Origin of the sequence: Mesorhizobium comanense (genome assembly GCF_005503535.1) — a bacterium.
In the GTDB taxonomy this organism is placed as follows: domain Bacteria; phylum Pseudomonadota; class Alphaproteobacteria; order Rhizobiales; family Rhizobiaceae; genus Mesorhizobium; species Mesorhizobium comanense.
Genome location: NZ_SCNN01000012.1, coordinates 168,014 through 224,942 on the forward strand (window position 1 = coordinate 168,014; position 56,929 = coordinate 224,942).

Genomic DNA, 56,929 nt, shown 5'->3' on the forward strand with positions numbered 1-56,929 from the left:
ACGCGCCAGGGCGAGACGCCGACCTCCTTGCCGACGCTGGCCAGAAGCACATCGAGACTGATCGGTTCCACGCTCATGTCCTCCAGTTCACCGCCGGCTTCTGTGGCCGGCAAATGTCATTCCTTGAAGAGAGTCAGTCCATGCTGCACCGACTGTCCCCCATCGATCGGCAGGATGGCGCCGGTGACATAACTGCCTGCACGGCTGCACAAATAGAGCGTTGCGCCGGCAATGTCATCCGGTGCGCCGATGCGGCCGATCGGAACATGCCCGCCGACATGCCGGGCCTGTTCTTCGGTGCCGGTGGCAAAGGCGGTCATGCGGCTCTGGAAGGGCCCGGGGGCAAAGGCGTTGACGGTGATGCGCCGGGCGGCGAATTCCAGCGCCAGAGTACGCGTCAGATGATGCACGGCAGCCTTGGACGCGGTGTAGGAATAGGCGTCGTCGGCCAGCGGCTGCGTGCCCATCACCGAGCCGAGATTGATCACCCGGGCCGGATCGGCGTCGCTCGCGGCGGCCTCCAGCAGCGGCAGCAGCTCGCGCGTCAGGTGGAAGACGGCGGTGACATTGACACCGAGCACCTTGGCCCAGGCGTAATAGGGGAAGCTCTCGATCGGTGCGCCCCAGGACACGCCGGCATTGTTGACCAGTATGTCCAGTTTGCCGGTGCGCGCCTTGACCTCGCCGACCAGCGCCGCAATTCCAGCCTCGCTGGAGACATCGCCGGCAAATCCCTCGGCCCGGCCGGAAGCATCGAGCCCGTTCAGCTCTGCCGCGACCTTCACGCAGTCCTCGCCTTTGCGCGAAGCGATCATCACGCTGGCGCCGGCCCTGACCAGCGCGGTAGCCGCCATGCGGCCGATGCCCGTCGCGGCACCCGTCACCAGGGCGGTCTTGCCGGTTACCGAAAACAGCTCGTCCAGATAACTCATGGCAATCCCCCGCGGCTTCGCCCGTGTCTGGGCAAAGAGTCCGCGTTGACAAGGCTAGCCGAAGTACGGTCATCCTTGCCACAGGCAAAATGCCTGGCATGCATGAAGGGTTAGCGAGCGATGACGCAGATGGATCTCGGCATGACCGAGCGGCTGAAGCCGATCCACGCACGCGTGGCGGCCATGGTGCGCGACGAGATCATGCCGCTCGACAGGGAGTTCCTGGGCGAAGTGGGCAAGGCCGGCGACCGCTGGGTCTATACGGCACGCCAGAGCGAGATCCTCGAAGGGCTGAAGAAGACCGCCAGGGAGCGCGGGCTTTGGAATTTCTGGCTGACCGGTTCCGAACGCGGCTACGGCCTGTCCACCGTCGAATATGCCTATCTGGCGGAAGAGATGGGCAAGGCGCATCTCGGCGCCGAGACCTTCAACTGTTCGGCGCCCGACACCGGCAATATGGAAGTTCTGGAGCGCTACGGCTCGGCCGACCACAAGCGGGACTGGCTCGCGCCGCTGCTCGAGGGAAAAATCCGGTCGGCCTATCTGATGACCGAGCCGGATGTCGCTTCCTCCGACGCCACCAACATCGCGATGCGCTGCGAGCGCCGGGGCGGCGACTATGTGCTCAACGGCGAGAAATGGTGGGCGTCGGGCGCCGGCGATCCGCGCTGCGCCATCTATATCGTCATGGTCAGGACCGGCGGCGACGAGGAACCGCAGCATCGCCGCCACTCGATGATCCTGGTACCGTCGGACACCAAGGGCGTGACCAAGATCCGGGCCATGCAGGTCTATGGCGACGATGACGCGCCGCACGGCCACATGCATCTTCGCTTCGACAATGTGGTGATACCGGCTTCCAACCTGATCCTGGGCGAGGGCAGGGGGTTCGAGATCGCGCAGGGCCGGCTTGGGCCGGGCCGCATCCACCATTGCATGCGCGCGATCGGCCAGGCGGAGATGGCGCTGGAGATGCTGTGCCAGCGTTCGGTCCGGCGCGAGGCCTTCGGCCAGCCGCTGGCGAAGCTCGGCGCCAATTTCGACATCATCGCCGAGTGCCGTATGGAGATCGAGATGGCCCGGTTGCTCTGCCTCAAGGCGGCTTGGATGATCGACCAGGGCGACGCGCGCGCGGCCGCGCCCTGGATCAGCCAGATCAAGGTGATCGCACCACGCGTCGCCCTGAGGGTCACGGACGAGGCGGTGCAGATGTTCGGCGCGCAAGGCATCAGCCAGGACACGCCGCTTGCCCGCTCCTGGACACATCTGAGAACATTGCGCCTCGCGGACGGGCCGGATGCCGTGCACCGCAGGCAGGTGGCGCGCACGGAACTGAGGAAGTACACGCAGGAAAGGGTCTGAGCGGCAACTCCATCAGCCGCACGGTCTTTGCGCCCGACAAACAAGGAGTGTCACCAATGACCATCCCCGCCGAAATGAAAGCGCTTCTCCTGGTCGGCGACGGCTACACCAGGACGCCGAGCGGCAGCGTGCTGGAGGCGACGGAACCTTATCTGGAGCCTGGCTCGACTGCCGTGCCGTCGCCCGGACCAACGCAAGTGCTGATCAAGGTCAGCCTGGCCTCGATCAATCCGTCCGATGTGGCCTTCATCAAGGGCCAGTACGGCCAGCCGCGGGTCAAGGGCCGGCCGGCCGGCTTCGAGGGTGTCGGCACGGTCGTCGCCGGCGGCGACGAGCCCTATTCCAAGAGCCTGGTGGGCAAGCGGATCGCCTTCGCCACCGGGCTCAGCAACTGGGGCTCGTGGGCGCAATACGCCATTGCCGAGGCGGCGGCCTGCATTCCGCTCCTGGACACCGTGCGCGACGAGGATGGCGCGGCGATGATCGTCAATCCGCTGACCGCGATCGCCATGTTCGACATCGTCAAACAGGACGGCGAAAAGGCCTTCGTCATGACCGCCGGCGCCAGCCAGCTCTGCAAGCTGATCATCGGTCTCGCCAGGGGGGAAGGATACAGGCCGATCGTGACCGTGCGCCGCGACGAGCAGATCCCGCTCCTGAAGGAGATCGGCGCCGCCCACGTGCTCAACGAGAAGGCGGCGGATTTCGAGGCCACGTTGCGCGAGGTGATAAAGGCCGAGCAACCGCGCATCTTCCTCGACGCGGTCACCGGGCCGCTAGCGTCAGCCATCTTCAACGCCATGCCGAAGCGTGCGCGCTGGATCATCTACGGCCGGCTCGATCCGGATGCCACCGTCATCCGCGAACCGGGCCAGCTGATCTTCCAGCACAAGCACATCGAAGGCTTCTGGCTGAGCGAGTGGATGCGGCAGTTCAAAGACCGGCGCGGTCCGGCGATCCTGGAGGCGCAGAAGCGTTTTTCCGACGGGCGCTGGTCGACCGACGTGACAGCCGTCGTGCCGCTGGCGGAAGCCATGGCGCGGTTGCCGGGGGAACTCGCCAAGCCCAACGGCAAGGTCTTCATCCGGCCCTGATGCCCTTCCCGGTATGCGAGAGCCGGGGCTCTCGCAGGCGTTTCCAGGCTGTTGCCTCGCGAGGGCGGGACTTGCGGGGCGGAACGCGAAGTTGATGGCGGTGACGCTCAGCCCCTATGCCATTTCGCTTCGTCCGTGATATGCCGCCATCGAAATGCCGGGCAGTGCGGGCAAAGGCCCGGTGTAGAGTGGTATGGGGTGCCTTTGATGACGATGTCCAAGCCGGTTTTCGACCGTTTGGGACTTGGCCTGTGGATCGGGGCGTTCCTGGTCGTTCTCGTGTTGGTCCTGCTGTCGCCCGACACGCGCTCGGTCCTGCCGGCCTATAGATATGGCAGCCAGCAATTCCTGGCCGGCGGGCCGCTCTACAATGTCCAGTCCGAGATGGGATATCTCTACGCGCCGGCCTTTGCCGCGCTCTACATCCCGCTGTTCAAGCTCGGCCCGCACCTGGGCGGCCTCATATGGCACATTGTCGGCTTTTCGGTGCTGACCTTCGCGGCGATGCGGCAGGCTCGCAAGCTCGGCGGCTCGGAGTTGCCGTGGCTGCTTTCCTTCGGGTTGTTCCTTGCGTTGCCGATGGCGCTGGGCGCGATCCGCAACGGCCAGGCGACGATCCTTTTGACCGGCGCCTGCTGGCTGCTCACGCTCACGGCGCTTGAAGGGCGGCGCGCCGAAGCCTTCTTCTGGGCGTCGGTCGCCATCATCGCCAAGCCGACCGCCATCATCATGTTACTTTTGGTCGGAGCCTTGCGCCCGCGGCTGATTCCGTTGCTGGTGCTGGCGGTGCTGTTCGTGCTCGTTCTGCCCTACGCTTTCGCCCCCGCAGCCTATCTCAACGAGCAGTATCGCGTGTTCGCCGGGATGCTGACCTCGATGGCGGTCGACAACGCCAGCCATTTCGTGCCCACCGACTTCACCGCGCCCTTCACGAGGATCGGCCTGCCCATCCCGGATTTCGGCGCCACGATCATACGCATGGTCATGGCGCTGTTCACGCTTTCGGCCGTGCTGTGGTTCGACCGCAAGCTCGAACGGGGAATGGCTGGTCTCGCCATCTTCCTGACGGCCGCGTTCTACATGTGTGTCTTCAACCCGCGCGTCGAACCCAACACCTATGCCATGATCGCGGTGCCCGCCGGCCTCGCAATCGCCTTGTTGTGGCGCGAGGAGCGCGGCGGCATGCCAGCCTCGGTGCTGTCGGCGGTCCTGTTTCTGACGGGGCTGACCAGCGTCGAACGCCACATGCATGAATTCTTCTATCCCTGGTTCCGGCCGATCGCGGTCACCGCCATTGCCGGTTTCCTGATCTGGTGGTTCTGGGCCAAGGCACGGAGCAAGGTGATGAATGAGGGGCCTGTGGCAAATGGCTGAATCGCGGCCTGTTCTCGATGTCGTCGCGCCGTTCCTGAACGAGGCTCAATCGGCATCGGCTTTCGCCGGCTTGCTGGATAAGCTCGAGGCCGCCGTGTCTCAACGTTTCGGCATGAGCATGCACAAGATCCTGGTCGATGACGGCAGCAGCGATGACAGCGTCGCGCGGTTTTCGCAGGCGCTGTCGGGTTCGTGGGAGATCGTGCGGCTCAGCCGGAACTTTGGCAAGGAGGTGGCGGTGCTCGCCGGCCTCGACCAGTCGCGTGGCGACATGGTGCTGATCATGGATTCGGACTTGCAACATTCCATGGACATCAGCCTGAAGATGATCACCGAACTGGTCGACGACCCGGAGATCGACGTCGTCTATGCGCAGAATGACCGGCGCGAGGCGAGCTGGCGGCGCAGCCAGCTGGCGCGGCTTTTCTACAGCCTGATCAATTCGAGCCAGCGTTTCGACATCCCCGAGAATGCCGGGGATTTCCGCGTCATGCGCGGCTCCGTGGCGCGCGCGATCGCCACCTTGCGCGACAAGCGGCGCTTCAACAAGGGCCTGTTCGCCTGGGCAGGATTCCGCCAGAAGGCGATACCCTATTCGCCGGAAAACCGCGCCAGCGGCACCTCGAAATGGAGCCGGCTCAACCTGATCGCGTTCTCGCTGGAAGGGTTCACGTCGTTTTCCGTCATTCCATTGCGCCTGATCAGCCTCAGCGGATTGCTGGCGGCGCTTGCGGGCGCCGTCTATGGCGCCAAGGTGTTCTTCGAGGTGATCTTCTACGGCATCGCCGTTCCGGGTTATCCCAGCCTGCTGGTCGCCGTCGTGCTGCTCGGCGGCCTCAACCTGACCCTGCTCGGGCTGATCGGCGAATATGTCTGGGTGACGCTCTCGGAAAGCAAGGACCGGCCGGTCTATATCGTGCGCGATGTGGTGCGCGGCGAGGCCCCCGCGAAGCTGCCGGGCGCGCCCGGGATATGACGCGGCGTATCCGCCTTATCGCCGATGACTACGGGCTGGCGCCTGGTGTCTCGGCGGCGATCCTTGATCTTCTGGAGCGCGGGCGCCTGACCGGCACCAGCTGCATGACCGGCTTCGGGGAATGGGAGGAGGCGGCAAACCGGATAAGGCCGCTGTGTGGCCGGGCGGCGGTGGGGCTGCACCTGACCCTGACCGACCAGCCGGCTGTGACGGGCCGGTCGAGCCTGGCGCCGGAAGGCCGGCTGCCGCCGCTCGGTTCGCTCGCCTTGCCCTTCGTGCGCGGGCGGGTCGACGAGCGGGACGTCCATGCCGAACTCGACGCTCAGCACAGTCGCTTCGTCGAAGCGCTCGGCCGTCAGCCCGACTTCATCGACGGGCACCAGCATGTGCATTTCCTGCCCGTGGTCCGTAAATGGCTTCGGACGCGTTTTTCCGAAAGCGCCGGGAGGCCGCCATTGCGCGGCTCCCCGGCCTTGGGCGACGCCGCCGTCGCGCCGAAGATCGCGGCAATCGCCGCCGTGGCCGCCGGCTTCAACCGGTCGATGGCGCGTGCCGGCTTCACGGTCATGGAGCCGCTCACCGGCATCTACGACTGGAAGCAGCCCGACCGGTTTGCGCCGCTGCTGCAGGCCGCTGTCGACACATTGCCGGAAAGAGGCCTGTTCATGTGTCATCCCGGCCATGTCGATGAAACGCTGCGCGCACGCGATCCGATGCAGAGCGTGCGCGAGGTGGAATTCTCTGTCCTGGCCTCGGATGCGTTTGGCGCGAGCCTGGCCCGGGCCGGGGTCGAGATCAGGGATGGCAGGGGATGAGCGGCGCCGACCAGCCCGGGCGTTCGACCGGCAGCAAGATCGTGCGCTTCGCCATCGTCGGGCTCGTGAACACGGCGATCGACCTTGCCGGTTTCTTCCTGCTGCTCAAGCTTCACGTCCCGCCATTGCCCGCCAATATCGTCTCCTGGTCGATCGCCGTCGTTTTTTCGTTTGTGGCGAACGGGTTCTGGTCGTTCGAGCGCAACCATGCCATCCGGCTGCGGGACGCGTTCCTGCGCTTCGTGTCGCTCGGAGCGCTGATTTCGCTCGGCGTCTCCAGCCTGTCGATCGCTGTCTTCGCCGGCATCGCCGGGGTGTGGCCGGCAAAGGTCGGCGGCGTCATCGTCGCGGCGGTGCTGAATTTCCTCGCCGCGCGCTGGTCGATCGAAGGCCGGCTCTCCAGATAGAGACAGGCTACTGCGCGGGTTCCACGTTGACGTAGGCGGCTTCCTCCAGCTCGCGCTTCAGGCGCGCCTCCTCATGGGCCTTCGGCGTGACGAAACGGCCAAGCAGGAGATAGGCGACCGGGGTCAGGAACAGCGTCGAGACCGTGGCCAGCCCCAGCCCGCCGACGATGACCCAGCCCAGCGCCACGCGCGCCTCGGCGCCAGCACCCGCGGCCAGCACCAGCGGCACGCCACCGAGCACGGTGCAGATCATCGTCATCATCACCGGCCGCAGGCGGATGATCGAGGCCTGCTCGATCGCCTCGCGCACGCCAAGCCCGCGATCGCGAAGCTGGTTGGCGAACTCGACGATCAGGATGCCGTTCTTGGCCATGACGCCGACCAGAAGCACCAGGCCGATCTGGCTGTAGGCGTTGAGGCTGGTGCCCGACAGCAGCAGCGCGAAGATCGCGCAGGCAAGGCCGAGCGGCACCGTTGCCATGATGATGACCGCGCTGACGAAGCTTTCGAACTGCGCGGCCAGCACCAGCAGGATGATGACCAGCGCGAAGCCGAAAATGGTGATCATGGCGCTGTTGGTTTCGCCCAGTGTGGCGGCCTCGGCCAATGGCAGGATGCGGCTGCCCGCCGGCAGCAGCGGCGTGGCGATTTGCTCGGCGCGGCTCAACGCGTCGCCGAGCGCGAAATCGCCGGCAAGGTTGGTGGTGATGGCCACCGACGGCTGCTGTTGCTCACGCGTGAGCGAAGGCGGCACGGCGCGCTCTGTCAAGGTGGCGATGGTCGACATCGGCACGAAGCGGCCATCGGCCGTTTTCAGGAAGATATTCTCCAGATCGGTCGGATCGTTGATCGGGTTGGTGGTCGAAACCAGCTTCACGCCGTAGCTGCGGTCGGCGATGTAGACGTCGACGACGTCGTTGCCGTCGAGCATCGCCTGCAAGGTGTTGGCGAGGCCTGTTATGTCGATGCCGAGGTCGGAGGCGCGCTCGCGGTCGATGGCGACGGCCAGCTGCGGCTGCGTCGGGTCGATCGACAGGCGCGGCGTCTGGAAGCGCGGGTCCTTCTGCATCTCGGCGATGATCCTGACCGCGGCATCGCCAAGCGCCTTGCGGTTATTGCCGACCAGCGCGAATTGCAGGCCGTTGCCGGCGCCGCGGATGCCGAGGCTGTTGGGCTGCACCGGGAAGATGCGCACGCTTGGCACCTGCTTGGTCAACTGGATGATCTCGGCCATGATCTCCTGCTGGCTGCGGCTGCGCTCGTTCCACGGCGCCAGCGTCATCACCATGAAGCCGGAATTGTAGGAGCCGTTCTGGCCGGCATTCTCGAAGGTGGCGCGGATCTCGCCGGACTCGCGCAGCGGCTGGATCAGGCGCTCGATCTTCTGCATCTGCTCGGTCGTATAGTCGAGGCTGACGCCCTGCGGGGCGCTGATGCGCAGCAGCACGGCGGCGCGGTCCTCGGTCGGCGTCAGTTCCTGGCGGATGGTGCCGAACAGGGTGAAGGCGATGCCGGCAAAAAGCACCGCGACCAGAACCACGATCCATGGCGCGGCGAGGCATGCGTGCAGGGCGCGCTTGTAGCCTGCGTTGAGCACGCCGCCAATGCGCGCGCCGATGCCGTGGCCCCCTTCGTGATGGAGCGACGCGCTGGTCAGCATGCGCGAGGCCAGCATCGGGCAAAGCGTCAGCGCGACCACGCAGGACAGAAGCACCGATATGGCGAGCACGAAGCCGAATTCACGGAACAGGCCGCCGGTCTGGCCGGGCAGGAACGAGATCGGAACGAAAACGGCGACCAGCGTCAGCGTCGTGGCGACGACGGCGAAGAACACTTCCTGTGCGCCAAGCACGGCGGCCGCGCGCGGCCCCATGCCCTCGTTGCGCCGCCGCACGATGTTTTCCAGAACGACGATGGCGTCGTCAACGACCAGGCCGGTCGCCAGCACCAGGGCAAGCAGCGTCAGGATGTTGATGGAAAAGCCGGCGAGATAGATGGCAGCGATGGTGCCGATCATGGCGACCGGCATCGACAGGCCCGGGATCAGCGTGGCGCGCCAGTCGAGAAGGAAGGCATAGATGACGATCAGCACGATGGAGACGGAAAGCGCCAGCGCGATCTCGACCTCGTGCACCGCGCCATTGACGAAGACGGCGTCGTCGCTGGTGATCTTGATCGACATGCCCGCAGGCAGGTTCTGCTGCAGCTTGGCGACGGCGGCCTGAACGCCGGTCGAAATATCCAGGGTGTTCGATTCCGCCTGGCGGATGATGCCGATGCCGATGCCGGTCTTGCCGTCGGAACGCAGCGCCGTCTGGCCGACATCGGGGCCGAGCGTCACGGTGGCGACGTCGCGGATGCGCGTCGTGCCACCGATGATCAGGCTTTCGAATTCGGCCGGCGTGGTGACGTCGGCCGTGGTGCGCACGATCAGGTCCTGATTGGTCGTGGTGATCGAACCTGCCGGGGAATCGAAGGCGACGGACGCAAGCGCGGCCCTGAGATCGGCGACCGTGAAGCCGAGGCTGGCGAGCTTGTTCTGGTCGACATCGATGCGGAAGATCTTGTCGCGGTCGCCATAGACCTGGACGTCGGCGACGCCGGGCACGGCGGCCAGTTCGTCCTCGATCTGGTCCTGGACGACGACGGTCATGTCCTGGATCGACATGCTGTCGGAGGTCACCGCCAGCCGCATGACCGCGTCGGAATTGGCGTCGGCCTTGACGATGCGCGGGGGATCGGCGGTGGTCGGCATCTGGTTGGCGACGCGGCCGACGGCATCGCGCACATCGGAAGCGGCGACATTGAGATCGACGCCGTCGTTGAATTCGATGGTGACGCGACTCGAGCCGAAAGAAGAGGAAGACGAGATCGACTTGACGCCCGAGACGCGGGCGACGGCGCCTTCGATGGTATCGGTCAGTTCGCGATCGACCGTTTCGGCCGCCGCGCCCACGAAGGTGGTGGAGACGGTGACGACGGCGCGGTCGACGTCGGGCAGTTCGCGGACCTCGACGCCATAGAAGGCCGCAAGGCCGGCAACGGCTATCAGGACGTTCAACACAAGCGCCATGACAGGCCTGCGGATGAACAGGGCGGTGAAGCCGGTATCGCTGGCGGCGTTTACAGTGCTGGTCATGAGCCTTCGGCGGTTTTGGCGGCGCGCTGGTCCTGCCCGGCGATGCGGACTTCACCGCCCTCGCTCACGCTTTGCGTGCCTTCGGTGACCACCATGTCGCCGCTTTCGAGTTCGGCATCGATCAGCACGGTCTCGGTGTTGCGCTGGATGATGCGCACCGGCACGCGCCGGGCCTTGCTATTCTCGATCTGCCAGACATAAGCGCCGTCCGTCCCCCACAGGATCGCCAGCGGGCTGACGGCGGGATAGGTATCGCCGGGGAATTTCATGGTGATGCCGAACGACATGCCGGCGCGCAGCGAATCGGCGGGATTGGCGATCTTGGCCTTGACCAGAAGCGTGCGGCTTTTCTCGTCGATGTGGTTGTCGATGGCCGAAATGGTGCCGGTATAGGCATTGCTCGGATTGGCGATCGGCGTCGCGGTCAATTGCGCGCCGACCCTGACGGCGGCGGCAAAGCGCTCGGGCACCTGGAAATCGACCAGGATCGAGGTGCGGTCGTCGAGCGTGGCGATCGTGGACTGATTGGTCACATAGTTGCCGGCCGAGATCGGCAGGATGCCGACCGTGCCCGATATCGGCGCCAGGATCGAACGGCGCTGCAAGGCAAGTTCGGCATCCCTCAGCGCCAGTTGCGCGCCCGCCAGCACCACTTCCGCATCGGCTACCGCGACCGGCGTCGCGGCATTGGACGCGCGCAGCGACTTGACCCGGTCGAGCTTGGACTGCGCATCCTGCAAGGCGAGCTTGGCCCGGTCCTGCGCGATGATCTCGGTTTCGGAATCGAGCGTCGCGATGATCTGTCCCTCGTCGACATGGCTGCCGGATTCGACCAGCAGTTCGGCAAGACGGCCGGAGCTGTAGGGATTGACGGTCACCGAAGCGTTGGCGCGGCCGGTGCCGATCGCCTGCAGGCGGTCGTTGATGGTGGCGGTGCCGGCCGGTGTGGCGACGATGGTCGCAACCTGGCTTGAGCGGTCGCGGCCGGCCTGCGCGGCGCCGGCCGCCTTGTCTCCAGTCGCTGGCGGCGTCGCGGCGACGGCCCAGTCGAGACCCCAGCGTGCGAGCACTTCGGGCGCTCCGGGATAGAAGCGCGCCCAGGCGAACGCGGCTGCCGCCACGATGACAAGCGCAAAAACGATTTGTTTCCAGGTCCGCATCGACACTCCGGCTATTGCATCGTCAGCCCATTCGCGATGGAGCGGCACGGCGACGATGTGGGCTGGCGGCGAAGTCCAGCTACGCCCCGATATCAGCGGTTTATGGCAATTATCACGCGATCGTGCACATTAAATCTCGGTAACGTGAAGTCGCGAGGCCCTGTCGGGGCGGACCTGGTTGTCGCGGAAAGACCTGCTAACGCAGGCCTTCCATCTCGCGGATGCGGCGGGCGCCGTTGGCGTCGAGCTGCCTGGTGACGGCGCCGATCAGCGTTTCGGCGACGACAAAAAGCGCGGCCGAGGAATCCCATGCGGACGGCACGGCCGTGCGTCCGGCGATGACATGGCGGGCAAATCTTGCGATCGGCGACAGCCATTGGTCGGTGAACAGCACGATCTGCACGCCGCGCTGATGCGCCTTCTCGGCGAAGCGCACGAGGCTGTCCTGGTAGCGCCTGATGTCGAAGATGACCAGCACGTCGCGCTTGCCCATGTCGATCAGGCGGTCGCGCCACATGCTCTCCTGTCCGGCAAGGTGGACGACATCGGGCTGGACGATGGCGAGGTGGGCCGCCATGTAGCGGGCCAGCGGGTCGGTGAAGCGGCCGCCGATCAGAAATGTCTTGCCCCGCCGCTCGGCAAGCCTGGCCGCGATGTCGGCGAGCTGCCTGTCCGACAGATGCCTGAATGTCTCGCGCATGTTGTCGAGCGTCGCCTCCAGCATCGGCGACGCTGTGCCGCCGCCGGGCGAGGGCGGATTGAGCGTGCGTATCGCCGGCGACTGCAATTGCGCCGCCAGTTCATCCTGCAGGTTCGACTGGAACTCGGGATAGTTCTGGAAGCCGAGCCGGGCGACGAAGCGCAGGATCGTCGGCGACGACACGCCGGCCGCCGCCGAGAACTCCGCGACTGTCTTCAGGCCGATCATCGGATAAGAGGCGATCAGCGTCTGGGCCGCGCGCCGCTCCCCCGCCGGCATGCTGCCGATACGGTCGGCGATCAGTTCGGCAATACTGGAAATCATCTTTTCCCCCATACACCGGCCTGGCCCATGAGATCGCATTTGACAAAGCCTGATAAACTGTATGAAATCATCCGCAGGGACGCAATGACGCAAAATACGTAACATACGATACAGCGCTCCCGGGGAACGGCAGGACTATGAAGACAGCGCGGCCCGCCAGCCTTGCATCGTCTGAAACCGTGGGGGTGACGAACCCGGACGGGCCGAGCCCCTTCGTCTTCACCTGCGACCATGCTTCCAATTTCCTGCCGGCTGAATTCGGCACGCTCGGCCTCGCGGCCGGGGATCTTTCCCGGCACATAGCCTGGGATCCGGGTGCGTTGCCGGTGGCAATGCGTATGGCGCGGGCGCTCGACGCCACGCTGGTCGAAACGCGCATTTCGCGCCTCGTCATCGACTGCAACCGCCCACTCGACGCGCCGGACCTTGTGCCGCCAGTCAGCGAGACCACGGCCATTCCCGGCAATACAGGCCTTTCCGACAAGGAGCGCGCCGCACGGGTTGCCCTGTCCTGGCAGCCCTTCCATGCCGCCATCGAGCGCCTGATCGAGGACAGGCTGGCGCGCGGGCAGGAGACCTGGCTGGTTTCCGTCCATTCCTTCACCCCGGTCTACAAGGGCCGCAACCGGCCCTGGCACATCGGCATCATTCATGATGACGACCGTCGCCTGGCGGCGCCGCTGATTGGCGCGCTCGGGCGTCTTGCCGGCGTCACCGTCGGTGTCAACGAACCTTATTCGCCTGCCGACCGCGTCTATTTCACGCTGGAACGGCATGCGCGCTCGCGCGGGCTGCCCTGCGCGATGATCGAAATCCGCAATGACGAAATCTCCGGCGAGACCGGGCAGCGGAAATGGGCGGATCTGCTCACAGGCATCTTTTCGAATCTGGAGCCCGAGGAGGCCAGGGGCTCCCGACAAAGCGCAATGGGAAAGTCAGTACAATCGGCCAGCTAAGAACCAACAGGGGACTTCAACATGGCAACCACACCGGGCTATTCCGACGTTGACAAGGCGGAGGATGTAAAACACCTCCACAGCATGGGCTATGCCCAGGAATTGGAGCGGCGCCTCAGCCGCTTCTCGAATTTCGCGGTTTCCTTCTCGATCATCTGCATCCTGTCGGGCGGCATCAATTCGCTGGCGCAGGGCACGTCGGGCGCCGGCGGCATCGGCGTCGGCATCGGCTGGCTGGTCGGCTGTTTCGTCTCGCTGACCTTCGCTGTCGCCATGTCGCAGATCAGTTCGGCCTATCCGACCGCCGGCGGCCTCTACCACTGGGGTTCGATCCTCGGCAATCGCGGCACCGGCTGGGTGACGGCGTGGCTCAACCTGCTCGGCCTGATCACCGTGCTCGGCGCCATCAATGTCGGCACCTGGACATTCTTCATCGGCGCTTTCGGGCCGGCACTCGGGATCGACGGCTCGCTGACCAACCAGATGATCTTCCTGGTCGTCATCACCGGCGCCCAGGCACTGATCAACCATCTCGGCATCAAGCTGACCGCGAAGCTCACCGACTTTTCGGGCTATCTGATCTTCTTCGGCTCGATCCTCATCGCGGTGGTGTGCCTGGCCTTTGCCCAGACCTGGGATTTTGGCCGTCTCTTCACCTTCCACAACTACTCGGGTGACGCCGGCGGCGGTGTCTGGCCCCAGGTCTCGAACGCATGGGTGTTCGCCCTCGGCCTGCTGCTGCCGATCTACACCATCACCGGCTACGACGCTTCGGCGCACACTTCCGAGGAAACCATCAAGGCGGCGTCTTCCGTGCCGCGCGCCATGGTGATGTCGGTCGTGTGGTCGGCGCTGTTCGGCTACCTGTTCCTGGCCGCCTTCGTGCTGATGATCCCGAACATGGACGATGCCGCCAAGCAGGGCTGGAATGTGTTTTTCTGGGCCTTTGACCAGCGCGTTCCTTCCGGTCTCAAGGAGTTCGTCTACCTTGTGGTCTTCGTGGCGCAGCTTCTGTGCGGTCTCGCGACCGTCACGTCGGCTTCGCGCATGATCTTCGCCTTCTCGCGTGATGGCGGCCTGCCGGGTTCGTCGGCGCTGGCCAAGGTCAGCCCGACCTATCGCACGCCGGTGGCCGCGATCTGGACGGCGGCGATCCTGTCGGTGCTGTTCGTCTGGGGCTCGTCGGTCGTGTCGGTCGCCGGTACTTCGGCCTACACCATCGTGGTGTCCTGCACCGTCATCTTCCTGTTCCTGTCGTTCACCGTGCCGATCGTGCTCGGCATGATGGCCTGGGGAACGCCGAAGTGGGACAAGATGGGCCCATGGAACATGGGGCGCGGCGTGTTCATGCTGTTCGCGTTCCTGTCGATCGTGTCGATGATCCTCATCTTCGTCATCGGCATCCAGCCGCCAAACGACTGGGCGCTCTACATCACCGTCGGCTTCTTCATCCTGACGGCGATCGTCTGGTTCGCCTTCGAGCGCAACCGCTTCCAGGGGCCGCCGCTGGGCGACATCATCGCGGCCCGTCAGGCGGCGATCAAGGCGGCCGAACAGGCGGTCGGCGAGACCGGCGGACACTGATACGCATCGTCAAGGCCATGGCCGGCATAGCGCCGGCCATGGTTTCGTTTCTCCCTTTCAACGACCAAGCATTGGAGCGCCAAAGGAATGGCCGGAAATTTCTCGTTCGATCAGTTGAAGAAAGCGGTCTCCAATGGCGAGATCGACACGGTTCTGGCCTGCATCGTCGACATGCAGGGCCGGCTCGCGGGCAAGCGTTTCCTGGCGCAGTATTTCGTCGATTCCGCGCATGACGAAACGCATGGCTGCAACTATCTGCTGGCCGCCGACATCGATATGGAGCCGGTGCCGGGTTACAAGGCGGCAAGCTGGTCGAAGGGCTACGGCGATTTCGTCATGAAGCCCGACCTTGCCACGCTGCGACGCATCCCTTGGCTGGAGAAGACCGCGCTGGTCATCTGCGACGTACTCGACCACCACACCCATGACGACCTGCCGCATTCGCCGCGCGCGATGCTCAAGAGGCAGGTCAAGCGGCTCACGGAACGCGGCTATATCGGCTATTTCGCCTCCGAGCTCGAATTCTACCTGTTCAACGAGACCTACGATTCCGCCCGCAAGAAGCACTGGCAGGGCCTCGAGACGGCTTCGCCCTATATCGGTGACTACCAGATCGGCATCACCACCAAGGAAGAAGGCGTCATGCGCCGGCTTCGCAACGAGATGGAAGCCGCCGGCATCCCGATCGAGAATTCGAAGGGCGAATGGGGCCCGGGCCAGGAAGAGATCAATGTGCGCTATGCCGAGGCGCTCGACATGGCCGACCGCCATGTCATCCTCAAGAACGGCGCCAAGGAAATCGCGGAGTCCGAAGGCAAGGCGATCTCCTTCATGTCAAAGTACAATTACGGGTTGGCCGGCAATTCCAGCCACATCCACAATTCGCTGTGGAGCGCCGACGGCAAGACGCCGCTGTTCTTCGACAAGAAGGCCGAGTGGACACTCTCGACCCTTGGCCAGCAATGGGCGGCCGGGCAGTTGAAATACGCCAAGGAATTCACCTGGTTCCTGGCGCCCTACATCAACTCCTACAAGCGTTTCCAGGCCGGCACTTTCGCGCCGACCAAGATCATGTGGAGCGAGGACAACCGCACCGCCGGCTTCCGCCTGTGCGGCGAGGGCACCAAGGGCATCCGCATGGAATGCCGCATCGGCGGCGCCGACCTCAATCCGTATCTGGCTTTCGCGGCGCTGATCGCGGCCGGCCTTGCCGGCATCGACGAGAAGCTGGAATTGCAGAAGCCTTTCGTCGGCGATGCCTACCAGGCTTCACGCCTGCCGGAGATCCCGAAGACGCTGCGCGACGCGACGGAGACGCTGGCAAGGTCGAAGATGCTGAAGCAGGCGCTCGGCGAGGATGTGCTGGAGCACTATGTCCACACGGCGAAATGGGAGCAGTTCGAATACGACCGCCGTATTACGGACTGGGAACTGCACAGAGGGTTCGAGCGGTACTAGTCTGTCTGCCGCTTTGAGCGGCACGCTCCCTACCGGTCCCGGCAAGGGGCCGCTATAGGAGCGCAGGGCTGTAACATTCTCCCCGCGAGGAGAATGTTGCCCGCCGGGGCGACCCGGCCATGTGATTTTTGTTTCAGAATGCGAGGACTTGCAAAATGGCCGAAACGGTCAAACTCATCACCCCCATCGACGGATCGGTCTATGCGGAGCGGCCTGTCGCAACTGACCAGGCGATCAATGCCGCGGTCGAGCGCGCCAGGGCGGCGCAAGAGAAATGGGCTCAGGTGCCGATCGCCGAGCGCGGCAAATACATGCTTGCGATGCTCGAGGCGCTGGTCGCCATGACTGACGAGATCGTGCCGGAGATCGCCTGGCAGATGGGGCGTCCGGTGCGCTATGGCGGCGAGTTCGGCGGCGTCAAGGAACGCACCAACTACATGGTCGAGATCGCCGAGCAGGCGCTGAGATCCGTGCCGGCGTCCAACCCGAAGGATGGCTTCCGCCGGTATGTGAAGAAGGATCCGCTGGGCGTGGTGATGGTGATAGCGCCATGGAACTATCCCTATCTGACCGCCGTCAACACCATCGTGCCTGCGCTGATGGCCGGCAACACCGTGATCCTCAAGCATGCGGCGCAGACGCTGCTGGTGGGCGAGCGCTTCGCCCAGGCGTTCGAAAAGGCCGGGCTGCCCAAGGGTGTTTTCCAGAATGTGGTCCTCAACCATGCCCAGACCGAGAAACTCCTCGGCTCCGGCAAGATCGACCACGTCAATTTCACTGGTTCAGTCGGCGGCGGCCGCGCCATCGAGAAGGCGGCGGCCGGCACCTTCATGTCGCTTGGGCTCGAACTTGGCGGCAAGGACCCGGCCTATGTGCTTCCGGACGCCAAGATGGATCATGCCGTCGCCAATCTGGTGGACGGCGCCTTCTTCAATTCCGGCCAGTGCTGCTGCGGCATCGAGCGCGTCTATGTGCACGAGAAGGTCTATGACGAGTTCGTGGAAGGCTTTATCGCCGAGACTAGGAATTATGTCGTCGGCAATCCGTTGGAGCAGGCGACGACCATGGGGCCGATGGCGCAGGCGCGTTTCGCTGACCTGATCCGCGAGCAGAAGGCGGAGGCGCTGCGCAAGGGCGCCAAGGCCCACATCAACATGAAGGTGGCTAATGACAAGGCCGGCTCGCCCTATCTGGCGCCGGAAGTGCTCACCGGGGTCGACCACCAGATGAGCGTCATGCGCGAGGAAAGCTTCGGCCCGATCGTCGGCATCATGAAGGTGCGCAACGACGAAGAGGCGATCGCGCTGATGAATGACAGCCCCTACGGCCTGACCGCCTCGATCTGGACCCGCGACACCGAGCACGCCATCGCCATCGGCGACCGCGTCGAGACCGGCACGGTGTTCATGAACCGCTGCGATTACCTCGACCCGGCGCTGGTGTGGACCGGCGTCAAGGACACCGGCAAGGGCGCAGCGCTGTCGGCCATCGGCTACGACAATCTGACCCGGCCGAAATCCTTCCACCTGCGCGAAGCCATCTGATTTCTGGAAAGACAAGCCATGTCCAAGCTCATCTCGAAATGGAACTACCCCACCACTGTCCGCTTCGGCGCGGGCCGCATCACGGAATTGCCTGATGTGCTGGCGGCGACCGGCATCAAGCGGCCGCTCTTCGTCACCGATCCGGGCCTGGCCAAGCTACCCGTCGTGGCCTCGACGCTGAAGATCCTCGACGACGCCAAGATTCCCTATGGCGTCTTCTCGGAAGTGAGGCCGAACCCGGTCGAGTCGAACCTGACCGCCGGCATCGCCGTGTTCAAGAAGGGCAAGCATGACGGCGTCATCGCCTTCGGCGGCGGCTCCGCGCTCGACCTCGGCAAGCTGATCGCCTTCCAGGCCGGGCAGACGCGGCCGGTTTGGGATTTCGAGGATGTCGGCGACTGGTGGACGCGCGCCAATTCGGACGCGATCGCGCCGATCATCGCGGTGCCGACCACTGCCGGCACCGGATCGGAAGTCGGCCGCGCCGGCGTCATCACCAACGAGGAAACCCACACCAAGAAGGTCATCTTCCATCCGAAGCTCCTGCCGGCGATCGTGATCGCCGATCCGGAGCTGTCGGTCGGCATGCCGGGCTTCATCACGGCCGGCACCGGCATGGACGCGCTCGCGCATTGCCTGGAGGCCTATTGCGCGCCGGGTTACCATCCGATGGCCGACGGCATTGCGGTTGAAGGCGTCAGGCTGGTGTTTGAGAACCTGCCGAAGGCGTTCGCCAACGGCAAGGATCTCGTCGCGCGCGCCCATATGATGAGCGCAGCGGCCATGGGCGCCACGGCCTTCCAGAAGGGGCTCGGCGCCATCCACTCGCTGTCGCATCCGATCGGCGCCCTCTACGACACCCACCACGGCATGACCAATGCGGTCTTCATGCCCTATGTGCTGGCCTTCAACCGTGACTCCATCGAGGAGCGCATTGCCCGGCTCGCCGCCTATTGCGGCATCAAGGGCGGCTTCGACGGCTTTGCCAAGGCCATCATCAAGCTGCGCAAGGAATTGAAGGTGCCGCACGCGCTTCCGGGCCTGATCAAGGGGCTCGACATGGACAAGAAGCGCAAGGCGCTGATCGCCGACATGGCCGTGGTCGATCCGACCGCCGGGGGCAATCCGGTCAAGCTGACCAAGAAGGCGGCGCTGACCTTGCTTGAAAACGCCATCGCCGGCACCGTCTGAGGCGTTTTTCGCGCATCGAGTTGATCTGAAAATGGGGCAGGGAAACCAGGGGAGGCGATGAAGGGCAAGGCAGAAACTCATTAGCCGGAAAAAGATTCGCCGGCCAATTGCTACATCAGGTTAAAAAGAGTTTACTTTTTCGCACTGCGGGCTGCCGGTTTCACAAAGCTTTCATCTGGCTGTCACATGAAAACGATACCGGATCGCAGGCGTCCAACGGCGTCAGTTCAACGGAGAGAACACATGTTCAAATTCACGGGGAAAGTGCTTTCCCTTTCGGCCGCGACCCTCATGGTGTCGTCGATGATTTCGTCCGCGGCTTCGCTGGATGATCTCGTCAAGGCCGCGAAGGCGGAAGGCCAGCTCACCACGATCGCCTTGCCGCATGACTGGTGCGGTTACGGCGACGTCATCGCCGGCTTCAAGGCGAAGTATCCGGAAATCACCATCAACGAACTCAACCCGGACGCCGGCTCGGGCGACGAGGTCGAGGCGATCAAGGCCAACAAGGACAACAAGGGCCCGCAGGCTCCCGACGTCATCGACGTCGGCCTGTCCTTCGGTCCGACCGCCAAGGCCGACGGCCTGCTGATGCCCTACAAGGTGTCGACCTGGGACTCCATCCCGGACAGCGCCAAGGATGCCGACGGTGCCTGGTACGGCGACTATTACGGCGTGCTGTCGTTCATGGTGAACAAGGACCTGGTCAAGGAATCGCCGAAGGACTGGGCTGATCTCCTGAAGCCGGAATTCGCCAACTCGGTCGCACTCGCCGGTGACCCGCGCGCTTCGAACCAGGCCATCCAGGCGGTCTACGCCGCCGGCCTTTCGACGGGCGCCGCCGCTGGCGAAGCCGCCGGCACCGCTGGCCTCGACTTCTTCAAGAAGCTCAATGCCGCCGGCAATTTCGTTCCGGTCGTCGGCAAGCCTGCCACGCTCGCCCAGGGCCAGACCCCGATCCTGATCAACTGGGACTACAACGCGCTCGCCGGTCGCGACACGCTGAAGGGCAACCCGCCCGTCGACGTCGTCGTGCCGAAGACCGGCGTTGTCGCCGGTGTCTACGTGCAGGCGATCAGCGCCTACGCGCCGCATCCGAACGCCGCCAAGCTCTGGATGGAATACCTCTATTCCGACGAAGGCCAGATCGGCTGGCTGAAGGGCTATTGCCACCCGATCCGCTTCAACGATCTCGCCAAGAACGGCAAGATCCCGGCGGACGTGCTGGCCAAGCTGCCGCCGGCAGAATCCTATGCCTCGGCCGCTTTCCCGACGCTCGACGAGCAGGGCAAGGCCAAGGAAGCCATCAGCAAGAACTGGGACGCCGTTGTCGGCGCCAACGTCAAGTAAGACTTGAAATCCACCGGGCGGCCGCGAGGCCGCCCGGCTTTCCCTCGAAGACGGTAGCCGGCGCATGACCGATCTCTCGCTTTCAAATCAGGCACTTGCCACCAGACCCGCGCCGCCCAACGAGGCGACAGCGTTCCGTTTGCCGACGCAATGGATCGGCGTGGCGCCTTTCTTCATCTTCGCCCTGATGTTCCTGATCCTGCCCACGCTCTATCTCGTCGTGGGCGCGTTTCAGCGTGGCGACGGCTCATTCACGCTGGATAATATCCTGCAGCTGGTCAGCGATCCTTCGATCAGCAGCTCCTACTGGGTCTCGATCAAGATCAGTTTCTGGTCGGCCATCATCGGCGCCTTCGCCGGTCTCGCCATCGCCATCGCGATCGTACGCGGCGGCCTGCCAGGCTGGACGCGCTCCGCCACGCTCACCTTTTCCGGCGTCGCCTCGAATTTCGCGGGCCTGCCGCTGGCTTTCGCCTTCCTGGCCACACTCGGCCGCGTCGGCATCGTCACCACGCTGCTGCGTGACGTCCTCAACATCAACATCTACGCGATGGGATTCAACTTCCTGACCACGTCGGGCCTGATCGCGGTCTACCTGTTCTTCCAGATTCCGCTGATGGTGGTCATCATCGTGCCGGCCATAGACGGCTTGAAGAAGGAATGGGGCGAGGCAGCGGCCACGCTGGGCGCCACGCAGTCGCAGTATTGGCGCATGGTGGTCATACCCGTGATATGGCCGAGCTTCCTCGGCACCGTCATCCTGCTATTCGCCAATGCCTTCGGCGCCATCGCGACCGCCTATGCCTTCGCCGGGCCGGCACTCAACATCGTTCCCATCAAGCTCTACTCGCAGATCAATGGCGACGTCCTGCACAACCCGCAGCTCGGCTATGCCATCGCCTTCGGCATGATCGTCATTACCGGTTTGGCCAACGTCTTCTACATCTGGTTCCGGACTCGCTCCGAGAGGTGGCTCAAATGAAGTCGGGCAAATTCTGGGCCTGGGTCGTCTTCATCGTCGGCGCGGCCTACTTCTTCATTCCGCTCATGGCGACCGTTGAGTTCTCGCTGCGCATGCGCCGCGGCGTCCACTCTTTCGACGCCTACCAGATCGTGCTGGGCGACGCGCGCTTCCAGTCGACCTTCCTGTATTCGGTGATCGCCGCCATCTTCACCATCGTGCTTGGCGTGCTGATCGTCGTGCCGGCGGCCTACTGGATCCGGCTGCGCCTGCCGCAGCTCAGGCCGATCGTCGAGTTCATCACCCTTCTGCCGCTGGTCATTCCGGCGATCGTCATCGTCTTCGGCTATATCAGAATGTACGGTTCGAACTCGCCATTGCCGTTCCTGGGCAGCAATATGGGCGCCAACGCCTTGCTGGTCATCGGCTATGCGACGCTGTCGCTGCCTTACATGTACCGTGCCGTCGATACGGGGCTGCGCACCATCGATGTGCGCACGCTGACGGAAGCAGCGCAGATCCTCGGCGCCGGCTGGAGCACCATCATCGGCCGCGTCATCCTTCCCAACGTGCTGATCGCGGTTCTGTCGGGCGCCTTCCTGACCTTCGCCATCGTCATCGGCGAGTTCACCATGGCCAGCCTGCTCAACCGCCCGGCCTTCGGTCCATATTTGCAGAACATAGGCGCCAACCGCGCCTATGAGCCGGCAGCCCTTGCCATCATCGCCTTCGCCATCACCTGGGGCTGCATGTCACTGATCCAGATCCTGTCCCGTTTCGCGCCGAAATCCGCGAACCGCCCGAATTAAGCTGAGAGAAAAGCCATGGCCGAGCCATTCCTGTCGATCCAGCATGTGAGAAAGTCCTACGGCTCCAACACCGTGGTGCAGGATTTCAGTCTCGACGTCGAGCCGGGCGAATTCGTCTCGTTCCTGGGACCATCGGGCTGCGGCAAGACCACGGTGCTGCGCATGGTGGCGGGCTTCGAGGAGCCGTCGGCGGGAAAGATCGTCGTCGCCGGCAAGGACATCACGCGGCTGAAGCCCAACCAGCGCAATGTCGGCATGGTGTTCCAGGCCTACGCGCTGTTCCCCAACCTCACCGTGGCGCAGAATATCGCCTTCGGCCTGAAAGTGGCCGGCATGCCCAAGGCCGATGCCGACAAGCGCGTCGCCGAGATGCTCGAGATGATCAAGCTGCCGCAAATGGCCGACCGCTATCCCTACCAATTGTCGGGCGGCCAGCAGCAGCGCATCGCTCTGGCGCGGGCCATCGCGCCGAAGCCGAAGCTGCTTTTGCTCGACGAGCCGCTGTCGGCGCTGGACGCCAAGGTGCGCGTGTCGTTGCGCGAGGAAATCCGCTCGATCCAGAAGAAGCTCGGCATCACCACCATCTTCGTCACGCATGACCAGGAGGAAGCGCTGTCGATCTCCGACCGTATCGCCGTCATGTATGGCGGCAAGGCCGAGCAGGTGGCCACCCCGTTCGAAATCTACAACCGGCCGGCGACCAAGTTTGTCGCCAACTTCGTCGGCACGCTCAACGTGCTCGAAGGCAAGGTCACCGACGCGGCGTCGGGCAAGGTGCAGGTCAACACGCAGGAAGTCTCGCTCAAGGGCAAGCTCAACGGGTCGAAGTCCGGCGACACGCTGTCGCTGGCGCTGCGGCCGGAGGCGATCTCGCTCGACCGCCAGCCCGGCCACGACACCAGCCTGTCGGGTGAAATCGCCGAAGTGCATTTCCTCGGCTCGGTCATCCGGGTACGCGTCGGCATCGGCGGCAACACCGTGTCGCTCGACACGTTCAACAACTCGGCCACGCCGCCGCCCGTCGTCGGCGAAAAGGCCGATATTTCGTTCTCGTCGGGCGATATGCTGGTTCTGCATTGAGGCAGGGCTCGGCGCAGCGCCAGCAGGTGTGATCAACGGTTAACCGTCCTTCAAGGGGCGGCGAGGGTTTTGGCGATCAACCTGATTGAAACATGTAAATTGGAACAACGTTTGGTGGTGTTTAAAACGTGGGGTCGACTGCGGGTTCGCCATCGATTATTTGGTAGAATGCAAGAGGCGATAGTTGGTTAAAGCCTCGGATGAGCAACCATGCAGCCGCTATCGATATTCATTGCTCCTCGGGACGGCCGATATAAATCAATCTCGACGGTTCAATGGCTTGATATTCCCGGTTTAGCAATTCTCACGGGAAGAAATGGTTCTGGGAAAACGCAGTTTCTTGAAGTACTAGCTTATCATTTTAGTGGTGCCATTCCGCCTGAAGGCCCTCTGCCGGTCGATGTGAAGATTGTCGGGGCTACGTATGAGGCGCACGATATCGGATACATAACTGCGGAGGGTAGGTTTTCTGGAAGAAGTGAGGCATCACTTGCTTCAATTACGAACGTCAGACAGAATCTGGTGAGCATGGGCTTAAATGTTCATCAATATAGAGGGGACATAACAAGTACCATTCGGGCCAAGCGTAACCATTTTCGATTTGTTCGGAATGAGCGTCCAGAATCAGCAAAATCTACTGACCCTTTGGATGATTTTTACTATGCAATAGACGATTTGGATGTTACAGATGGCCTAATTCACCTTTTTGTTGCACATCGCTACAAACTCTTGCAGGCACTGGAGCGCGGAACGCCTGACCACGATATGGCCGGAAAGCCAATCGGTCCAGCGCCTTGGGATGTTGTCAACGAATCCTTGAAGGTTGCAGGATTCCCTTACGAGGTTATCTCGCCGATAGGGACGGACCTACTTGCCGTCTACCGTCTGCGCCTGAGAGATCGTGAAACGTCCAACGAAATCGCAGCCTTTGACTTACCGTCGGGGGAAAAAGTGCTGCTGCAACTTGTGCTTTGGCTTTTCAGCGCGTCGAAGGAAGGCGTTTTCCCAAAGCTGCTACTTCTTGACGAACCGGACGCACATCTTCATCCGTCAATGACGACACAATTTCTGGACGTAATCTCAGAAGTTTTAGTTGGCCGATACGGAGTACGAGTGATCCTGACGACGCATTCACCTTCGACAGTGGCGCTCGCACCGGACGGATCTCTTTTCCAGATCGAAAGAGGTCGAGCAACCATAAGTGAAGCATCCTCTCGTGCCGACATCATCTCGATCCTTACGGCGGGCCTCGTAACGGTATCCAGAACCACGAAGTTCTGCTTTGTTGAAGATGAGGCTGACGTTGAATTCTATTCGACTGTCCGTGATATCCTGTCAGATAGTGGTCCAAGCAAAGATCCCATGGCGTTGGCGCTCACGCCTTCAATTGCGTTCTTGCCTGCTTCGATAGGGTCAGGCACTCAGAAGATAGCAGGGGGGCGAAGTGTTGTCGGCAAATGGGTGGAGAAGTTGAACGCCGACCCCCTTGATCGCATGTTTTTTGGGATTGTTGACCGAGATTATGCGAACCACGGATCTGCGAGAATACACGTCCTTGGCCGACATAGTTTTGAGAACTACCTGCTTGATCCAATCGTTGTCTTCTCGTTGCTTCTAGAGGATGGGATCGCGCCACCCGTGTCAGGATTGGCGATCAGTCAAGGCGATGAGCATTTGCTAAGGCTCAGAGACCAAAGTGACCTTCAGGCGATAGCAAATGCAGTTTGCGCTGCGATGAAGATGATTGACGTAAACCTGTCCGTTGCCACCTCAAAGATGGTTGTCTTTACTCGTGGGCCGGCGGTTGTAGTGCCAGAGTGGGTAATCGACCATCGTGGGCACGACTTGTTGCCGATTGCGCAGCGAGCATTTGGAAGGACAATCACACCACCGCGGTTGCTGAAGGCCCTTAGGCGGTGCCGCCTAATCCCTCAGGAACTGGCAGCGATACTCACATACATTCAAGCGGCCTGAAGCCTTTCAGACGACGGTGCCACCGCTCAAGCTCAGCCGATTGACGGCTGCGATATTCTGGAAGATGGGGGTCAGTGGAGAAAGTGCATTTTCTCAACAAGTGATTGGCCGCGCACACGATCCGCTTCTCGCGAGGCGTATAGAGATGTGTAGCCAGAGGGCTTGAGTTTGATGGCTAATCCACCGCATCCTGCGCGCAAGCCCGCGCTGGCAATCCTGTCCCTACGGATGTAGAAGCTCATGGCTCTTTTCGAACTGACCCTCGTCCTGCTGCTGACCGCTGTCGCGCTGACGGCGCTGTCGCGGCGGCTGGAGATTCCCTATCCGTCGCTGCTGGCATTGGCGGGGGTCGCGATCGCCTTCGTCCCCGGCGCGCCGACGATCGAGATCGACCCGGAACTGGCGCTCGCTCTGTTCATAGCGCCGGTGCTGCTCGATGCGGCCTATGACACGTCGCTGCGCGACCTGAAGCGCTATCGGCTGTCGCTGCTGCTGCTGGCGCTTGGCGCCGTCGTGTTCACCACCGTGGTCGTTGCCTTCGTGGGCTGGAAGATGGCCGGCCTGCCGATCGCGGCGGCGATCGCGCTCGGCGCGATCGTCGCCCCGCCGGACGCCGTAGCGGCAAGTGCGGTGCTGAGCCAGTTCAAGGTGCCGCATCGCCTTACCGCCATCCTGCAGGGCGAAAGCCTGCTCAACGATGCAACGGCGCTGCTGATCTACCGGCTGGCGGTTTCGGCGGCGCTCGGCTCGATCATGCTGAGCAATGCCATCCCGGTTATCCTGCTGTCGACGATCGGCAGCGTGGTCGCCGGCTATCTTTTCGGCCGACTGTCGCTGCTGACGCTGACACGCATCGAAGACGCGGCAAGCAGCACGGTGGTTCAGTTTGCCGGGACTTTCGCCGTCTGGATCACCGCCGACAAACTGGGTCTTTCAGCCATCATCACCATCGTCGTCTATGCCATCACAATTGCACGCAGGGCGCCGCGGCGCATGTCGGCGCGGCGGCGCGTCAGCACCTATTCGGTCTGGGAATCGGCCGTCTTCGTGCTCAACGTGCTGGCTTTCGTGCTGATGGGCCTGCAGGCACGCTCGATCGTCAGCCGGCTCTCCGGCGATGGGCAAGGCGAGGCCTTTCTCTTCGCCGCGACGGTGCTCGTTCTCGTCATCGTGGCGCGCCTCGTCTGGGTGGGCGGTTACGTAGCGATCATGCGATGGTTCGCCCGCCCGGACGAGCAGGGCCGCCTGGTCGATGCTCCCACATTCCGTGGCGCCGTGCTGGTCGGCTGGTGCGGCATGCGCGGGCTGGTGACGCTGGTGGTGGCGATTGCCCTGCCTGCCGGCTTTCCCGGCCGCGATCCGATCGTGCTCGCCGCCTTCGCCGTGGTCCTTGGAACGCTCGTGCTGCAAGGCATGACCCTGAAGCCGCTGCTGCGGATCCTCAATTTCGAGCCCGACACGACGGTCGACCGCGAGGTGGCCCAGGCTCGGGTCGCCGTCATGCAGGCCGCGCTCGACGTCCTGAGCCGCAAGACATCGGCGGCGGCCGCAGTGGTGCGCGAGCAATACGAGGCCCAGCGCCTCATCGCGGAGAATCCTGAGGATGCGCAGGCGGCGACCGAATACGACCGGCTGCGGCTCTACGCGATCAACCGCCAGCGCGACACGCTCGAGGAATTGCGCCGCAACGGCACGATCGGGGACGAGGCCTATCATCGGCTGGAGGAAGAGATCGACTGGTCGGAACTGGCAGCGTCGCCGGCGGGCCGGTTCCAGCCATTGACCACCTACTAGGGCCGGCAAGCCGCCGGATTTGGGCCGCTGCCCTTGGTGAGATTCCTCGCGCCGTTTTCCGGCGCGGGGAGGATACCGCAACGCAGCGGAATCGGTGCATGAATGCCGGCGCAGATGCAGGGGCCTCTGGCATAAGCCGCGTCGGGTTCCCTGCACATTGCAACCAATCCGCCGAACCGTTACTGCCTTCACCGAAATTGAGCCGATTAATCAATGAAGCTGGTCAGCTACAACATCCAGTACGGGTTCGGCGGCGACGGCCGATACGATCTTTCGCGCGCCGCGCGCATCGTCGCGGGCGCCGACATCATTGCGCTGCAGGAGGTCGAGCGGCACTGGCAGCGCAGCAATTTCGACGATCAGCCCGAGATCCTCTCCGGCCTGCTGCCGGACTATCACTGGGTCTACGGGCCGGCATTCGACATGGATGCCAGCGAACGCCGCGACGGGCGGGTCGTCAACCGCCGCCGTCAGTTCGGCACGATGGTGCTGTCGAAGCTGCCGATCGTCTGGTCGCGGCTGCATGCGCTGCCGATGCGCCGCACCTTGCGGCCGCTCAACACGCGCAACGCGGCGCTGGAATGCATGATCCGCACGCCGGCAGGCCCGGTGCGGATCTTGTCGCTGCATCTCGCCCATATCGCGGCCGAAGAGCGGCTGGAGCAGATCGACTACCTGCTGGCCGAACATCGCCGGGCGCCTTGCGACGGCGGTCCCTGGAGCGGCATCGACGACGAACCTTCGCGCAACTGGACAAGCGGCGAAGCCGAGCCGGAAAATCCGCTGGCGGCGATCTGGATGGGCGATTTCAACATGGAACCGGGCAGCGCCGAATACCGCCGCATCGTCGGCAACACGCCCTATCATCGCGGTGCCGCCTATCTCGACGGTTTCGTCGATGCCGCCGCCATGGCCAGCGAACCGGCGGACGATTTCCACACGCATGAGAAGATCATCCACGGCAGGCTGGCAAAACGCCGGCTCGACCATTGCTTCATCGGCGGCATGTTTGCCGGGCGGGTGCGCTCGGTCCGTTCAGACATAGGCGAAGTGGCGTCCGATCACTTCCCGGTGCGCGTCGACATCGATCTCGAAACGCCCCTTGGCGCGGGAGGTCGATAGGCCTGAAATGACGCTTTTCGTCTTCTTCGCGGTGCTTGCCGCTGCTGCCATGCACGCGATCTGGAACGCGCTGGTCAAGGTTCATCTCGACCGCTTCCTGTCGATCACGCTGATGACGCTGGGCATGGGATTTGCCGCTTTGTTCGCGCTGCCATTCGTAGAGGTGCCGAAGGCGGAAGTCTGGCCCTACATCATCGCCTCCGTCATTTTCCACATGGGCTACCGCACCTTCCTGATCGGCGCCTATCAGGCCGGGGACTTTGCCCAGACCTATCCGCTGGCGCGTGGCACGGCGCCCTTGCTTGCCGCGATCGGCGGCATGTTCGTGGTTTCCGAAGTGCCCGCGCCGCTTGCCATTGTCGGCATCCTGCTTCTGTCGGCCGGCACGCTGGTGATGTCGTTTCGCGGCGGCGCGCATCTGGAGAAACTGAACCTGCGTGCGGTCGGCTTTGCCTTCGGCACCTCGGTCTTCATCGCCAGTTACACGCTTTCGGATGGCAGCGGCGCGCGGCTGGCGGCCACCGCGCAAAGCTATGCCGCCTGGCTGTTCGTCTGCGACGCCCTGGGGGCCTTGGTGCTGTGCCTCATCTTCCGCGGGCCCAAGGCGCTGCCCGTTCTGGCGCGCGACTGGAAGACCGGGCTGTTCACCGGCGTGCTCAGCGGCGCGGCCTACTGGATCGTGATGTGGGCGATGACCAAGGCGCCGATCGCCTCGGTCGCCTCGCTGCGCGAGACCTCGATCCTGTTCGCGATGATGATCTCGGTCTATGCGCTCGGCGAGAAGATGACGGGCTGGCGCGGCGCGGCCGCGCTCAGCATCGTTGCCGGAGTGATTGCCCTGCGGTTGGGCTGACCTCTCAACCCAATACCGTCATCACCTGGCCACGCCGTTCCGGGCTGAAGCGGATGACGACGATGATGCAGACCGCGACCACCCCGGCGAAAAGCGCCAGCGCGTAGCCATAGCTGCCGCCGGGCGCCTCCGCGATGCCCGCTTGATAGGGTCCGCCATAGGACGCCGCCAGATTGCCGGCCTGGTAGATGAAGCCGGGCAGGGTCGCGCGCACGGCGCCTGGCGAAAGCTCGTTGAGGTGCACGGGGATGACGCCCCAGGCTCCCTGCACCGCGACCTGCATGACGAAGGCGCCGATGGCGAGCATGAAAGGCGTCGAGCTGTATGCCCAGAGCGGGATCGCCGGCAGGGCGATAATGCAGGCAAGCGTGATGGCGTTGACGCGGCCGATCTTCTCCGACAGCGCGCCGAAGGCCAGGCCGCCGACGATGGCGCCGAGATTGGCGACGATGGTGATCCAGCTCACCGTATGCGGATCGAAGCCGTGCTGCTTCTTCAGGAAGGTCGGATAGAGATCCTGCGTGCCGTGGCTGAAGAAGTTGAAGAACATCATCAGCACCACCGCATAGAGCGCAACGCCCCAGTGCTTCTGCAGCGTTTCCAGCAGTCCCGGTTTGACGGATTTCTGCGCTTCGACGAAGGCGGGCGATTCCGGAACATGCGAGCGGATGAAGAGCACGATCAGGGCCGGCACGAAGGAGAGCAGGAACATGGCGCGCCAGCCGACCGTGTAGCCGCCGATGGTCTGCTGGTAGAGCAGGCCATAAACCACGGCCGCCAGCAGGTAGCCGGCGGGATAGCCGCATTGCAGGATGCCCGAGACCATGCCGCGTGCCTGGGGCGGGATGGATTCCATGGCGAGCGAGGAGCCGAGCCCCCATTCGCCGCCCATGGCGATGCCGAACAAGGCACGCAGCGCCAGGAAGATGCCCAGATTGGGCGAGAAGGCGGCCAGGGCGCCGATCACCGAATAGCTGACGATGTTGAGCATCAGGATCGGCTTGCGCCCGTATTTGTCGGCAAGCATGCCAAAGAAGAACGCGCCGATGAAGCGGGTCGCCAAGGTCAGGAACAATGCCTTCGATACCGCGGGAACCTCGGTATGGAACTCGGCCGCAATATCAGTGAGCAGAAATGTCAGAAGGAAGAAATCAAAAGCATCGAGTGTCCAGCCCAGAAATGAGGCCAGCACGGTTTTCTTCTGCTCGGCAGTGAGATTCAAGGCGTCCTCCTTTGGTTCCCCCAAAGGAACGATATGTCGCTCTGCTGACAAAAGAGAACAGCGATCGGCCGGCCTTCGAAAGGCCGGCGGTCACTTTTTCGTAATATCGAGGTCGAAGACCATCAGTCCGTCGGTGCCGCCCTCGAGAGCGGCGACCAGCCGCGCGCCGGCACGCTGGTGCGCCTCGTGCGCCAGATAGGCATCGCGCGTGGCCGCATCGCGGAAATCGATGGTAAAGCCATCGCTGAAGCCGCGCGCGAAGGGTTCGGGGCTGGCATTGGCGCTGAAATGGACGGCGTCCATGCCGTCCACCACCTGCCGCAGCGCTTCCAGGTCGGCATGGATAGCCTTTCGTTCGCCAACGCCGACATCGTTGCGGAATTTGACGAAGACACAGTGCCTGATCATCCGTTGCTCCTGCTTGTTTTGCGCAATTTCCAGACGGAAAACCGCTCACGCTTTTCCTGAAATTGCTTTAGGCGGCCCGATTTCCAGAAAACACCGCCGGCGGCAGCGGGTCGCGGCCGAGAATGAGGTCGGCGCCCTTTTCGCCCACCATGATGGTCGGCGCATTGGTGTTGGAAGACGGGACACGCGGCATGACCGAAGCGTCGCACACGCGCAAACCCTCGATGCCGCGCAGCCTGAGGTCCGGAGAGACCACCGCCATCTCGTCATGACCCATGCGGCAGGTGCCGACGGGATGATGATCGGTCTTCGAGGTCCGGCAGGCATAGTCGATCAGCTCGTCGTCGCTGGCGAGCGAGGGGCCCGGCAGAACTTCGCGCAGAACGTAAGGGGCAAGCGCCTTCTGTCGCATGATCTCGCGGGCAAGGCGCAATCCTGTCAGCGACATGGCGCGGTCATAAGGGTCGGACCAGTAGTTCGGGTCGATCAGCGGGTGGTCGGCCGGATCGGCGCTTTTCAGGCGAACGGTGCCGCGTGATCGCGGGCGCAGGAAAGCGGAATTCAAGGTGACGCCGGGATTTTTCAGCTTCTCGACGCCGGCCTCGATGCCGGAGCCGAGGCCAAGATGGAACTGGATATCGGGCGAGGCGGCCGTCGGGTCGGCGTACCAGAAGCCGCCGGTCTCGAAGAGGCTGGAGGCCACAGGCCCCTTCTTCAGCAGCAGATATTGCAGGCCGGCCCAGGCGGTGCGGTGCAGTTTGGCGTAGTTGTCATAGGTGTGGTCGCCGGTGCATTCGGCGATGACGAAGAGGTCGAGATGGTCCTGCATGTTGGATCCGACGCCGGGCAGGTCGTGCACCGGGGTGACGCCGACCGATTTCAGGTGATCGGCTGGGCCAATGCCGGACTGCATCAAAAGCTTGGGTGAGCCGATCGCTCCGGACGACACAATGACTTCACGGTCGGCGCGCAGCACCGTCTTCTGTCCGCCGGGCTTGTCGACGATTTCGACGCCGATGGCGCGGCCTTTTTCGACGACGATGCGGGTGACCAGCACGTCGGTTCCGACGGTGAGATTCCCCCGGGCGCGGATCGGCTTGAGATAGGCGACCGAGGCGGAAGAACGCCGGGCGTCCTTCTGGGTCAGCTGGTAGTAGCCGACGCCTTCCTGCGCGGCGCCGTTGAAATCCGGGTTGAAGGGAATGCCCATCTCCTGGCCGGCGCGGAAATAGGCTTCGCAGATCGGCAGCGGCGAAATCGGGTTCGAAACGCCGAGCGGACCCTGGTCGCCATGGAAATCGTTGGCGTAGCGCTGGTTGTTCTCGGCGCGCTTGAAATAGGGCAGCACGTCGCGATAGCCCCAACCTGCAAGACCTTCCTCCTTCTCCCAGGCGTCATAGTCGCGGGCATTGCCGCGTGTGTAGATCTGGGCGTTGATGGAGGAGCCGCCGCCGACCACCTTGGCCTGGGTGTACCAGAAGACGCGGTCGTTCATGTGTCTCTGCGGCACGGTCGACCAGCCCCAGGAGGCGATGCCTTTGGTCATCTTGGCGAAGCCCGCCGGCATGTGGATATAGGGATGCCAGTCCTTGCCGCCCGCTTCCAGGAGCAAAACCGAATTGGACGGATCCTCGCTCAGCCGGTTGGCCAGAACACAGCCGGCCGGACCGGCGCCCACGATGATATAGTCGGTCATTGTCTCATCCATTCACAGCCGCGGCACCGAGAGCGCGCCGTCGACATTGATGATCGAGCCGGTCGAGAAACCGAGCTTTCCGGTGGCAAGCGTCGCCACCGCGGCGCCGATGTCGGAAGCCTCGCCCCAGCGCTTGGCCGGCACCAGCCCGTTGTCGATCAAGGCATCGTATTTTGCCGTCACGCCCGCGGTCATGTCGGTGCGGATGATGCCCGGCCGCAGTTCGAACACGCCGATACCTTCGGAAGCGAGCCGCAGCGCCAGGTTCTTCACCCACATGGAAAGCCCGGCCTTCGACATGCAGTATTCCGAACGTTCCGGCGAGGCCATTTCGGCGCTCACCGAGGTAATGGTGATGATCGACCTGATATGCCCCTCGGGCTGACGCAGCATCGCCTTGGCGACGGCCTGGCTGAGGAAAACGGTGCCGCGCAGATTGATGCCGATGGCACGGTCGAAATTGTCAGGGCGCAACTCCAGCAGGTCGCCGCGCACGACGGCGCCGACGCCGGCATTGTTGACCAGGCAGTCGATGCGGCCGAAGGCGCGTGTCGCGGCTTCAACAAGGGCTGCGTGGCCTCCGAGATCCGCAATGTCGCAACTGACATAGGCGAATTTCGCACCGCGCGTGGTGATGTTTGCCGACAGCCCATCGACCGGCGCTTCGGCCAAGTCGGCGACAAGAATGTCGAAGCCGACATCGGCCAGCGCCTCGGCGCAAGCAAGCCCGATGCCGCGCGCGCCGCCGGTGACGATTGCCGCGGGGCGGGTCATTGGAGGCTAGCCTTGCATAGGTCAGCGCCGCACCTCATCGCCCTGCCGGGCACTTCTCCCCGTATAGTGACGGGGAGAAGTGTGCTGTCGCTGCGGCTTTCGCCAATTGCCAGCGTTGCAAAATGGGCGCCGGTGTTGCGGCCATCTCTCTTCTCCCCGTTTACGGGGAGAAGGTGCCGGCAGGCGGATGAGGGGCGGCGCAGACCTCTCATGCGGCAAGCTCCATCTTGCGTATATGGTCGGCGACCCGCAACGCCTGTGCCGCGATCGACAGCGCGGGATTCACCGCCGCCGATGTCGGCAGGAAACCGCCGTCGACGACGAACAGGTTGCGGTGATCCCAGGCGCGGCAAAATGGGTCGAGCGGCGCGGTTGCCTGGTCGTTGCCCATCCGCACCGTGCCGCACTGATGAGATGGCGTGCGCTTGTCGAAGGGGCGTGACAGCACGATGGGGTAGCCGCAGGCACGCAGGTTCTCGCGCATCACCTTGGTCAGGCCTTCCAGCGACTGCATGTTGGAACGGCGCCACTGCATGACGATATCCTTGCCGTCGACCATGATGCGGCTTTCGGGGTCGGGCAGGTCCTCGCACATCAGGTACCAGTCGACGGCGTGGCGGGCCATGTAGTCGAGCGCGAATTTCGGCACCGTCTTCACATTTGCCTTCAGCATGTTGCCGTCGATCTTGCCGAGAAGCTGCACGTTCCCCAGAGGTTTGCCGCCCTTGCCATCAGACAAATAGTAGTCGTTGAGCATCAGTGTCTTCTGGTAGACGCTGTCGTTACGCCGGCGCGGATCGATGGCCAGCATGGCGCTCGAATTGTGGTTCATGAAGTTGCGGCCGACCTGGTCGGAGCGGTTGGCCAAGCCCTTGCCGCCCCTGCCGTTGGCAGGCGAGGGGGAGCGCAGCAGGATGACCGCCGAATTGACCGCGCCAGCCGACAGGATCACCAGCTTCGGCATGACTTTCCTGAGTTCGCCCTTCTGGCGATAATGGACGGCGGAGATCGTTTCACCGTCCGGTGCCGTCTCGAGATATTCGACATAGGCGCCGGTCTCGAGCCGTATGTTCCCGTCCTTGAGGGCTTCCGCCAACGGCGCGGTCTGGGCGTCCATCTTGCCCTGGCCTGTGTTGGGAAAGGCGTCCCAGCCGGTCCTGCCGTCCTTCAGCCAGGTTTCGATGTCGACGCCGAGCGGCAGCGAGGCCGGATGCAGGCCGAGCCCCTTGAGCTCGGCCCGGGCGCGCGCGATCGGCGCTTCGTCGGGAACCGGCTTGTAGGTATAGGGGATCGAGTGAAAAGGCTCGGTCGGATCCTCGCCCAGCGTGCCGCGCACGCGAAACAGCTGCTCGGCCTTCGAATACCAGGGCTCGAACTCCTCATAGGAAAACGGCCATGCGGGAGAAACGCCGCCAAAGTGTTCCATGGCGGAGAAGTCCTCCTTGCGGTAGCGGATCAGCACCGCACCGAAGAATTTGGAATTGCCGCCGACATAGTAGTAATTGCCGGGGTTGAACGAGGGGCCGCCCGCCTCGCGCCACATCTCCTTCGGCCGGTAATGCCCGTCGACGAAAATGGCGCGCGTGTCTCGCGCATGCGGCGTTGCCGGCAGCGGCTCGCCGCGCTCCAGCATCAGCACGGAGGCGCCGCTGCCGGCCAGGCCGGAGGCGATCGTGGCGCCGCCGATGCCGGAGCCGATGATGACGATATCCGGATTTGCCATGGCTATAACGGGTCATCGTTTCACCGAAACGGTGATCCGCTCCATCTCCTTGTTTCAACTCAATTTCTGGCGGAAAACCGTTCCATGCTTTCCCTGAAATTGCTTTAGAGAATACGGTTCTCGGTCGCCGGGTCGAAAAACACCGCCTTGGTCAGGTTGAAGGCCAGCGGCGTGTTGGTGCCCGGCTGAATGTTGGCGTCGGCGCGCAGCCGCGCCACCACGCCCTTGCCGCCGAGATTGGTGACGGCGAACGTATCCGAACCGGCCGGCTCCACGACCTCGATATGGCAATCGGCAGTGGCGATGTGCGAGGCGTTGCGTTCGGCTCCCTCGGGATCGGTCAGCGCTTCCGGGCGGACGCCGAAGATGACCGGCTTGCCCTTGAACGCCGACAGGCCGGCAGGGGCGTTGGCCATCGGCAACGAGATCGGCTGGCGGGCTTCGCGGTCGAGCACGACGGCCAGATCGCCGCCATTGCCGCCGATCGTTGCCGGGATCAGGTTCATCGCCGGCGAGCCCATGAAATCGGCGACGAAGACATTGGCGGGGTTGTTGTAGATTTCGGCCGGCGTGCCGAACTGCTGGACCTCGCCGTCGCGCATGACCGCGATCTTGGTCGCCAGCGTCATCGCCTCGATCTGGTCGTGGGTGACATAGACGATGGTCGTGCCCGTCGTGGCGTGCAGGCGCTTGATCTCGATGCGCATGTCGACGCGCAGCTTGGCGTCGAGGTTCGACAGCGGCTCGTCGAACAGGAACAGCTTGGGATCACGCACCAGTGCCCGGCCCATGGCGACGCGCTGGCGCTGGCCGCCCGAGAGCTGGCTCGGCTTGCGGTTCAAGAGATGGCCGATCTGCAGCACCTTGGCCACCTTGTCGATCGCCTTCTGACGTTCGTCGGCCGGCACGCCACGCATTTCCATGCCGAAAGAGATGTTTCCGGCCACGGTCATGTTCGGGTAGAGCGCGTAGCTCTGGAACACCATGGCGATGTCGCGCTTGGAGGGGTGGAGGTCATTGACGGCGCGGCCGTCGATGCGGATCTCGCCCGAGGTGATCGTCTCCAGTCCGGCAATGGTGTTGAGCAGCGTGGACTTGCCGCAGCCGGAGGGGCCGACCAGAACCAGGAAGCCGCCTTTCTCCAGTTCGAGATTGATCCCCTTGAGGATCTCGACCTGGCCGAAGCGCTTCCTCAGACCGTCAATTTCAAGAAAAGCCATCGGTTTATCCTTTGACCGCGCCCGCCATCAGGCCACGCACGAAGTAGCGGCCGGCGAGAACGTAAACGAGAAGGGTGGGAAGCGCGGCGATCATCGCCGCCGCCATGTTGACGTTGTATTCGACGACGCCGGTCGAGGTGTTGACGACGTTGTTGAGCGCCACCGTCATCGGCATGGCGTCGCCGGTGCCGGCGTAAGCCGAGGCGAACAGGAAGTCGTTCCAGATGTTGGTGAACTGGTAGATGACGGTGACGACGAAGATCGGCATCGAGTTCGGCAGCATGATGCGCCGGAAGATCTGGAAGAAGGAAGCGCCGTCGACCTGCGCTGCCTTCACCAGTTCGGTCGGGAAGGCCTCGTAGTAGTTGCGGAAGAACAGCGTGGTGAAGCCGATGCCGTAGACGACGTGCACGAACACCAGATTGACCGTCGGGTTGCCAAGGCCGAAGCTGGTGCCGACCGAGTTCTGCAACGTGACACCGAAGCGGCCCAGGCTTCCCAGGATCGTCGCCATCGGCAACAGCACCGACTGGAACGGGATGAAGCAGGCGAACAGCATCAGTCCGAACACCAGCGTGTGTCCGCGAAAGCGCCATTTGGTCAGCACATAGCCGTTGAGCGCGCCGAGCAGCGTCGAGATGATGACCGCCGGGACCACCATCTTGATGGAGTTCCAGAAATAACCCTTGATGCCGGCGCAGGTGAGGCCGACGCAGGTCTGGCCCCAGGCCTTCAGCCAGGGCTCGAAGGTCGGCGCCTTGGGCAACGAAAGCATGTTGCCGTTCTGGATCTCGTCCATGGTCTTAAACGAGGTCACCAGCATGACGAACAGCGGCATCAGGTAGAACAGCGCAAACAGCGCCAGAAGCCCGTAGATGACGATGCGGTTGACGAGCTTGACGTTGATGCCGCCGGAGTCGCGGGAAGGAGCGGGGTGGGCGGGCGTGGTGACAGCGCTCATCGCGGCTTCTCCCGCAGTTCCGAATAGAGATAGGGCACGATGATGGCGACGATGGTCATCAGCATGATCACCGCGCTTGCAGAGCCCACGGCCATTTCGTTGCGCTTGAACGTGTATTCATACATGAAATTCGAAGGCAGCCAGGCCGAGCCGCCGGGGCCGCCTGACGTCAGCGCCACGACAAGGTCATAGGACTTGATGGCAAGGTGCGCGAGCACGATGAAGGCCGACAGGAAGATCGGCCGCAAGAGCGGAATGACGATGCGGCGGTAGAGCTGGAAGGTGGTGGCGCCATCGATCTGCGCCGCCTTCATGATCTCGCCGTCGATGCCGCGCAGGCCGGCCAGGAACATCGCCATGATGAAGCCCGAGGCCTGCCAGACACCGGCGATGACCACCGTGTAGATGACGAAATCCTTGTTCTTGATCCAATCGAAATGGAAGCTCGTCCAGCCCCACTGGTGCAGGGTCTGTTCGAGGCCGAGACCGGGGTCGAGGAACCACTTCCAGGCGACGCCGGTGACGATGAAGGAGAGCGCCATCGGGTAGAGGTAGATCGGCCGCAGCACGCCTTCGCCGCGGATCTTCTGGTCGAGCAGGATGGCCAGGAACAGGCCGAGCGCCAGGCAGATGGCGATGTAGAGGAAGCCGAAAATACCCATGTTGGTGATCGACGTGTACCAGCTCGATGGCGGGTCGGTGTCGAAGGTCCAGTTCCACAGCCGCTGATAGGCGCGTCCGCCAGTTATGGCGTAGGACGGAAAGGTCTTGGAGTTGGTGAAGGACAGATAGATCGTCCACAGGATGAAGCCATAGACGAAGACGATGGTGATGGCGAAGCTTGGCGCCAGCACGATCTTGGGCAAGGCATCCTGCAGCCGCGAGCGCATCGTGGCGCGTGGCCGCGTATCCTCCGGCGTCAGCTTGATCTGGCTTGTGGCAACTGTGCTCATCGGGCTCCTCCCGTCGGCGTGCGGCCGGGGAACCTTCCCCGCCGGGGCGGGGAAGGTTTTCTCAGGCGTAGTGCTTACTTGGCGTCGTCGATGGCCTTGACCAGTTCGGTCACGGCTTCGTCCGAGGTCTTGATCTGACCGTGGACGAACTTGGAGACGACGTCCTTGTAGGCATTGGCGACCGCCGGAGGCGCGCCATAGCCCTGGGCCAGCGAGCCGAACAGCGTGCCGCCCTCATTGGCCTTCTTCAGGTCGGCGATGCCCTTCTTGCCGCAAGCGTCGAAGTCGGTGTCAGGCACGTCGGTACGGGCCGGAACCGAGCCCTTCACCACGTTGAAGGCCGACTGGAAGCTCTTCGACAGGGTGGCGGTAGCCAGAGCGACCTGGGCGGCCTTGCGGTCGTCCGGAACGTTGAACATGCCGAACATGTCGGAGTTGTAGATCACCGAACCGTCGGTGCCGGGGAAGCGATAGCAGAGGAAGTCGGTGCCCGGCGTCTTGTTGGCGGCATGGAACTCGCCCTTGGCCCAGTCACCCATGACCTGCACCAGCGCATCGCCCTTGATGACCATGGCGGTGGCGAGGTTCCAGTCGCGGCCCGAGAAGTTCGGGTCGACATAGGTGACGAGCTTGGCCAAATTGTCGAACGACTTCTTCATCGTGTCGGACTTGAGCGAGGCGTCGTCGAGGTCGTTCATCGCCTTCTTGTAGAATTCCGGCCCGCCGGTCGACAGCACGACGGAGTCGAACATGGTGGCTTCCTGCCAGTTCTGACCGCCGAGAGCCAGCGGAACGACGCCGGCAGCCTTGGCCTTGTCGAGCAGGGCGACGAAGTCGTCGAAGGTCTTCGGCTCGGTGCCGCCGATCTTGTCCATCACCGCCTTGTTGATCCACAGCCAGTTGACCGAGTGGACGTTGACCGGAGCGGCGACCCACTTGCCGTCATAGACCGAGAACTTCTGCAGGGCCGCCGGAACCGACTTGTCCCAGCCTTCCTTCTTGGCGGTCTCGGTCAGGTCGCCCATGACGCCGGCGGCGGCATAGTCGAGCACGGTGTAGCCGAGCATCTGCGAAGCAGTCGGGTAGTTGCCGGCCGCGACCATCGCCTTCAGCGCGGTCATGGCGGCGTCGCCGCCGCCGCCGGCAACGGGCACGTCCTTCCAGGCGTAGCCTTCCTTGGCGAGATCCTGCTTGAGCACGTTGAGGGCAGCCGCTTCGCCGCCCGACGTCCACCAATGCAGCATCTGCACTTCCTTGACGTCCTCGGCATGGGCCGCGAAAGCAAGGCCCGATGCGAGAGCCGTTCCGATAAGCAGTTTGCGCAACATGTAGTACCTCCCTTGTTGCAGTCACATAACCGGCGGATGTCCGCCGGGGTCTCCCAACTCAGCCGACCCACCATCCGGTGCGCTGGCCGCGATGAAACTGGATTGTCTTTTCCTCGGTATAATCCTCGACGGCGCGTTTGCCGAGTTCGCGTCCAAGGCCGGATTGCTTGTAGCCGCCGAAAGGCAGCTCCGGATAACCTTCCATGAACGTGTTCACCCAGACCGTCCCCGAACGCACGCCCCGCGCCACCGACATGCAGGTGTCGATATTGGCGCTCCACACTCCCGCCGACAGACCATAGGGCGTGTTGTTGGCGATGTGCAACGCCTTTTCAATCGTTTCAAAAGTCAGCACCGAAAGCACCGGTCCGAATACTTCCTCGCGCGCGATCGCCATGTCCTCTGTAACGTTACGAATGATCGTGGGATCGAGATACTGGCCGGCATTCGAAGGGATCCGCGCGCCACCGCTGAAAACGTTGCCGCCATCGGTTTTTGCCGCCGAAACATAGCCGGCTACTTTTTCCATGTGGTCGGCCGAGATCATGGCACCGACCTTGGTGCGATCATCAAGCGGATCGCCGACCGTTACCCTCGAAGCAAGCGCCCTGACGGCAGCCAGGAAGTCATCGGCGATCGCCTCGTGCACGATCAGCCGGCTGCCGGCATTGCAGCATTCGCCGGCGTTGAAGAAGCCGCCGAACACCGCCGCGTCGGCGGCGGCTTCGAGGTCGGCGTCGGGAAAGACGATCTGGCCGTTCTTGCCGCCGAGCTCCATCGAGACCTTCTTCAGCGTGCCGGAAGCGGCGGCCATCGTCATCTTGCCGACGCGTGTCGAGCCGGTGAAGGACACCATCTCGACCAGGGGATGGCTCACCATCGGCGCGCCGACGTCATTGCCGAGGCCGGCCAGGATGTTGACGACGCCGGCCGGCAGGCCCGCGTCGAGCAGGATGTCGCCGAGCACGAATGTCGAGGCCGAGGTCATCTCGCTCGGCTTGACCACGGTGGTGCAGCCGGCGGCGAGCGCGAAGGGCAGTTTCTGGCTGACGATCAGGAATGGGAAATTCCACGGCGTGATGATCGAGACGACGCCGATCGGCTCGCGCAGCACGACGCCCAGCATGGCATCGCCGAGATTGGCGTAGCTTTCGCCATGCAGCGTGCGGGCAAGTGAGGCGGCGTAACGCCAGATGTCGACGGCACCGCCGATCTCGCCGCGCGCCTGGGCGATCGGCTTGCCCGATTCCAGGGTATCGAGCCTTGCGATCTCCTCGAGCCGGGTCTCGATGAGGTCGGCCGCCTTGAGGAGGATCGCGGCGCGCTCGGCGGCCTTCATGCGCGGCCATGGTCCGGTCTCGAATGCCTTGTGCGCAGCCTGCACGGCGGCTTCCACTTCCGCCGCGCCGGCCTGTGCGTAGCGCGAGACGGTGAAGCCGTGGCCGGGGCTCTTGCGCTCAAGCAGGCGGCCGTCGCGGGCATCGGCATGCTTGCCGTCTATCAGCAGCTTGTAGGTCTTCGGCGCCGCCGACGCCTCGGCCGGCATGGAAATGTTGAGGGGGGCGTTCATGGGCGTCACTTTTCTCTATGATCTTGAAAATGCTGGCTTCTGCTTGGCCTTGAAGGCACCGACGCCAGCCTTGAGATCGCCGGTCAGCGCAATGAACCCGCTGGCCAGTGCCTCCGTGGCCGCAGCGCTTTCCTCGCCTTCGGCGACGGCGATCATCAGCTTGGTGGCTTCGGTCGCGAGCGGGCCGCGCTCGGCGATTTTTACCGCCCAGGCCTTCGCTTCGTCCAACGCCTTGCCGGTCTCGACGACGCGATCGACGACGCCAAGGGCCAGTGCGTCCGCCGCCAGGAAAATCTCGCCTCCCAGCGCCATGCGCCGCGCGGTCTGGGCGCCGAAGCGGCGCACCGCGCGTTGCGTGCCCGACCAGCCGGGTACGACGCCGATCGAGGTCTCGGGGAAGCCGAGCTTGACCTGGGTCTCGGCGACGCGGAAGTCGCAGGCCACGGCCAGCTCCAGCCCACCGCCCAAGGCGTGGCCGGACAGCACGGCGATGGTGGGCTGCCGCAGGCGCGCCAGCCGGTCGAAGACGCGGTGGCCGTAGCGAACCCATTGCACCTGGAAATCGGCGGCACTCATGGCGCCCCAGGCCTCGACATCGCCGCCGGCACAAAAGCCCTTGCCTTCGCCGCGGATGAGGACGACGCGCACGCCTTCGGCGAGTTCCGCCTCGTCCAGCGCCGCCTCCAGCGCGTGCAGCATCGGGATGTCGAGCGCGTTGAATTTCTCCGGCCGGCGCAGTGTGACAACGCCGATGGCGCCGTCCCGTTCGAAGGTGACGAGCCGCTCAGCCATGCTCGCCTCCGAGCGAAGCGCCGCCATTCAGCGACAGGCCGATCAACTGGTCGCGATAGAGCGCTTCCGGGGTCGTCTTGAGATCCTTGGCGACGCCCAGCGGGATTTCCGACTGCGCCAGCACATCGCGCTGCAGGTCGATGCCCGGCGCCAGTTCCGTGACGACGAGGCCTTCGGGGGTCAGTTTCATGACGCAACGCTCGGTGACATAGGTGATGTCCTGGCCTTGAGCGACGGCGCGCTTGCCGGAGAAGGAGATGTGCTCGACTTCCGCGACGATCTTCTTGACCTTGCCCTCCTGGTCGATGCGCATGCCGCCATTGGCAAGCGACAGCTTCGCACCCGCGTTGAAGAAGCCCGAGAAAACGATCTTCTTCGCCCGCGAGGTGATGTCGACGAAGCCGCCGGCGCCGGCGGTGACATGCGGGCGCGCCGAAAGCCGGGAGACGTTGACCGAGCCGTTGCGGTCGATCTGAAGGAAGGACAGCAGCGAGGCATCGAAGCCGCCGGCCTGGAAATAGATGAACTGGTGCGGCGAGGGCATGATGGCTTCGGCGTTGGAGGCGCAGCCGAATTTGAAGTCGAGCAAGGGTACGCCGCCGACTGCGCCCTGCTCGATGACCCAGGTGACCTTGCCGTGCTGGCCTTCCTCCAGAAGGATGCGCGGCACATTGGCCGAGATGCCGAAGCCGATGTTGACGGCCATGCCGTCACGCAGTTCCATGGCGACGCGGCGGGCGATCACCTTCTGGATGTTCATTTCCGGGGTCCGGAAGGTCGACAGCGGCCGGAAGATCTCGCCCGAAATCGCCGGATCGTAAGGCGTCAGCGTCGTCTGCAACTGGTCGGGCGCGACGACGATGTGGTCGATGAGCACGCCGGGCACGCGCACGTCATGCGGCTTCAGCGTGCCGTTCTCGACGACGCGCTTGACCTGCGCGATGACGATGCCGCCATTGTTGCGGGCGGCGAGCGCCTGTTCGAGGCCGCCGAGATAGGCGCCTTCATGCTCATAGGTCAGGTTGCCGCGCTCGTCCGCTGTGGTGGCGCGGATGATCGCGACCTGCGGTACGATCGCGCGGAAATAGAGCCATTCCTCGCCGTCGAACTGCTGGACCGAAACGATCGGCTCGCTGGCCGCGGTGTTCATGGCGCAGCCCTGATGACGCGGGTCGGCGAAGGTGTCGAGGCCGACCTTGGTCAGCACACCAGGCCGCTTGGCGGCGGCCTCGCGGTGCATGTCGAACAGGATGCCGGACGGCACGTTGTAGGCGGCGACCGAATTGTCGCCGATCATCTTCCATATCTGCGGCGGCTCGGCGGAGGAGGGGCCCGACGGATAGGAGCCGCACAGGGTGCGTTTCAGCAGGCCGGGCTTTGCCAGATGGTCGATGCCCTTGATGCCGTACATGTCGCCGGCGGCGATCGGGTGGAGCGTCGTGATGTCCTTCGGATGGCCTTCCGCATCGAAGCGCTCGCCGATCGCGGCGAGCACGGCATCCGGGCAGCCAAGGCCGCTGGACGAGGATACGGAGACGACCATGCCGTCCTTGAACAGGCTGGCTGCCCGCGCCGCTGAAACGACCTTGCTCAATTCCTGCTCCCGAGTTTCGGGTCGATCTTGACGGCCTTTCCGGAGGCCGCCGATTGGAGTGCCGCTTCGGCGCATGCGAGCGACCAGATGCCGTCCTCGCCCGACGCCGATGGCTGCCCTTCGCGGCGGATCGCGGCATGGAACCGGCGCACCGACCTGACATAGAGGTCCTCGCGGTCGAAGCTCAGCTGCTCCTCGCCCTGGGTGGTGCGCAACAACACCGAGCCGTCCGGCTTCTGCGTCATCACATTGGTGGCGATCAGAGAGCCTTCGGAGCCGTGCACTTCGAAACCGGTGCCGGCGAATTTGGTCGTGAAGCCTTCATGCGATTGGGCGATGAGGCCCGACTCGAAGCGCCAGACGCACATGGCGCCATCCTCAAGGCCGCCGCCGGCCATGCCCGCCGACTGCGTGAAGCAGGAGACCTCGGCCGGATCGTCGCCCAGCACGAAGCGCAGCGTATCGGCATCATGCACTGTGATGTCGAGCACCACGCCGCCCCCCGCCTCGGGCTTGGTTATGCGCCAGCCCTGCAGGTTCTCGGGCAGGAAAACGGAATGAAAGACGCGCGCGGCGATCGGCTTGCCGATGCGGCCGGCGGCGACCGCGTCTCGCATGGCGCGATGCGCGCCGGCGTTGCGCAGGTGATGATTGGTGCCGAGCACGATGCCGGCGTCGCCGGCGGCGGCCACCATTGCGCGCGCATCGGCGCTGGTCAGCGCCAGCGGCTTCTCGCAAAGCACGTGCTTTCCCGCCTTGATGGCGGCAAGCGCCTGTTCGAGGTGGAGTTCGTTGGTGGTCGAGATGTAGACCGCGTCGATGTCCGAACCGAGCAGGGCGTTGAGATCGCCGACGGCCAGCGGAATGCCGTTTTCCCCCGCATAGGCCGTCGCGCGCTCGGCACTGGAACTCATCACCGCCGCGATCTCGCCGTTCGGCTGCGCGCGGATGGCGCCGATCATGAACTGCCTGGCGATCGTGCTGGCGCCGATCAATCCCCACCGGATGCTCATAGCGGGCCTCCCTTTCCCGGTTGCCTGTTCAGCGCCCGGCGATCCGGACCGCAGCTTTCCCGGACAACGAGATTGACCGCTCCGATATGGTCTTCGGCACGCGTGGTGCGCGACTGGATCATCTTGAGCATGACATGCGCGGCGCGTTCGCCGAGGCCAGGCGTGTCGACCGCGACGCTGGTCAGCGCCGGCATGTAGTGTTCGGCCTCGACCACGTCGTCGAAGCCGACGACGGCGAAGTCCGGACCGGGTTCAAGTCCGCGCTTGCGCAGCGCCAGCATGACGCCGAAGGCGACGGCATCGTTGAAGCACAGCGCCGCGGTCGGCGGCTCGGCCATTGCAAGCGCCGTTTCCAGGCAGGCGATGCCGCCCCTGCGGCTGGTTTCGCCTTCGACGACGAGCGCATCGCGGGCGGCGATGCCCAGTGTCTCACAGGCTTCGCGAAATCCGCCCAGGCGCTCCTGATAAACCACCAAATCCGACGACCCGCCGAAAAAGGCAAGCTGGCGGTGCCCTTTGCCGATGAGGTGAGCGGTGGCGAGGTAGGCGCCCCGGTGATTGTCCGGCGTAATCACCGGGATACGGCTTTCCGGCAGGCGGCGCATGGCGAATACGATCGGCACGCCCGCCATTTCCAGCCGTCGGAACGCGGCCGGCGTTGTGCCGCGCGCGGGCGAGACGATGAGGCCGGCGACGCCCTGTTCCATAAGCGATTTCAGAACCTCTTCCTGGCGTACCGGGTTCTCCGCCGTGTTGGCGATGAAGGGCACGATTCCGGCCGACTGGAAGACACGCTCCATGCCGACCGCCAGTTCGGCGAAGAACGGATTGGTGAGGTCGTTGATGACCATGCCGATGACATTGGAATGGGCCTTGCGCAAATTGGCGGCGCCGCGGTTGTAGACGTAGCCGACATCCTCGATCGCCTTGCGCACCTTGACCGCGGTCTCAGGCCGGATCAGCCCGCTGCCCTGGAGCACGAGCGACACTGTCGATTTGGACACGCCGGCCTCGCGGGCGATGTCGAAGATCGTCGCCTTGGCCCGGCTGGCCATCCAGATGCCTCCTCCCGATTTTTCTGCACAGAATTATTGGAACGTTCTAATCATTGCTCCAATAGAGAGTCAATCGGGATTTTTTCAAGATTCGGAAAATTGATGAGCTTGGGCTACAACCCATGACCTTAAAGAGCTGCCGCGCCGCGGCGCAGCAATTTCCTGGAAATCGTGCCGGAATCTTAAAGGTTCTTGATTTATTGGAACGTTCCATTTATAGCAGCCGACAAGGGAGAGATCCATGGATATTGCCTTGCCTGGCGAGGGTGGCCGCAGCACCCGATATACGCTTGTCGGAAAGCCGGTCCAGCCGGTTCCCGGGGCGCAGTTTTCGCGCATCGCCTATGCCGCGGCGCATGTCGTTGCCGATCCTTTCGGGATGACCGATCCATGGTCGAGGCCGGTGGTCGACTGGGACGGGACGATGGCGTTCCGGCACCATTTGTGGCGGTTGGGTTTCCGCATCGCCGAGGCCATGGATACCTCGCAGCGCGGCATGGGCTTCGACTGGGCGAGCGCCAGGGAATTGATCCGGCGTTCGATCGCCGAGGCTCGAACCGTGCCCGGCGCCGATCTTGCCTCGGGCGCCGGCACCGACCATCTGGCGCCGGCATCGGCCCGAACGCTCGGCGATGTGATCGCCGCCTACGAGGAGCAGTTCGCTTTCATCGAAGGGCTGGGCGGCAAGGCGATCATGATGGCCAGCCGCGCGCTGGCAGCCATTGCGAAAGGCCCGCACGACTACGCCGCCGTCTATGACCGCATTCTGGACCAGGCCTCCGGCAAGGTCATCCTGCACTGGCTGGGTGACATGTTCGACCCGGCGCTGAAAGGCTATTGGGGCAGCGATATCTTCGAAGGCGCGCTCGACACGGTGGTGGCGATCATCGAACGGCACGCCGACAAGGTCGAAGGCATCAAGATATCGCTGCTCGATGCCGGCAAGGAGGTCGCGTTGCGCGACCGGCTGCCGGACGGCGTGGTCATGTTCACCGGCGACGACTTCAACTATCCCGAACTGATCGCCGGCGACGGCAGGAGGCATTCGCACGCTCTGCTCGGCATTTTCGATGCCATCGCACCGGTTGCCAGCGCGGCGCTGGCAAGGCTCGCCGCCGGCGATCGTGCCGGCTACGACGCGCTGATGGCGCCGACCGTGCCGCTGTCGCGCAAAATCTTCGAGGCGCCGACAGAGTACTACAAGGCGGGCATCGTCTTCATGGCCTGGCTGAACGGCCACCAGGACCATTTCACCATGGTCGGCGGCATGCAGTCGGCGCGCGGCATCCGTCACTATGCCGAGATCTTTCGGCTTGCCGACCAGGCAGGATTGCTGGCCGATCCCGATCTGGCCGTGGCACGGATGAAAAGCCTGTGCGCCGTGGCCGGCGTCTGACCCGAACGCGATTGATCAGGAAGAATCTCCCGCGCGGGGGATTTGCGCTCGTGGCTTCAAGCTGTAATGCAGAAGCGGCGATCAGCGGGCCTGGAGTGCAATGGCAGAGAAAGTGGCCCTTATCACCGGGGCAACAGGCCAGGACGGGTCTTATCTTGCGCGGCTGCTCCTGCAGAAGGGCTATGTCGTCCATGGTATCAAACGGCGTTCGTCGTCGCTCAACACCGAGCGCGTCGACGGCATCTATGTCGATCCGCATGAAAGCGAGGTCCGGTTCTTCCTGCACTATGGCGATCTGACCGACGCCGCCAGCCTGATCCGGCTGGTGCAGGAGATCCAGCCCGGCGAGATCTACAATCTCGGCGCCCAGAGCCATGTCCAGGTGAGCTTCGAGACGCCGGAATATACCGCCAATACCGATGCGCTTGGGGCACTGAGGCTGCTGGAGGCCATCCGCATCCTGCGCCTGGAAGAGAAGGTGCGCTTCTACCAAGCCTCGACCTCGGAACTCTACGGCAGGGCGCTCGAAGTTCCGCAGTGCGAGACGACGCCCTTCCGCCCCCGGTCGCCTTATGCGGCGGCCAAGCTCTATGCCTACTGGACGACGGTGAACTATCGCGAGGCCTACGGCATGTTCGCGGCCAACGGCATTCTGTTCAATCACGAGAGCCCGCTTCGCGGTGAGACTTTCGTCACCCGCAAGATCACGCGGGCCGTCGCCTCGATCCAGCACGGGGGGAAGGAAACGCTTTACCTCGGCAATATCGACGCAAGGCGCGACTGGGGCCATGCGCGCGACTATGTCGAGGGCATGTGGCGCATCCTGCAGCAAGATGAGCCGGACGATTTCGTGCTGGCGACCGGCGAGGCGCATTCGGTGCGCGAATTCGTCGAACTGGCCTTTGCCGAGACCGGGCGGTTCGTTCGCTGGCAGGGAAAGGGCGTCGACGAAGTCGGCATCGATGACGGTTCAGGCGCGGTGCTGGTGCGCATCGACCCGCGCTATTTCAGGCCAGCCGAGGTCGATGTGCTTGTCGGCGACCCATCCAAGGCCAGGTCCAGGCTCGGCTGGTCGCATGTGACCGGATTCAAGGACCTGGTGGCGGAGATGGTGCGCTCGGATCTGGCGCGCGCCGGCGTCAACGCCAGGTCCGGCGGCCTTTCCTGACGAGAGGGCGGGTGGTGGACGGAACCTTCGACCTCAAAGGCAGTCGTGTCTTCGTGGCCGGGCATGGCGGCATGGTCGGCTCGGCCGTCGTTCGTCGGCTGGCGACCGAGGATTGCGAAATCCTCACCGCACCCCGCGAGGCGCTCGATCTGAGGGATCAGGAAGGCGTGCGGCGCTGGATGGCCGACCGCCGGCCGGACGTGGTGGTGATCGCGGCGGCCAGGGTCGGCGGCATCCTGGCCAATGACCGGTTTCCCGTCGATTTTCTGAACGACAACCTCACCTTGCAGACCAACATCATCGACAGCGCCTTCCGCAGCGACGTGCGCAAACTGCTGTTTCTTGGTTCGTCCTGCATCTATCCGAAACTGGCGCCGCAACCGATCCGGGAAGACGCGCTGCTGACCGGGCCGCTGGAGCCCACCAACGAATGGTATGCGATCGCCAAGATCGCCGGGCTCAAGCTCTGCCAGGCGTACCGGCGCCAACATGGCGTCGACTACATCTCGGCGATGCCGGCCAATCTCTACGGTCCGGGCGACAATTTCGATCTCGATGCGAGCCACGTCATCCCCGCGCTGATGCGCAAGGCGCATGCGCTGAAGGGTTCCGGCGGCAAGGCGCTGGACGTCTGGGGGTCGGGCAAGCCGCTGCGGGAGTTCCTCTATGTCGACGATGCCGCCGATGCACTGGTCTTCCTGTTGAAAAACTATTCCGGCGACAGCCACATCAATGTCGGGACGGGACAGGATATCAGTATTGCCGACCTTGCAGGCGCGGTTGTATCCGTCGTCGGGGGCGATGCCAGGATCACATTCGATCCGACGAAACCGGATGGCGCGCCGCGCAAGTTGATGGATGTGTCGCGCCTGTTTGCCACGGGCTGGCGCCCTCGATACGCGCTACGCAGTGGTCTGGAACGCACATATGAATGGTTTCTCCGGCATCTTGAAAAGGGCGATCTCCGGCTCGGTCCGACATGAGGGGCGACCGCCACCGCTGATCGTGGCGACCAGAACGGATGGCCTGGGCGGGCGCCTGCTGGCCATGGCCAACGCAAAGGCGCTGGCGGACAGGCTCGGCTATCGGTTCGGGTTTACCTGGAACAGCAGGAAGATCACCGACCAGGAATCCCATACCGTAGACCTCGTCCAAAACATCTTCTGCGCCGAGTTCATCGACAGACACTGGTTGGGTGAGAAGGTCAGGGCCGCCGATTTCGATCTTGTTGGCCATGCTCCCTTCACGTCATCGGACCTTGATGGGATCGCGAGGCAGGGAAGGCGGCGCGGCTGGATCTGCAACGAATTCAATGCGCTCGATTTCTTCCGCGACGATGGTGCCGGTCCGCCCCGACGTTCCGAGGCGCTGCGCGCCTTCGGCTACGCGCCGGCTGTGCGGCGGGCGCTCGACGCCGCCGGCACATGCCGCCTGCCTGGGCCGATGGCCGCGCTGCATCTTCGCAGCGGCGACATTGTCCATGGTACTCCCCGCAGGAGGCTGGTTTTCGCCGATAAGGTCATCCCATCGACGCTCGCCAAGGCGATCGTGTCGGAACTGTCGTCAAAAGGCCTGACGACCCTGCTCGTCGGTCAGGATCGCGCCGTGCTCGATTATCTCCAGGCGGAAACCGGCGCGTTGCGGACAGAGGATTTCGGCGCCGGCGACTTCAAGGACGAAGCGCTTAACGCGTTCTTCGAAATGGCGCTGATGGCAAGATGCCAGGAGATCCATGCCGGCAAGAGCATTTACGCGGTCGTTGCATCCGTCATGGGCGATGTGCCCTGCGTCGGTCCCGGCGCGCTGTTCGGCAACCAACGGGCGGCGAACTTCGTCCTGGAAGAATTGCGGGCAAACGAGGCGGACTACCATCCGCGCGAGGCCGCCTTTGGCTATCAGTGGGCGTTTCTCACCCTGGAGGGCGAAACCAGCCCGACACATGCGCGGGAATTCCTGAAGAAGGCGCAGGTCCTCGATCCCGAGAACGATGCCTATGACCTGAAAGTGGCGGCCGCCTATTTCCGCGACGGAGATTATCCAGCCGGAGAAGCGATCTTGAAATCGCGCCTGGTGAGCCAATCTCCACGGCGCTCGAAGATTCCCTTGCCGATGATGGACATCATGACCAATCCGGCCGGGGGCTGGCTTGCCATGGAAAGGGACTTCGAGGTTTTCTTCGCCGCGGCAAAGGCGGGCCACCCCTACGCCATGGCGTGTTCGGCCTACGTCCTTCTCGAGGCCCTGGGGGACCAGAAGTCTGCGCTGGAAATGGCGGAAAGACTGGTGATGATCGAGCCCGGAAATCCGATCTTCCGGCGGATCAGACGACGGGTGGAGATGGGCAGGAAGCCCAAATCCAGGCTGGCCAGGGCAAGATGGCGGCTTGGTCGGCTGCGGTGGCCCCTGTAAGCGGCGACTCAGCTATCGCCTTACGGATAGAGCCGGATTTTCCGAGGTGGATGGTGGGCGTGACAAGGCCACCCACCGTCGTCTCGAAGCCCAATGTTTGCGGGCACTCCGGCAAGGCAGGGAGACAAAATGCCTCCCCTTGATGCCTCATTTCATACTACGCGAGTGGCATCTAGGCAAATGCGAGCTTTCTGATCTGCACAAGCTGGTAGCCGGTGAGATGCATGCGTGATTGGGGCGAACTTTCTCTTTGAACCCAGAGCGCTGTGATCTATCACTGGGCAAGCCGGGTGGGTGGTCGGGGGAACGCAGTTTGGTATCCAGTGCCTACAATGGAAGCTTGTTCACTAACGACTTCCTAGAAAGCTCCATAGCCGACCTGCACGACTGGCAGGTGCTCACTGATCAAGAACTAAAGTCGCTGCGGGCGACGATCAGTGGGCTATACGCCCGGTTCCCCACGAATCAGACTCCGAATGAAGCCACGACCGAAAACGATTTAATCTGGCCCATTTTGAGGGTGCTTGGTTGGGATCAGTTCCTGACCCAGCAGAACCTCACTGCCAGCGGTCGGCAGGATGTGCCAGACGCTCTCTTGTTCGTCGACGCCGCCGCCAAGAGCAGGGCCAATGCCCATCCCGAGGAATGGCGCCGCTATGAGTTCGGGGCTGCGCTAGTTGAAAGCAAACGCTGGCTTCGACCGCTCGATAGGCGTTCTGAAAAGCGCGATGAGGTTACAGCTCCATCAACACAAATGTTGCGCTATCTGCGCCGCGTGGATGATCTGACTAATGGCAGTCTTCGTTGGGGCATATTGACCAACGGTCTGCGCTGGCGATTGTACTATTCCGGGGCACAATCCATTGCTGAAGATTTCTTTGAAATCGACCTTGGGTCAGTCATGGGGCTCTCGGGCTTTGATGGGGCGACGCTCGCACTTTCATCTGAAGAGCAGGATCACTGGTTCAAGGTCTTTGTGCTCGCTTTTAGGCGGCAGGCGTTTGTTACGGGCACGGATCAACGAACGTTCCATCAGCGCGCACTCGCAGAAGGCAAATTCTATGAAGAGCGAGTTGCAAAAGACCTGTCCGACCTAGTCTTTGGATTTGTCTTTCCAACACTGGCGAAGGGTATTGCAGTTGCAGCGCCAGTCGGTACCTCCCTTCAGGAGGTCCGCGAAGCTGCCCTAATCCTACTCTATCGTCTGCTGTTCATTCTATATGCTGAGGATCGTGATCTACTTCCGGTTCGGGAAGTCCGTTACGATGACTACAGCCTAAGGGAGAAGGTTCGGCTCGACGTTAAGCGGCGCAAAGATGCCAGCGACGTGTTCTCCGCAAGCGCAGCCCGGTATTGGACCACAATCGACGATCTATGCAGAGCGATAGACGGGGGCGATTCCTCGATTGGGCTACCTCCATATAACGGTGGGCTGTTCAACCGTGAACGAACTCCCTTGCTTGCTAGCATTCGACTGGGTGATGCCCTGATCGCAAGCGTGATCGACGTACTATCATTCACCCAGGTCGATGGCCAACGACATTACATCAATTATCGCGACCTCAGCGTACAGCAACTCGGTTCGATCTATGAGCGGTTGTTGGAGCATGAGGTCGTTATGCATGAAGGCTCCGTGGAAGTTCGCCCCAACATTTTTGCCCGCAAAGGGTCTGGCAGCTACTACACGCCTGATGACCTAGTAGGGCTTATCTTGGAAGAAACGCTTCAGCCCCTCGTTGCGCGCCACACAGAGGCTTTCAGGGTGCAGGCGGAGACTTTGTCCAACCAGTCAACCGGACCGAATCGTCGAGGCTCTCTGATCCGCCTGGACCCTGCGTTGAAGCTATTGGAACTCAAAGTGTGCGACCCTGCGATGGGCTCGGGCCACTTCCTAGTAAGCCTTGTCGACAAATTGGCCGACCACGTGATCGAAGCCATGGCGGAGGCAGAAGCCGTTGTCGATTGGGGCGACTACCATTCGCCATTGGCCGACCGGATTGAGGCTATCCGCAACATCATTTTAGACAACGCTGAGAAGGGTGGCTGGTCTGTCAACGAGGATCAGCTTGATGACCGACATATAATCCGGCGCATGGTTTTAAAGCGATGCGTGTACGGAGTTGATAAGAACCCCATGGCTGTGGAACTGGCCAAGGTTGCCCTCTGGTTACATACGTTCACCGTAGGCGCGCCACTAAGCTTTCTTGACCATCACCTCCGTGCGGGTGACAGCCTTTTTGGGTCTTGGGTCAAATCCGGAATTGAGAAGGTGGCCGCCTATGGATCCCCGCTAGTATTGCACGAACCAATTAGGACGGCGCTGCAGTCTGCCTCTCAGATGCAGATAGTCGAAGGTCTAACTGACGCGGAGATTGCGGAAGCTCACCGCTCGCAAGACATCTTCGATCAGATAAGCGACATGACCGCGCCCCTTAACGCCTTACTGTCGTTCATCCACGCGCTCGATTGGATCGATGTGCGAGATAAAGAACGCAAGCGATTGATCCAGAATTTCTTCGATGGCCAGTTTGGCGATCCCGTTGCCATTCTCCTTGGTAAGATAAGTCCGAAACCCGGTCGTGACTTCGAAGCTTTCGAACAGATTTTTCGCGAGGCAAGTGAGCTTATAACTGAACAGCGGTTCTTGCATTGGCAGGTAGCTTTTCCCGGTGTGTGGTCAAACTGGGAACAGGACGGTCTTACGGGGGGATTCGATGCGATAGTCGGCAACCCACCTTGGGATCGGATGAAGTTACAAGAGGTTGAGTGGTTCGCCGCCCGACGTCCAGAGATAGCCCAAGCGCAGCGCAAGTCGGACCGAGAGACGTTGGTCGCCGCGCTCGTAGCTCAAAATGATCCGTTGGCACGAGACTTCGAAAGGGCTAACGCTCGTGCTGAGAGCGCAGCAAGAGTGGCGCGAGTATCTGGCGACTATCCTCTGCTCTCTAGTGGCGACATCAACCTCTATGCGCTGTTTGTAGAGCGTACCGAAAGCCTTGCCAAACAAGATGGCATGGTAGGGTTGCTGGTACCAATCGGGATCGGAACTGACATCACGACCGCATCCTTCTTTTCAAAGGTTGCAGGGTCGTGTCGGTTGAAAACGTTCATTGCTTTCGAAAACAGGCGAGGCTGGCTGTTTCCCGACGTACACCATGAGGATCAGCCAACGCTATTTGCGTTTTCCAGGGCGGAAGGTACTTATCCGACGTTCAAATTCGCTGTGAAGCTGGCCCGTCTCCCGCTTGCAGATGGATCGTCGACACGGCCCCTCACACATGTGGATTGCAGACGGATAAATCCAAACACCGGAACGGTACCTATTTTCCGAAATGAGCGCGACGCAGAGCTTACCCTGAAGGTGTATCGGCATCTACCAGTGCTGGTGGACCGCAGCTCGGGGACGGCAGTCAAGTCGTGGGATGTAAGCTACCGTACGATGTTCCACATGACTAATGACAGCAAGCTGTTTCGAACGAAAGGTGAGCTTGAAGAAGTTGAAAAAGGTTACCCGTCTTCGCTAAATCACTATGGAAGTGCCTCTGGCGACTGGTTGCCTTTGTACGAAGGTAAGATGATTTCAATCTACAACCATCGTTACGCAGGTGTTCGGTCCAGTACGAGTGGAGTAAGTGGCCAAGGTGTTGCGATTCACGCCAGTATTCCTCAACTTGAAGACCCTAGCTTTTATCCCATACCCCGTTACTGGGTTGCGAACGATAAGGTCGTGTACCCGTATCAGTATGCGTTGGGCTTCAATGACATATGTAACACCAACAATCGACGCAGCCTAATCGCGGCGATCGTGCCTCGCGCAGCATACGGAAATAAGCTACCCATTCTGTCCCCAAGCTCTTCAATGCCGCCGCAGGATTTGACGCTCCTGTTGGGTAATCTGTGCTCAGTCGTTTGCGACTACATCGCAAGACAGAAGATTCAAAGCCGTAATCTTAACAAATACATCCTTGAGCAAATTCCATGTGTTCCCCCTGCCGCCTACGACGACACTAAGTTTGGGTCGAAGACCGCACGTGAGATTGTTTGCGAGGCCGTTGTAGAGCTAACTTACACGGCACATGACATGGAACCGTTTGCAATGGATATGGGCTATGTCAATGGAGATGGGACGGTAAAAACCCCCTTTACGTGGAATGAAGAGCGCAGAATTCATTTGAAGGCTAAGCTCGATGCCGTGTTCTTTCATCTCTACGGTGTTAAGGATCGTGATGACGTGCGGTACATTTATTCTACGTTCCCTTTGGTGGAAAGTGAGGAGTCGGATAGCTGGGGCGGCTACCGATCCCGGGACCTGTGCCTGCACTATATGAACGCGCTCGGTGCCGGACACCCGGATGCGGTAGTTCAAGGCTAGGCTGGAATAGCAGCGAATGCCGGTAACTGGTGAATGTCCGCTCGCGTGACATTCCTCGGGGTTTAAATGGTTAATCCCTTAGAAACACGCGAGTGTGAATATACGAACCCACGCAACAGTCTGGGACTCAGATGAAATCTCCTCGCTTCGACATTCGAGCCAGGCCACTGCGGTCAATATTCTCTGCAAATAACATCGCATCGGTATGGAAAAACAAAGTCCGCCTTTCTATGAAGCAGCAGTTTCTTGATGACGGTGTAGAGAACCTCGATTTTCACGTTTCGCATCAGCTTGAGTGTCAGAAATTGTCTCAACTCATACTTGAAGGCAGCTATGTTCCTCAACGAGCACAACGAATACTCGTCGAGAAGAGCAAAGGATTATGTCGACAAGTCGTGATTCCGAGTGTGAAAGATGCCCTAGTTCTGCAGTGCCTGTCTGATGCCCTTTACAAACAGGTTCGCAACAAGGCGCCAACAAACAAGGCGTTTTTCGAACCTAAAGAACATAAGTTCTCCAACAACAGATCCGAATATGGAACTTTTGCGTCGTGGCTAAACTTTCAAAAATCGCTTTTTAGTTTCTCAAAGACGAGGCAATACGTTGTAATCACTGACATCGCAAATTATTATGATACCATTTCATATTATCACTTGCGAAATATAATATCTAGCATAACCGATGTAGAAGAGTGTGTCTTGGACATGCTCATTTATGTTCTCAGTGATTTATTGTGGCAGCCAGACTATACGCCTCGAATTGAAGTGGGGTTACCGCAGATCGACCTTGATGCTCCAAGGCTGCTGGCCCATTGCTTCCTTTATGAACTCGATAAGTTTCTAGATAGTGATCCCAACAGGGACTTTGTGAGGTATATGGACGACATTGATATCGGGGTCGATAGCATTGTAGCTGCAAAGCAGGCCCTTAAGGATGTTGATTTGGTCTTACAAACCAAGCAGGTGAGGCTCAATAGTGGGAAAACTCAAATTCTCACCAGAGCTGAGGCGCTAGTGCATTTTCGGGTCGCGGACAATGCTAGATTAGATGCACTTACTAAGCGTGTTGACCGTCGCCTTGGAGCGGGTTTGGCTATCGAGCGGGATCGACGACTTATAACGCTGCGGATCGCAAGGGGTCTTAAGACAAAGGCCTTTGATACCGGCAATGGAGAAAAGATCTTAAAGCGATGGATCACCCTAGCGAATCGCACCAAGGCGCAAATCTCGCCTAGAAATTTGCAGCTTATTATCAGGCTCAGACCGGGGGCCAGGGAAAACGCGTATGGATATGTCCGTATGCAGCCTTTGACTCCGGCTAGAGCTGCGACACTTGCTTCTTGCGCAACGTCCGGCCTCTTTGTCGACGACGCAGCTATGGTCGATATGGCCAATAGCCTTGTGGAAACGCTGGTAGAGTCTCGACACGAAAGAGGGTTGCATATAGCCAATATCATGAACTCCACTGATCCTCAGAATTATTATGGACTATATTGTAGACTATGGCTTCAGTCCAAGTATGATAGCCAGGACAACCTTCTCCAGACAATGACGCAATACCAGCGGACGTGGATCGCGCACGAGAGGCTGGGAAGGCTCGTAGGGTCGTTCCGGCCGCTATTCTCTGGCTCGGTGCGGGCCGGTGACTATGAAGCTCTCATATTCGGCACCCAGAACACAGGTGCGCGCGATACATATAAATTTCAGTCCCGACTTTCTCGCGACGTATCGACGTTCAGTGACCTGTACCCAGCTTTGAGTAATCCCAATCCTTCCCGGGGTACGGGCATAACCCATGCCAAGTTCCTTTGCCTGCTATCCGCGCTGCAGAACCCGAATGTTCCTGTGATCCGCAAGGACAACCTTCGTACGAGAAACGCCTTGGCGTTGCGAGATGTGTACTACCGCTCGATAGCGCGGGTGGCTGGGGCACTTTGAAAATAGGACGAAATTTTTCGTGAGGATATCAATACAACCAAAGATGCGTGTTCCCCCCATGGGGCGCCTAGGATGCTCCCGTCGGATCGATGCCCACTCAGAAATCCTCAATGTGATTATCAGCTTCGGATCGAAGGCCTGCGTATAGGAGCTGGTACCCCTTAAACTATGAGCCGATGGCTTGTGCTCCCTATATGGTACTAAAAGCCGGCAGTAATTGATAGGTGAGACACTGGGCTATGATCCAGTAGTAAGTAGACCTGGTATCAGTTACATGGCTGGAGCCAGAGATCGAAGAGAACGAAGCGACCCATGTGTTACAGAAAGATACACACCATTCTTAAGATATATGTCAGACATAATAATATAACATGATAGG

General features: G+C 62.3%; 44 protein-coding genes (1 of these 44 only partly in view). 25 read left to right on the plus strand and 19 right to left on the minus strand.

What is annotated here, in order from left to right; translation table 11 throughout:
- Positions 1–77, minus strand: the 5' end (the start) of a protein-coding gene (locus tag FFS37_RS21000; protein ID WP_269750916.1) for a MaoC family dehydratase. It extends 409 nt beyond the left edge of the window; the window shows 77 of its 486 coding nt (coding positions 1–77); its start codon is at positions 75–77; its stop codon lies off the left edge, out of view.
- Between the two features lie 39 nt (positions 78–116).
- Positions 117–932, minus strand: coding sequence for an SDR family oxidoreductase (locus tag FFS37_RS21005; protein ID WP_137932884.1), 816 nt, complete (start codon positions 930–932; stop codon positions 117–119).
- A gap of 120 nt (positions 933–1,052) precedes the next feature.
- Between FFS37_RS21005 and FFS37_RS21010 the strand changes: the two genes are divergently transcribed.
- The 6 genes from FFS37_RS21010 (at position 1,053) to FFS37_RS21035 (ending at position 6,960) form a co-directional block, all read left to right on the plus strand.
- Positions 1,053–2,294 (plus strand): acyl-CoA dehydrogenase family protein, encoded by a 1,242-nt coding sequence (locus FFS37_RS21010; RefSeq protein ID WP_137932885.1) that lies wholly within the window; start codon positions 1,053–1,055, stop codon positions 2,292–2,294.
- 56 nt (positions 2,295–2,350) lie between these two features.
- Complete coding sequence (locus FFS37_RS21015) at positions 2,351–3,388, plus strand: zinc-binding dehydrogenase (protein ID WP_137932886.1); 1,038 nt, start codon at positions 2,351–2,353, stop codon at positions 3,386–3,388.
- A 207-nt stretch (positions 3,389–3,595) separates the two neighbouring features.
- A complete protein-coding gene (locus FFS37_RS21020; protein ID WP_137932887.1) occupies positions 3,596–4,762 on the plus strand; it encodes a glycosyltransferase family 87 protein in 1,167 nt (388 codons plus the stop codon).
- Positions 4,755–5,738: a glycosyltransferase family 2 protein gene (locus FFS37_RS21025; RefSeq protein WP_137932888.1), complete on the plus strand. Its 984-nt coding sequence runs from the start codon at positions 4,755–4,757 to the stop codon at positions 5,736–5,738. Before FFS37_RS21020 ends, FFS37_RS21025 begins: the two co-directional genes overlap by 8 nt.
- Positions 5,735–6,553 (plus strand): ChbG/HpnK family deacetylase, encoded by an 819-nt coding sequence (locus FFS37_RS21030; protein ID WP_137932889.1) that lies wholly within the window; start codon positions 5,735–5,737, stop codon positions 6,551–6,553. The genes FFS37_RS21025 and FFS37_RS21030 overlap by 4 nt, the downstream gene beginning before the upstream one ends.
- Positions 6,550–6,960 (plus strand): GtrA family protein, encoded by a 411-nt coding sequence (locus FFS37_RS21035; RefSeq protein WP_137932890.1) that lies wholly within the window; start codon positions 6,550–6,552, stop codon positions 6,958–6,960. The genes FFS37_RS21030 and FFS37_RS21035 overlap by 4 nt, the downstream gene beginning before the upstream one ends.
- A 7-nt stretch (positions 6,961–6,967) precedes the next feature.
- Here the strand turns inward: FFS37_RS21035 and FFS37_RS21040 are convergent, their stop codons facing one another.
- The 3 genes from FFS37_RS21040 to FFS37_RS21050 form a co-directional block, all read right to left on the minus strand.
- On the minus strand, positions 6,968–10,099 hold the full coding sequence (locus tag FFS37_RS21040; protein ID WP_137932891.1) for an efflux RND transporter permease subunit: 3,132 nt from the start codon (positions 10,097–10,099) through the stop codon (positions 6,968–6,970).
- Positions 10,096–11,259: an efflux RND transporter periplasmic adaptor subunit gene (locus FFS37_RS21045; RefSeq protein ID WP_137932892.1), complete on the minus strand. Its 1,164-nt coding sequence runs from the start codon at positions 11,257–11,259 to the stop codon at positions 10,096–10,098. Before FFS37_RS21045 ends, FFS37_RS21040 begins: the two co-directional genes overlap by 4 nt.
- A gap of 196 nt (positions 11,260–11,455) precedes the next feature.
- Complete coding sequence (locus tag FFS37_RS21050) at positions 11,456–12,283, minus strand: MurR/RpiR family transcriptional regulator (protein ID WP_137932893.1); 828 nt, start codon at positions 12,281–12,283, stop codon at positions 11,456–11,458.
- A gap of 137 nt (positions 12,284–12,420) precedes the next feature.
- Here FFS37_RS21050 and FFS37_RS21055 point away from each other — a divergent pair, with 137 nt between their 5' ends.
- From FFS37_RS21055 to FFS37_RS21115, 13 genes are all read left to right on the plus strand, one after another.
- Complete coding sequence (locus tag FFS37_RS21055; protein WP_137932894.1) at positions 12,421–13,239, plus strand: N-formylglutamate amidohydrolase; 819 nt, start codon at positions 12,421–12,423, stop codon at positions 13,237–13,239.
- A 21-nt stretch (positions 13,240–13,260) separates the two neighbouring features.
- A complete protein-coding gene (locus FFS37_RS21060; RefSeq protein WP_137932895.1) occupies positions 13,261–14,823 on the plus strand; it encodes an amino acid permease in 1,563 nt (520 codons plus the stop codon).
- Between the two features lie 87 nt (positions 14,824–14,910).
- Entirely contained in the window at positions 14,911–16,281 is a 1,371-nt protein-coding gene (locus FFS37_RS21065; protein WP_137932896.1) for a glutamine synthetase family protein, read from the plus strand.
- Positions 16,282–16,436: 155 nt separating this feature from the next.
- Complete coding sequence (locus FFS37_RS21070) at positions 16,437–17,825, plus strand: aldehyde dehydrogenase family protein (protein WP_137932897.1); 1,389 nt, start codon at positions 16,437–16,439, stop codon at positions 17,823–17,825.
- A gap of 18 nt (positions 17,826–17,843) precedes the next feature.
- Positions 17,844–19,016, plus strand: a complete 1,173-nt coding sequence (locus tag FFS37_RS21075) for an iron-containing alcohol dehydrogenase (protein ID WP_137932898.1) — start codon at positions 17,844–17,846, stop codon at positions 19,014–19,016.
- Positions 19,017–19,259: 243 nt separating this feature from the next.
- Positions 19,260–20,366 (plus strand): ABC transporter substrate-binding protein, encoded by a 1,107-nt coding sequence (locus FFS37_RS21080; RefSeq protein ID WP_137932899.1) that lies wholly within the window; start codon positions 19,260–19,262, stop codon positions 20,364–20,366.
- A gap of 64 nt (positions 20,367–20,430) precedes the next feature.
- The gene (locus FFS37_RS21085) at positions 20,431–21,348 is read left to right on the plus strand and encodes an ABC transporter permease (protein WP_137932900.1); all 918 of its coding nucleotides are present in this window, start codon (positions 20,431–20,433) and stop codon (positions 21,346–21,348) included.
- Positions 21,345–22,136: an ABC transporter permease gene (locus tag FFS37_RS21090; protein ID WP_137932901.1), complete on the plus strand. Its 792-nt coding sequence runs from the start codon at positions 21,345–21,347 to the stop codon at positions 22,134–22,136. Before FFS37_RS21085 ends, FFS37_RS21090 begins: the two co-directional genes overlap by 4 nt.
- Positions 22,137–22,151: 15 nt before the next feature.
- Entirely contained in the window at positions 22,152–23,216 is a 1,065-nt protein-coding gene (locus FFS37_RS21095) for an ABC transporter ATP-binding protein (RefSeq protein ID WP_137932902.1), read from the plus strand.
- A gap of 210 nt (positions 23,217–23,426) precedes the next feature.
- A complete protein-coding gene (locus FFS37_RS21100) occupies positions 23,427–25,190 on the plus strand; it encodes an AAA family ATPase (protein WP_137932903.1) in 1,764 nt (587 codons plus the stop codon).
- A gap of 240 nt (positions 25,191–25,430) precedes the next feature.
- Entirely contained in the window at positions 25,431–26,984 is a 1,554-nt protein-coding gene (locus FFS37_RS21105) for a cation:proton antiporter (protein WP_137932904.1), read from the plus strand.
- A 213-nt stretch (positions 26,985–27,197) separates the two neighbouring features.
- On the plus strand, positions 27,198–28,106 hold the full coding sequence (locus FFS37_RS21110) for an endonuclease/exonuclease/phosphatase family protein (RefSeq protein ID WP_137932905.1): 909 nt from the start codon (positions 27,198–27,200) through the stop codon (positions 28,104–28,106).
- A gap of 7 nt (positions 28,107–28,113) precedes the next feature.
- Complete coding sequence (locus tag FFS37_RS21115) at positions 28,114–28,959, plus strand: EamA family transporter (RefSeq protein ID WP_137932906.1); 846 nt, start codon at positions 28,114–28,116, stop codon at positions 28,957–28,959.
- Between the two features lie 4 nt (positions 28,960–28,963).
- Here FFS37_RS21115 and FFS37_RS21120 read toward each other — a convergent pair whose 3' ends face one another.
- The 14 genes from FFS37_RS21120 to FFS37_RS21185 form a co-directional block, all read right to left on the minus strand.
- Positions 28,964–30,181 carry an MFS transporter gene (locus FFS37_RS21120; RefSeq protein ID WP_171026354.1) on the minus strand — a complete coding sequence of 406 codons (1,218 nt, stop codon included), beginning with the start codon at positions 30,179–30,181 and terminating at the stop codon, positions 28,964–28,966.
- A gap of 90 nt (positions 30,182–30,271) precedes the next feature.
- Positions 30,272–30,589 carry a Dabb family protein gene (locus tag FFS37_RS21125; RefSeq protein ID WP_137932908.1) on the minus strand — a complete coding sequence of 106 codons (318 nt, stop codon included), beginning with the start codon at positions 30,587–30,589 and terminating at the stop codon, positions 30,272–30,274.
- 67 nt (positions 30,590–30,656) lie between these two features.
- Entirely contained in the window at positions 30,657–32,285 is a 1,629-nt protein-coding gene (locus FFS37_RS21130; RefSeq protein ID WP_137932909.1) for a GMC family oxidoreductase, read from the minus strand.
- A 12-nt stretch (positions 32,286–32,297) separates the two neighbouring features.
- Positions 32,298–33,059 (minus strand): 3-ketoacyl-ACP reductase, encoded by a 762-nt coding sequence (locus tag FFS37_RS21135; RefSeq protein ID WP_137932910.1) that lies wholly within the window; start codon positions 33,057–33,059, stop codon positions 32,298–32,300.
- A 208-nt stretch (positions 33,060–33,267) separates the two neighbouring features.
- The gene (locus tag FFS37_RS21140; RefSeq protein ID WP_137932911.1) at positions 33,268–34,782 is read right to left on the minus strand and encodes an FAD-dependent oxidoreductase; all 1,515 of its coding nucleotides are present in this window, start codon (positions 34,780–34,782) and stop codon (positions 33,268–33,270) included.
- Positions 34,783–34,886: 104 nt separating this feature from the next.
- Positions 34,887–36,002, minus strand: a complete 1,116-nt coding sequence (locus FFS37_RS21145; RefSeq protein WP_137932912.1) for an ABC transporter ATP-binding protein — start codon at positions 36,000–36,002, stop codon at positions 34,887–34,889.
- Between the two features lie 4 nt (positions 36,003–36,006).
- The gene (locus FFS37_RS21150; protein WP_137932913.1) at positions 36,007–36,963 is read right to left on the minus strand and encodes a carbohydrate ABC transporter permease; all 957 of its coding nucleotides are present in this window, start codon (positions 36,961–36,963) and stop codon (positions 36,007–36,009) included.
- Positions 36,960–37,916, minus strand: coding sequence for a carbohydrate ABC transporter permease (locus FFS37_RS21155; protein ID WP_137932914.1), 957 nt, complete (start codon positions 37,914–37,916; stop codon positions 36,960–36,962). Before FFS37_RS21155 ends, FFS37_RS21150 begins: the two co-directional genes overlap by 4 nt.
- 74 nt (positions 37,917–37,990) lie before the next feature.
- The gene (locus FFS37_RS21160) at positions 37,991–39,244 is read right to left on the minus strand and encodes an ABC transporter substrate-binding protein (protein ID WP_137932915.1); all 1,254 of its coding nucleotides are present in this window, start codon (positions 39,242–39,244) and stop codon (positions 37,991–37,993) included.
- Between the two features lie 58 nt (positions 39,245–39,302).
- A complete protein-coding gene (locus FFS37_RS21165; protein WP_137932916.1) occupies positions 39,303–40,814 on the minus strand; it encodes an aldehyde dehydrogenase family protein in 1,512 nt (503 codons plus the stop codon).
- 15 nt (positions 40,815–40,829) lie between these two features.
- Entirely contained in the window at positions 40,830–41,606 is a 777-nt protein-coding gene (locus tag FFS37_RS21170; RefSeq protein ID WP_137932917.1) for an enoyl-CoA hydratase/isomerase family protein, read from the minus strand.
- Positions 41,599–43,200: an acyl CoA:acetate/3-ketoacid CoA transferase gene (locus FFS37_RS21175; RefSeq protein WP_137932918.1), complete on the minus strand. Its 1,602-nt coding sequence runs from the start codon at positions 43,198–43,200 to the stop codon at positions 41,599–41,601. Before FFS37_RS21175 ends, FFS37_RS21170 begins: the two co-directional genes overlap by 8 nt.
- Complete coding sequence (locus tag FFS37_RS21180; protein WP_137932919.1) at positions 43,197–44,213, minus strand: Gfo/Idh/MocA family protein; 1,017 nt, start codon at positions 44,211–44,213, stop codon at positions 43,197–43,199. The genes FFS37_RS21175 and FFS37_RS21180 overlap by 4 nt, the downstream gene beginning before the upstream one ends.
- Positions 44,210–45,268, minus strand: coding sequence for a LacI family DNA-binding transcriptional regulator (locus tag FFS37_RS21185; RefSeq protein WP_137932920.1), 1,059 nt, complete (start codon positions 45,266–45,268; stop codon positions 44,210–44,212). The genes FFS37_RS21180 and FFS37_RS21185 overlap by 4 nt, the downstream gene beginning before the upstream one ends.
- A 241-nt stretch (positions 45,269–45,509) precedes the next feature.
- On the opposite strand from FFS37_RS21185, the gene FFS37_RS21190 reads away from it, so the two are divergent.
- The 6 genes from FFS37_RS21190 (at position 45,510) to FFS37_RS21215 (ending at position 56,550) form a co-directional block, all read left to right on the plus strand.
- The gene (locus FFS37_RS21190) at positions 45,510–46,664 is read left to right on the plus strand and encodes a dihydrodipicolinate synthase family protein (protein WP_137932921.1); all 1,155 of its coding nucleotides are present in this window, start codon (positions 45,510–45,512) and stop codon (positions 46,662–46,664) included.
- A 100-nt stretch (positions 46,665–46,764) separates the two neighbouring features.
- Positions 46,765–47,832 (plus strand): GDP-mannose 4,6-dehydratase, encoded by a 1,068-nt coding sequence (gene gmd, locus FFS37_RS21195; RefSeq protein WP_137932922.1) that lies wholly within the window; start codon positions 46,765–46,767, stop codon positions 47,830–47,832.
- A gap of 14 nt (positions 47,833–47,846) precedes the next feature.
- Positions 47,847–48,815, plus strand: coding sequence for a GDP-L-fucose synthase (gene fcl, locus FFS37_RS21200; RefSeq protein ID WP_408631444.1), 969 nt, complete (start codon positions 47,847–47,849; stop codon positions 48,813–48,815).
- Positions 48,760–50,241: a hypothetical protein gene (locus tag FFS37_RS21205; protein WP_232375727.1), complete on the plus strand. Its 1,482-nt coding sequence runs from the start codon at positions 48,760–48,762 to the stop codon at positions 50,239–50,241. Before fcl ends, FFS37_RS21205 begins: the two co-directional genes overlap by 56 nt.
- Before the next feature lie 313 nt (positions 50,242–50,554).
- Complete coding sequence (locus FFS37_RS21210) at positions 50,555–54,613, plus strand: Eco57I restriction-modification methylase domain-containing protein (protein ID WP_137932923.1); 4,059 nt, start codon at positions 50,555–50,557, stop codon at positions 54,611–54,613.
- A 131-nt stretch (positions 54,614–54,744) separates the two neighbouring features.
- Positions 54,745–56,550, plus strand: coding sequence for an RNA-directed DNA polymerase (locus FFS37_RS21215; protein WP_137932924.1), 1,806 nt, complete (start codon positions 54,745–54,747; stop codon positions 56,548–56,550).
- Positions 56,551–56,929: the final 379 nt, after the last annotated feature.

Excerpts from the sequence above, each read along its gene's own strand:
- FFS37_RS21005 (WP_137932884.1), bottom strand. The coding sequence starts at position 932 with ATGAGTTATCTGGACGAGCTGTTTTCGGTAACCGGCAAGACCGCCCTG.
- FFS37_RS21010 (WP_137932885.1), top strand. The coding sequence starts at position 1,053 with ATGACGCAGATGGATCTCGGCATGACCGAGCGGCTGAAGCCGATCCAC.
- FFS37_RS21015 (WP_137932886.1), top strand. The coding sequence starts at position 2,351 with ATGACCATCCCCGCCGAAATGAAAGCGCTTCTCCTGGTCGGCGACGGC.
- FFS37_RS21020 (WP_137932887.1), top strand. The coding sequence starts at position 3,596 with ATGACGATGTCCAAGCCGGTTTTCGACCGTTTGGGACTTGGCCTGTGG.
- FFS37_RS21025 (WP_137932888.1), top strand. The coding sequence starts at position 4,755 with ATGGCTGAATCGCGGCCTGTTCTCGATGTCGTCGCGCCGTTCCTGAAC.
- FFS37_RS21030 (WP_137932889.1), top strand. The coding sequence starts at position 5,735 with ATGACGCGGCGTATCCGCCTTATCGCCGATGACTACGGGCTGGCGCCT.
- FFS37_RS21035 (WP_137932890.1), top strand. The coding sequence starts at position 6,550 with ATGAGCGGCGCCGACCAGCCCGGGCGTTCGACCGGCAGCAAGATCGTG.
- FFS37_RS21040 (WP_137932891.1), bottom strand. The coding sequence starts at position 10,099 with ATGACCAGCACTGTAAACGCCGCCAGCGATACCGGCTTCACCGCCCTG.
- FFS37_RS21045 (WP_137932892.1), bottom strand. The coding sequence starts at position 11,259 with ATGCGGACCTGGAAACAAATCGTTTTTGCGCTTGTCATCGTGGCGGCA.
- FFS37_RS21050 (WP_137932893.1), bottom strand. The coding sequence starts at position 12,283 with ATGATTTCCAGTATTGCCGAACTGATCGCCGACCGTATCGGCAGCATG.
- FFS37_RS21055 (WP_137932894.1), top strand. The coding sequence starts at position 12,421 with ATGAAGACAGCGCGGCCCGCCAGCCTTGCATCGTCTGAAACCGTGGGG.
- FFS37_RS21060 (WP_137932895.1), top strand. The coding sequence starts at position 13,261 with ATGGCAACCACACCGGGCTATTCCGACGTTGACAAGGCGGAGGATGTA.
- FFS37_RS21065 (WP_137932896.1), top strand. The coding sequence starts at position 14,911 with ATGGCCGGAAATTTCTCGTTCGATCAGTTGAAGAAAGCGGTCTCCAAT.
- FFS37_RS21070 (WP_137932897.1), top strand. The coding sequence starts at position 16,437 with ATGGCCGAAACGGTCAAACTCATCACCCCCATCGACGGATCGGTCTAT.
- FFS37_RS21075 (WP_137932898.1), top strand. The coding sequence starts at position 17,844 with ATGTCCAAGCTCATCTCGAAATGGAACTACCCCACCACTGTCCGCTTC.
- FFS37_RS21080 (WP_137932899.1), top strand. The coding sequence starts at position 19,260 with ATGTTCAAATTCACGGGGAAAGTGCTTTCCCTTTCGGCCGCGACCCTC.
- FFS37_RS21085 (WP_137932900.1), top strand. The coding sequence starts at position 20,431 with ATGACCGATCTCTCGCTTTCAAATCAGGCACTTGCCACCAGACCCGCG.
- FFS37_RS21090 (WP_137932901.1), top strand. The coding sequence starts at position 21,345 with ATGAAGTCGGGCAAATTCTGGGCCTGGGTCGTCTTCATCGTCGGCGCG.
- FFS37_RS21095 (WP_137932902.1), top strand. The coding sequence starts at position 22,152 with ATGGCCGAGCCATTCCTGTCGATCCAGCATGTGAGAAAGTCCTACGGC.
- FFS37_RS21100 (WP_137932903.1), top strand. The coding sequence starts at position 23,427 with ATGCAGCCGCTATCGATATTCATTGCTCCTCGGGACGGCCGATATAAA.
- FFS37_RS21105 (WP_137932904.1), top strand. The coding sequence starts at position 25,431 with ATGGCTCTTTTCGAACTGACCCTCGTCCTGCTGCTGACCGCTGTCGCG.
- FFS37_RS21110 (WP_137932905.1), top strand. The coding sequence starts at position 27,198 with ATGAAGCTGGTCAGCTACAACATCCAGTACGGGTTCGGCGGCGACGGC.
- FFS37_RS21115 (WP_137932906.1), top strand. The coding sequence starts at position 28,114 with ATGACGCTTTTCGTCTTCTTCGCGGTGCTTGCCGCTGCTGCCATGCAC.
- FFS37_RS21125 (WP_137932908.1), bottom strand. The coding sequence starts at position 30,589 with ATGATCAGGCACTGTGTCTTCGTCAAATTCCGCAACGATGTCGGCGTT.
- FFS37_RS21130 (WP_137932909.1), bottom strand. The coding sequence starts at position 32,285 with ATGACCGACTATATCATCGTGGGCGCCGGTCCGGCCGGCTGTGTTCTG.
- FFS37_RS21135 (WP_137932910.1), bottom strand. The coding sequence starts at position 33,059 with ATGACCCGCCCCGCGGCAATCGTCACCGGCGGCGCGCGCGGCATCGGG.
- FFS37_RS21140 (WP_137932911.1), bottom strand. The coding sequence starts at position 34,782 with ATGGCAAATCCGGATATCGTCATCATCGGCTCCGGCATCGGCGGCGCC.
- FFS37_RS21145 (WP_137932912.1), bottom strand. The coding sequence starts at position 36,002 with ATGGCTTTTCTTGAAATTGACGGTCTGAGGAAGCGCTTCGGCCAGGTC.
- FFS37_RS21150 (WP_137932913.1), bottom strand. The coding sequence starts at position 36,963 with ATGAGCGCTGTCACCACGCCCGCCCACCCCGCTCCTTCCCGCGACTCC.
- FFS37_RS21155 (WP_137932914.1), bottom strand. The coding sequence starts at position 37,916 with ATGAGCACAGTTGCCACAAGCCAGATCAAGCTGACGCCGGAGGATACG.
- FFS37_RS21160 (WP_137932915.1), bottom strand. The coding sequence starts at position 39,244 with ATGTTGCGCAAACTGCTTATCGGAACGGCTCTCGCATCGGGCCTTGCT.
- FFS37_RS21165 (WP_137932916.1), bottom strand. The coding sequence starts at position 40,814 with ATGAACGCCCCCCTCAACATTTCCATGCCGGCCGAGGCGTCGGCGGCG.
- FFS37_RS21170 (WP_137932917.1), bottom strand. The coding sequence starts at position 41,606 with ATGGCTGAGCGGCTCGTCACCTTCGAACGGGACGGCGCCATCGGCGTT.
- FFS37_RS21180 (WP_137932919.1), bottom strand. The coding sequence starts at position 44,213 with ATGAGCATCCGGTGGGGATTGATCGGCGCCAGCACGATCGCCAGGCAG.
- FFS37_RS21185 (WP_137932920.1), bottom strand. The coding sequence starts at position 45,268 with ATGGCCAGCCGGGCCAAGGCGACGATCTTCGACATCGCCCGCGAGGCC.
- FFS37_RS21190 (WP_137932921.1), top strand. The coding sequence starts at position 45,510 with ATGGATATTGCCTTGCCTGGCGAGGGTGGCCGCAGCACCCGATATACG.
- gmd (WP_137932922.1), top strand. The coding sequence starts at position 46,765 with ATGGCAGAGAAAGTGGCCCTTATCACCGGGGCAACAGGCCAGGACGGG.
- FFS37_RS21205 (WP_232375727.1), top strand. The coding sequence starts at position 48,760 with ATGAATGGTTTCTCCGGCATCTTGAAAAGGGCGATCTCCGGCTCGGTC.
- FFS37_RS21215 (WP_137932924.1), top strand. The coding sequence starts at position 54,745 with ATGAAATCTCCTCGCTTCGACATTCGAGCCAGGCCACTGCGGTCAATA.